Source organism: Eubacterium sp. AF36-5BH (genome assembly GCF_003460505.1).
Taxonomy (GTDB): Bacteria; Bacillota; Clostridia; order Lachnospirales; family Lachnospiraceae; genus Eubacterium_G.
The window spans coordinates 115,344-173,014 of sequence record NZ_QTVG01000003.1 but is presented as its reverse complement, the minus strand read 5'-3'; the positions used below and the strand labels follow the sequence as shown (position 1 = coordinate 173,014).

46 protein-coding genes, 1 other RNA gene and 1 riboswitch (2 of these 48 cut by a window edge) are annotated in these 57,671 nt (G+C 32.7%); of the genes, 44 read left to right on the top strand and 3 right to left on the bottom strand.

Annotation, left to right across the window (positions count from 1 at the left end; all coding sequences use genetic code 11):
• The 18 genes from lgt to DW006_RS03635 all read left to right on the top strand — a co-directional run.
• Window positions 1-661, top strand: the 3' portion of a protein-coding gene (gene lgt, locus DW006_RS03720; RefSeq protein ID WP_117999108.1) for a prolipoprotein diacylglyceryl transferase. 221 nt of this gene lie to the left of the window's left edge; 661 of the gene's 882 nt are visible here — the last part of the coding sequence; its start codon lies off the left edge, out of view; its stop codon occupies window positions 659-661.
• Window positions 662-1,131: 470 nt separating this feature from the next.
• Window positions 1,132-1,581 (top strand): division/cell wall cluster transcriptional repressor MraZ, encoded by a 450-nt coding sequence (gene mraZ, locus DW006_RS03715; RefSeq protein WP_117999107.1) that lies wholly within the window; start codon window positions 1,132-1,134, stop codon window positions 1,579-1,581.
• Window positions 1,582-1,608: 27 nt separating this feature from the next.
• Window positions 1,609-2,544, top strand: a complete 936-nt coding sequence (rsmH, locus tag DW006_RS03710; RefSeq protein ID WP_117999106.1) for a 16S rRNA (cytosine(1402)-N(4))-methyltransferase RsmH — start codon at window positions 1,609-1,611, stop codon at window positions 2,542-2,544.
• A 2-nt stretch (window positions 2,545-2,546) separates the two neighbouring features.
• The gene (locus DW006_RS03705) at window positions 2,547-3,008 is read left to right on the top strand and encodes a hypothetical protein (protein ID WP_117999105.1); all 462 of its coding nucleotides are present in this window, start codon (window positions 2,547-2,549) and stop codon (window positions 3,006-3,008) included.
• Window positions 3,009-3,010: 2 nt separating this feature from the next.
• Window positions 3,011-4,879, top strand: coding sequence for a penicillin-binding protein 2 (locus DW006_RS03700; RefSeq protein WP_117999104.1), 1,869 nt, complete (start codon window positions 3,011-3,013; stop codon window positions 4,877-4,879).
• A 129-nt stretch (window positions 4,880-5,008) separates the two neighbouring features.
• Window positions 5,009-6,643: a penicillin-binding transpeptidase domain-containing protein gene (locus DW006_RS03695; RefSeq protein WP_117999218.1), complete on the top strand. Its 1,635-nt coding sequence runs from the start codon at window positions 5,009-5,011 to the stop codon at window positions 6,641-6,643.
• Window position 6,644: 1 nt separating this feature from the next.
• Complete coding sequence (mraY, locus tag DW006_RS03690) at window positions 6,645-7,631, top strand: phospho-N-acetylmuramoyl-pentapeptide-transferase (RefSeq protein ID WP_117999103.1); 987 nt, start codon at window positions 6,645-6,647, stop codon at window positions 7,629-7,631.
• A 48-nt stretch (window positions 7,632-7,679) separates the two neighbouring features.
• On the top strand, window positions 7,680-9,038 hold the full coding sequence (gene murD / locus DW006_RS03685) for a UDP-N-acetylmuramoyl-L-alanine--D-glutamate ligase (protein ID WP_117999102.1): 1,359 nt from the start codon (window positions 7,680-7,682) through the stop codon (window positions 9,036-9,038).
• 17 nt (window positions 9,039-9,055) lie between these two features.
• On the top strand, window positions 9,056-10,228 hold the full coding sequence (locus DW006_RS03680) for a putative peptidoglycan glycosyltransferase FtsW (RefSeq protein WP_243002572.1): 1,173 nt from the start codon (window positions 9,056-9,058) through the stop codon (window positions 10,226-10,228).
• A gap of 15 nt (window positions 10,229-10,243) precedes the next feature.
• The gene (locus tag DW006_RS03675; RefSeq protein ID WP_117999101.1) at window positions 10,244-11,011 is read left to right on the top strand and encodes a cell division protein FtsQ/DivIB; all 768 of its coding nucleotides are present in this window, start codon (window positions 10,244-10,246) and stop codon (window positions 11,009-11,011) included.
• Window positions 11,012-11,123: 112 nt separating this feature from the next.
• On the top strand, window positions 11,124-12,245 hold the full coding sequence (gene ftsZ, locus DW006_RS03670; RefSeq protein WP_117999100.1) for a cell division protein FtsZ: 1,122 nt from the start codon (window positions 11,124-11,126) through the stop codon (window positions 12,243-12,245).
• A gap of 111 nt (window positions 12,246-12,356) precedes the next feature.
• A complete protein-coding gene (locus DW006_RS03665; RefSeq protein ID WP_117999099.1) occupies window positions 12,357-13,952 on the top strand; it encodes a peptide chain release factor 3 in 1,596 nt (531 codons plus the stop codon).
• A gap of 169 nt (window positions 13,953-14,121) precedes the next feature.
• Complete coding sequence (locus tag DW006_RS03660; RefSeq protein ID WP_158561060.1) at window positions 14,122-14,889, top strand: sigma-E processing peptidase SpoIIGA; 768 nt, start codon at window positions 14,122-14,124, stop codon at window positions 14,887-14,889.
• A 44-nt stretch (window positions 14,890-14,933) separates the two neighbouring features.
• A complete protein-coding gene (gene sigE, locus DW006_RS03655; protein ID WP_117999216.1) occupies window positions 14,934-15,638 on the top strand; it encodes an RNA polymerase sporulation sigma factor SigE in 705 nt (234 codons plus the stop codon).
• A 132-nt stretch (window positions 15,639-15,770) separates the two neighbouring features.
• Window positions 15,771-16,547 carry an RNA polymerase sporulation sigma factor SigG gene (gene sigG, locus DW006_RS03650; RefSeq protein WP_022166241.1) on the top strand — a complete coding sequence of 259 codons (777 nt, stop codon included), beginning with the start codon at window positions 15,771-15,773 and terminating at the stop codon, window positions 16,545-16,547.
• Between the two features lie 62 nt (window positions 16,548-16,609).
• Window positions 16,610-16,873 carry a YlmC/YmxH family sporulation protein gene (locus DW006_RS03645; protein WP_117999097.1) on the top strand — a complete coding sequence of 88 codons (264 nt, stop codon included), beginning with the start codon at window positions 16,610-16,612 and terminating at the stop codon, window positions 16,871-16,873.
• Window positions 16,874-17,020: 147 nt separating this feature from the next.
• Complete coding sequence (gene nrdR / locus DW006_RS03640) at window positions 17,021-17,470, top strand: transcriptional regulator NrdR (protein WP_022166239.1); 450 nt, start codon at window positions 17,021-17,023, stop codon at window positions 17,468-17,470.
• 60 nt (window positions 17,471-17,530) lie between these two features.
• Entirely contained in the window at window positions 17,531-18,037 is a 507-nt protein-coding gene (locus DW006_RS03635) for a YqeG family HAD IIIA-type phosphatase (RefSeq protein ID WP_117999096.1), read from the top strand.
• Window positions 18,038-18,327: 290 nt separating this feature from the next.
• On the opposite strand, the gene DW006_RS03630 is transcribed toward DW006_RS03635, so the two are convergent.
• A complete protein-coding gene (locus DW006_RS03630) occupies window positions 18,328-19,203 on the bottom strand; it encodes a shikimate dehydrogenase (protein WP_199521876.1) in 876 nt (291 codons plus the stop codon).
• A 129-nt stretch (window positions 19,204-19,332) separates the two neighbouring features.
• Here DW006_RS03630 and aroD point away from each other — a divergent pair, with 129 nt between their 5' ends.
• The 16 genes from aroD to DW006_RS03550 all read left to right on the top strand — a co-directional run bounded on the left by aroD (window position 19,333) and on the right by DW006_RS03550 (window position 39,936).
• Complete coding sequence (gene aroD, locus DW006_RS03625; protein WP_117999095.1) at window positions 19,333-20,580, top strand: type I 3-dehydroquinate dehydratase; 1,248 nt, start codon at window positions 19,333-19,335, stop codon at window positions 20,578-20,580.
• Between the two features lie 82 nt (window positions 20,581-20,662).
• Complete coding sequence (gene efp / locus DW006_RS03620) at window positions 20,663-21,220, top strand: elongation factor P (protein ID WP_117999094.1); 558 nt, start codon at window positions 20,663-20,665, stop codon at window positions 21,218-21,220.
• Between the two features lie 240 nt (window positions 21,221-21,460).
• Window positions 21,461-22,420 (top strand): NAD(P)-dependent oxidoreductase, encoded by a 960-nt coding sequence (locus DW006_RS03615; protein ID WP_117999093.1) that lies wholly within the window; start codon window positions 21,461-21,463, stop codon window positions 22,418-22,420.
• Window positions 22,421-22,530: 110 nt separating this feature from the next.
• Complete coding sequence (locus DW006_RS03610) at window positions 22,531-23,403, top strand: hypothetical protein (RefSeq protein ID WP_117999092.1); 873 nt, start codon at window positions 22,531-22,533, stop codon at window positions 23,401-23,403.
• A 307-nt stretch (window positions 23,404-23,710) separates the two neighbouring features.
• Window positions 23,711-24,340 carry a single-stranded DNA-binding protein gene (locus DW006_RS03605; RefSeq protein ID WP_022166233.1) on the top strand — a complete coding sequence of 210 codons (630 nt, stop codon included), beginning with the start codon at window positions 23,711-23,713 and terminating at the stop codon, window positions 24,338-24,340.
• Between the two features lie 225 nt (window positions 24,341-24,565).
• Window positions 24,566-26,254: a glycosyl hydrolase gene (locus tag DW006_RS03600; RefSeq protein ID WP_117999091.1), complete on the top strand. Its 1,689-nt coding sequence runs from the start codon at window positions 24,566-24,568 to the stop codon at window positions 26,252-26,254.
• A gap of 356 nt (window positions 26,255-26,610) precedes the next feature.
• A complete protein-coding gene (locus DW006_RS03595) occupies window positions 26,611-27,759 on the top strand; it encodes a hypothetical protein (protein WP_117999090.1) in 1,149 nt (382 codons plus the stop codon).
• 103 nt (window positions 27,760-27,862) lie between these two features.
• A complete protein-coding gene (locus DW006_RS03590) occupies window positions 27,863-29,230 on the top strand; it encodes a hypothetical protein (protein ID WP_117999089.1) in 1,368 nt (455 codons plus the stop codon).
• A 173-nt stretch (window positions 29,231-29,403) separates the two neighbouring features.
• Window positions 29,404-30,993: a glycosyl hydrolase gene (locus DW006_RS03585; protein ID WP_158561059.1), complete on the top strand. Its 1,590-nt coding sequence runs from the start codon at window positions 29,404-29,406 to the stop codon at window positions 30,991-30,993.
• Between the two features lie 15 nt (window positions 30,994-31,008).
• Window positions 31,009-32,535 carry a glycosyl hydrolase gene (locus DW006_RS03580; protein ID WP_117999087.1) on the top strand — a complete coding sequence of 509 codons (1,527 nt, stop codon included), beginning with the start codon at window positions 31,009-31,011 and terminating at the stop codon, window positions 32,533-32,535.
• Between the two features lie 162 nt (window positions 32,536-32,697).
• Entirely contained in the window at window positions 32,698-33,903 is a 1,206-nt protein-coding gene (locus DW006_RS03575) for a glycosyl hydrolase (RefSeq protein ID WP_117999086.1), read from the top strand.
• Between the two features lie 279 nt (window positions 33,904-34,182).
• Window positions 34,183-34,367, top strand: a riboswitch (Lysine riboswitch).
• Between the two features lie 91 nt (window positions 34,368-34,458).
• Window positions 34,459-35,343: a 4-hydroxy-tetrahydrodipicolinate synthase gene (dapA, locus tag DW006_RS03570; protein WP_117999085.1), complete on the top strand. Its 885-nt coding sequence runs from the start codon at window positions 34,459-34,461 to the stop codon at window positions 35,341-35,343.
• 95 nt (window positions 35,344-35,438) lie between these two features.
• Window positions 35,439-36,194: a 4-hydroxy-tetrahydrodipicolinate reductase gene (dapB, locus tag DW006_RS03565; RefSeq protein ID WP_117999084.1), complete on the top strand. Its 756-nt coding sequence runs from the start codon at window positions 35,439-35,441 to the stop codon at window positions 36,192-36,194.
• Window positions 36,195-36,280: 86 nt separating this feature from the next.
• Window positions 36,281-36,646 (top strand): hypothetical protein, encoded by a 366-nt coding sequence (locus DW006_RS03560; RefSeq protein WP_022166225.1) that lies wholly within the window; start codon window positions 36,281-36,283, stop codon window positions 36,644-36,646.
• 150 nt (window positions 36,647-36,796) lie between these two features.
• Window positions 36,797-37,567 carry an N-acetylmuramoyl-L-alanine amidase gene (locus tag DW006_RS03555; protein WP_117999083.1) on the top strand — a complete coding sequence of 257 codons (771 nt, stop codon included), beginning with the start codon at window positions 36,797-36,799 and terminating at the stop codon, window positions 37,565-37,567.
• A 329-nt stretch (window positions 37,568-37,896) separates the two neighbouring features.
• On the top strand, window positions 37,897-39,936 hold the full coding sequence (locus tag DW006_RS03550) for an NAD(+) synthase (protein ID WP_117999082.1): 2,040 nt from the start codon (window positions 37,897-37,899) through the stop codon (window positions 39,934-39,936).
• Between the two features lie 161 nt (window positions 39,937-40,097).
• Here DW006_RS03550 and DW006_RS03545 read toward each other — a convergent pair whose 3' ends face one another.
• Window positions 40,098-40,535, bottom strand: a complete 438-nt coding sequence (locus DW006_RS03545; RefSeq protein WP_022166222.1) for a hypothetical protein — start codon at window positions 40,533-40,535, stop codon at window positions 40,098-40,100.
• A 288-nt stretch (window positions 40,536-40,823) separates the two neighbouring features.
• Here DW006_RS03545 and DW006_RS03540 point away from each other — a divergent pair, with 288 nt between their 5' ends.
• The 9 genes from DW006_RS03540 (at window position 40,824) to DW006_RS03500 (ending at window position 55,837) form a co-directional block, all read left to right on the top strand.
• A complete protein-coding gene (locus tag DW006_RS03540) occupies window positions 40,824-44,249 on the top strand; it encodes a PD-(D/E)XK nuclease family protein (RefSeq protein WP_117999081.1) in 3,426 nt (1,141 codons plus the stop codon).
• On the top strand, window positions 44,233-47,802 hold the full coding sequence (gene addA, locus DW006_RS03535; protein ID WP_117999080.1) for a helicase-exonuclease AddAB subunit AddA: 3,570 nt from the start codon (window positions 44,233-44,235) through the stop codon (window positions 47,800-47,802). The genes DW006_RS03540 and addA overlap by 17 nt, the downstream gene beginning before the upstream one ends.
• Before the next feature lie 148 nt (window positions 47,803-47,950).
• A complete protein-coding gene (locus DW006_RS03530; protein WP_117999079.1) occupies window positions 47,951-48,961 on the top strand; it encodes a S66 peptidase family protein in 1,011 nt (336 codons plus the stop codon).
• Window positions 48,962-48,984: 23 nt separating this feature from the next.
• Complete coding sequence (locus DW006_RS03525) at window positions 48,985-50,805, top strand: S8 family peptidase (RefSeq protein WP_117999078.1); 1,821 nt, start codon at window positions 48,985-48,987, stop codon at window positions 50,803-50,805.
• Window positions 50,806-51,229: 424 nt separating this feature from the next.
• Window positions 51,230-51,538 (top strand): thioredoxin, encoded by a 309-nt coding sequence (gene trxA, locus DW006_RS03520; protein WP_117999077.1) that lies wholly within the window; start codon window positions 51,230-51,232, stop codon window positions 51,536-51,538.
• A 243-nt stretch (window positions 51,539-51,781) separates the two neighbouring features.
• Entirely contained in the window at window positions 51,782-52,474 is a 693-nt protein-coding gene (locus DW006_RS03515) for a response regulator transcription factor (RefSeq protein WP_117999076.1), read from the top strand.
• On the top strand, window positions 52,467-53,912 hold the full coding sequence (locus DW006_RS03510; protein WP_158561058.1) for a HAMP domain-containing sensor histidine kinase: 1,446 nt from the start codon (window positions 52,467-52,469) through the stop codon (window positions 53,910-53,912). The genes DW006_RS03515 and DW006_RS03510 overlap by 8 nt, the downstream gene beginning before the upstream one ends.
• Before the next feature lie 90 nt (window positions 53,913-54,002).
• A complete protein-coding gene (locus DW006_RS03505; protein WP_117999074.1) occupies window positions 54,003-54,986 on the top strand; it encodes a Gfo/Idh/MocA family oxidoreductase in 984 nt (327 codons plus the stop codon).
• A gap of 59 nt (window positions 54,987-55,045) precedes the next feature.
• Window positions 55,046-55,837 (top strand): formate/nitrite transporter family protein, encoded by a 792-nt coding sequence (locus DW006_RS03500; RefSeq protein WP_117999073.1) that lies wholly within the window; start codon window positions 55,046-55,048, stop codon window positions 55,835-55,837.
• Between the two features lie 540 nt (window positions 55,838-56,377).
• Here DW006_RS03500 and ssrA read toward each other — a convergent pair.
• Window positions 56,378-56,717: a transfer-messenger RNA gene (gene ssrA, locus DW006_RS03490) on the bottom strand.
• A gap of 471 nt (window positions 56,718-57,188) precedes the next feature.
• On the opposite strand from ssrA, the gene DW006_RS03485 reads away from it, so the two are divergent.
• Window positions 57,189-57,671, top strand: the 5' portion of a protein-coding gene (locus tag DW006_RS03485) for a response regulator transcription factor (protein ID WP_022166209.1). The gene runs 195 nt beyond the window's last position; the window shows 483 of its 678 coding nt (coding positions 1-483); the start codon lies at window positions 57,189-57,191; its stop codon lies beyond the right edge, outside the window.

The following is a 57,671-nucleotide window of genomic DNA, read 5'->3' as shown; positions in this document are numbered from 1 at the left end:
ATTATATTATGTAATTTTCAGTTGGGATTATTATGGAAAACATCCAAACGAAATATTAAATATAAGAGAGGGTGGACTTGCAATTTACGGTGGTGTAATAGCAGGGGTACTTGTATGTTTAATATATACAAGGGTGAAAAAAATTTCGTTTAAAAAAATTGCAGACACTGCAGTATACGGTTTAATACTTGGACAGATTATAGGAAGATGGGGCAACTTCTTTAATAGAGAAGCTTTCGGTGGGGTAGCAAAAGACTCCAGCCCATTAATGATGAAAATATTCTTCGGTGACAAATACAGCATATCTCAGGTGCCTGATGCAGTAAGACAGGGGATGGAAACATTAAAAGGCAAAACATTAAGTGAAATAGGATATATACAGGTACAGCCAACATTTTTATACGAATCCCTTTGGAACCTGTGTGTTCTAATATTAATGCTTACTTTTAGAAAAAAGAAAAAATTTGATGGCGAGATTTTATTATGGTATTTACTTGGCTATGGAACAGGCAGAGCCATTATAGAAGGTATGAGAACAGACCAGTTAATAATGCCTGTAACGGGGTGGCCGGTATCTCAGGCATTGTCAATAGTAGTTGCGGCGGTAGCACTGACTATAATAATTGTTAAACGTGTGCAGATAAAAAGAGCACAACAGTAATAAAAATATGAAAAAAATAATAAATGATATAAAGTAGATTATAAACTGAATTAAAAATTAAATAAGAAATTAAATAAGAAATAACTGAAAAGAGAAACTGTTATGTTGATAACACCTAGTGTGTAAGTCGACCTGACAGTTTTTCTTTTTTTGCTATTTGTCAAGCTTAGGAGGGAACTATATTTTTTATTTTTGCACAGAAATGGTTAAAAAATATTTTTCCCCACAAAAATATGAAAAAATAGGAAAAATTCCCCACCAGGCGTAAATTATCATGTGAAAAATAGAAAAACAGCCCTATTTATGGGAGAAAATACCACAAAATTAATTTCATAAAAAATAAAAAAATGGTTGCAATAATGATGGAAATGGTATAGAATTTACCTATGAGTGGTGAATTTTACCCATAAAGTGGTGAAAAGTGGTGGAAATATTAGGAATTAAGCAGAAGACAAGAGTAGGTGAGTTATATGTTTACAGGTGAACAAACTCAAAAAATGGATACTAAAGGCAGAACAGTTATCCCTTCAAAGATAAGAGATAATCTTGCCGAAAGACTTGTTGTTACAAGAGGTATTGACAAGTGTCTTTTTGCATACCCTGAAACCACATGGAAAGCTTTACAGGAAAAGCTTAGTAGTTTACCATTTACCGACAAAAAGGTAAGAAGTTTCAATCGATTTTTCCTCGGTGGTGCGGAAGCCCTTGATGCGGACAAGCAGGGACGTGTGCTTGTACCTTCAACATTAAGGGACTATGCATCTTTAACAAGCCAGGTTGTCTGGGTTGGCGTAGGTGATCACATTGAAATTTGGGATATAGATAAGTGGAATGAACAGATGGATGAATATCTGTTAAGCGAAGACGCAGAAGAGAAGATTGAAGATTTGGCAGATTACATGGCAGGTCTTGGAGTATAAGAATTAAGTAATGGAAAGAAGGTCAATATGGATTTCAAACACATATCAGTTCTTTTGGATGAAACCATTGATGGCTTAGATATAAAACCTGACGGAATATATGTTGATGGAACATTAGGTGGTGGTGGTCATTCATACGAAATATTAAGGAGACTGTCACCGAAAGGAAGACTGATTGGTATAGATCAGGATGGAGAGGCTTTAAAAGCAGCAGGAGAGCGTTTAAAAAAATTTGAAAATCAAATTACATTAGTAAGAAGTAATTATTGTGAAATTGATAAGGTACTAAAAGAATTAAATGTAGAAAAAGTAGACGGCATACTTTTAGATATAGGAGTTTCCTCATATCAGTTAGATAATTTAGAAAGAGGTTTTTCTTATAAATCAGATGCACCTCTTGATATGAGAATGGACACAAGACAGGAACTTACAGCAGCAGATGTTGTAAATACTTACAGCGAAAATGAATTATTTAAAATAATAAAAGACTACGGAGAAGATAAATTTGCAAAGAACATTGCAAAACATATTGTTTTAGCTAGAAAGGAAAAGCCTTTAGAAACTACAAAGGAGTTAAGTGAAGTAATTAAAAGAGCTATTCCAATGAAGGTTCAGGCAAAGGGTGGACATCCTGCCAAGAAAACATTTCAGGCTATTAGAATTGAAGTTAATCAGGAATTAACAGTATTAAAAGAATCTATTGATAAGATGATTGATTTGTTAAAACCAAATGGAAGAATTTGTATTATAACTTTTCATTCACTAGAGGACAGAATTGTTAAGACAAAGTTCAGGGAAAATGAAAATCCATGTACTTGTCCACCAAATTTCCCAGTGTGCGTTTGTGGGAAAAAGTCAAAAGGAAAAGTTATAACAAGAAAACCAATTATTCCATCAGAAGATGAGATAGAAGAAAATAAGCGGGCAAAAAGCTCAAAGCTAAGGATATTTGAAAGGTGTTAAATATGAACGGGGTAAGAAGCAATTATACAAGTGAATTTGTTTATGGTAATATAGCAACTCAGTCTGTACCAAGTAGAGAACAGATTGAGGTACAGAGAAAACACAAAAGACATACAGTTGAACAGGAAGAAATTAAAGGGCTAGCAATGAGTGCACCTTTAGTTGTATTTTTTGCAATTGTAACAATGGTGTGTTTGGTTATGAGTGTAAGTTATTTACACATGCAGTCAAACATTACAGCAACAAGAGACAGTATCTCACAGTTAAAAAGTCAGATTAGCACAGTGCAGTCACAGAATAATGCGTTAAATTATTCAATTAACAGCTATGTTAATGTTGACCATGTTTATAAAGTGGCAACAACTAAGTTAGGTATGAAACAGGCAACTGACAAACAGATATCTACTTACAAGGCAAGTGACAGTGGATATACATTACAGTATGGAGATATACCAAGAAAGTAATTATGAGTGAGAGAAGACAAGTAAGAAGGAAAAAACCAAGATTAAGATTTAATAAGAGAATGGGTAGAAATCTGGGAATTATTTATGTAATAATTGTCGGATTTTTACTTGTATTATGCGGAAAAATTGCATATATAAATGTGGCAAAAGGTAATACTTATTCAATTCAGGTATTACAACAGCAGAGCTTTACCAGCAGGGTTATACCCTTTAAACGTGGTGATATAAAAGACAGAAACGGTAATGTGCTTGCAACAAGCGTTATGGTTTATAATCTTGTAATTGACTCAAAATTAATCATGAATAGTGAAGACAATAAATATTTAGAGCCAACAGTGGAAGCTTTAACTAAATATTTTGATTTTAATAAGGAAGACTTGATAACAAGTATTAAGGAGCGAAAAAACAGCAGTTATTGGGTGGCAAAAAAAGAATTAAAATATGAGGAAATAGAAGAGTTTCAGGATTATGTTGCGGGAAAACTTGCTAAAACAAAAGAAGAAAAGGAAACAGTAAGTAATGTGAAAGGTGTCTGGTTTGAAAAGAACTACAAGCGTATGTATCCGTATAATACATTAGCATGTAGTGTTCTTGGATATTCCAACCTGAATAATGAGGCATCAATGGGAATTGAAAGCAGTTACGGAGAACAGCTTAACGGAATTGCAGGGCGTGAATATGGCTATATGGATGCTGAAAATAATATGGAAACAGTAGTTAAAGACGCTACTAATGGAAACAACGTTATTTCTTCTATAGATATGAACATACAAAGAATTGTTCAAAATGCCATGAAAAAATATATGAAGAAATACAATCCTAAAAGACTGGCAGTTGTTATTGCAGATCCAAATACAGGTGAAATATTGGCAATGGGTGATGACACTACTTTTAATTTGAATAATCCTACGAAAAGGCCTACAGGTTATACAAAGGCACAGTGGGACAAGTTTTCAAGAAAGAAAAAGTCAGAAGCCTTAAATGAAATTTGGAATAACTTCTGTATTACAGATTCTTTTGAACCGGGTTCTACAGCTAAACCATTTACAGTGGCTGCGGGAATTGAGGAAAATTTAATTAATCAGAAAACAAAATTCACATGTGATGGTCATGAAAAAGTAGACATATACACAATTGACTGTCACGATAAAAGTGGTCATGGATTAATTGATGTTAAGACAGCGGTAGCACAGTCATGTAACGATTACATGATGTTTATTGGTAGAAAGTTAGGCACATCATTATTCCAGCAGTATCAGGAAAGATTTGGTTTTGGCATGAAAACCGGAATTGATTTACCAGGTGAAACAAGAGGTATTGTTTATGATAAGAAAAGTGGTATGAATGCTGTGGACCTTGCAACAAACTCATTTGGTCAGAACTTTACAGTAAACATGATACAGATGGTGTCAGGATTTTCTTCATTAATTAATGGAGGTTATTATTATGAACCACATGTCGTAAAACAGGTGGTAACAGAAAATGGTGATTTAGTTAAAAACTATTCAAAAACATTAATAAAAGAAACTGTAACAAGAGATACTTCTGAATTTATAAAGAAATGTTTAAGAGAAGTAGTATTAACAGGTACAGGTAAAACAGCAGCCATACCGGGATATACTGTTGGTGGAAAAACAGGTACAGCCGAAAAAGTATACACATCAGGTAAGGTAAAAGGAAGAATTAAAAATCAGTATATTCTTTCATTTATAGGTTGTGTTCCTTGTGAAAATCCACAGGTTGTATGTTATACAATTATGGATAGCCCAAAGGATAATACAGAAGCAACAGCGTACAACACAGAATTTTGGACATACATTATGAAACAGGTATTGCCATATATGGGAATAGAAAAAACAGAAAAAGAATAGAATTATAAAAAACATTCTGGAAGCGGTAATTTGAATAAAGTTAAAACAATTAACCGAAAATTATTACTGATTTATGTTTGGGGAATAATTTTATTTTTAGTTTTGGTAACAGGAAAATTAGTATATTTAATGGTCTTTAAATCCCAATATTATACGAAAAGAGCCGTTGAGGTTCAGGAAAGAGAAAGAAGAATAAAGGCTCCACGAGGGGAAATTTTAGATAGAAACGGTAAGGTCATTGCAAGTAATAAGACAGTGTGTACCGTTTCTGTTATATATAACCAAATTAAAGAACCTGAAAAAATTATAGAAATACTAACAAAAGAATTAGAGCTTTCCAAAAGCGAAGTCTCTAAAAAAGTAAACAAAATAAGTGTAAGAGAAAAAATAAAATCTAATGTACCTAAAAGGGTAGGTGATAAAATCAGAAAATATAATTTGTCAGGGGTAAAGGTTGACGAAGATTATAAAAGGTATTATCCTTATGGAGGTTTAGGTTCAAAAATTTTAGGGTTTACAGGCTCTGATAATCAGGGGATTATTGGCTTGGAGATTCAATATGAAAAGTACCTGAAAGGAAAAGATGGGACTATTTTAACACCAACAGATTCAAGAGGCATTGAAATGAAAAATGCTCTTGAACAAAGAAGGGAACCTGTAACAGGTAATAGTCTGGTAACATCCATTGACTTGAATATCCAGCAGTATGCTGAACAGATTGCCTACAAAACCTTAGAAGTGAAAAAAGCAAATTATGTTTCAATTATTGCAATGAATCCGAACAACGGTGAAATATTGACTATGGTCAATGCACCTGAGTTTGATTTAAATAAACCATACAACTTAAATTATACAACTAATGAAAAATTTTCTTCTAAAGAAAAACAGGATTTACTTAATAGAATGTGGCGAAATCAATGTATTAATGATACTTATGAACCGGGTTCTACATTTAAAGTAATAACTTCCACAGCAGCTTTGGAAAATAATCAGGTGACAATGGACACAAGATTTAGCTGTCCGGGCTTTAGGATTGTGGACGATAGAAGAATAAGGTGTCATAAAACAACAGGTCATGGAAGTGAAAATTTCCTACAGGGAGTTATGAATTCCTGCAATCCGGTTTTTATAGACGTAGGATTAAAGGTAGGCAAGGAAAAGTTTTATGAGCAAATGAGAAAATTAGGGCTAATGAACAAAACGGGAATTGACTTGCCAGGGGAAGCCTCAACAATTATTCATAAGCTGAAAAATGTTGGTAACGTTGAATTGGCAACAATGTCTTTTGGACAGTCGTTTCAGATTACACCTATGCAGTATCTTGTTGCAGCAAGTGCAGTGGTTAATGGTGGAAAAATTGTCACACCTCATTTTGGTGTTAAAGCCATAAACAGCAATGGAAAAGTTGTAAAACAATTTAAGTACAAAAATAAGAACAACGTTGTATCTAAAAAAACATCAGATACAATGAAATTTATCCTAGAAAAAGTAGTTTCAGAAGGAACCGGAAGCAAAGGAAAAGTGGAAGGATACAAGGTTGGAGGGAAAACTGCAACTTCGCAGAAACTGCCAAGAGGTTCAGGAAAATACATAGCATCTTTTATGGGTTTTGCTCCGGCAGATAATCCACAAATAATAGCAATGGCAATTATTGATGAACCAAAGGGGATATATTATGGTGGGCAGGTTGCTGCTCCGGTAATAAGTGAGCTATACAAAAATATTCTTCCATATTGGTTGGAAGAAAAGAAACAAGGAGAGTAAAATGAGTACAAGTACAACTATCATCGCAGCAATTATTATTTCTTTTGCAGTAAGTGTTATTTTATGTCCTATAGTAATACCCATGCTTAAAAAATTAAAATTTGGACAGTACATAAGAGAGGAAGGACCAAAATCACATCAAAGTAAGTCAGGTACACCAACTATGGGTGGCATGATTATTCTTGCAAGTGTTATTGTCACATCTCTTATTTTTATGTTCGTTTGCAAGAACACAAGAATAGTACCGGTTTTGTTTATGGTTATAGGTTTCGGTATTATAGGCTTTTTAGATGATTATATAAAAGTTGTAAAAAAACGTAATTTAGGTTTAACAGAAATTCAGAAACTTGTTGCACAGATTGTTGTAACAGCAATTTTCTGTTTCTATATAGTTAAATATTCAGGTCTTGGAACAGCTACAATTATTCCTTTTACAAACGGAATGGAAGTGACAATGCCAATGTGGTTATTTATTCCATTTTTATTTATAGCTGTTTTAGGAACTGTAAATGGAGCAAACTTAACAGATGGTCTTGATGGTTTAGCAACAAGTGTTACTGTTATAATTGCAGTGTTCTTTACAGCAGTAGCTGCAGGAACAAAATCAGGTTTAGAGCCAATTTCAGCAGCTTTTGTTGGAGCGTTACTTGGATTTTTCTTATACAACGTATATCCTGCAAGAGTATTTATGGGTGATACAGGTTCGCTTGCTTTAGGTGGTTTTGTTTCATCTATGGCATTTATGCTTAAAATGCCAATTTTTATAGTAATTGTGGCATGTATATATTTACTTGAATCATTGTCAGACATAATTCAGGTAAGCTGGTTTAAGTACACAAAGAAAAAATATGGTGAAGGAAGAAGAGTGTTTAAAATGGCACCGCTTCATCATCATTTTCAGGAAAGCGGTTATGCAGAAACTCAGGTTGTGGCAGCTTTTGCAATTGCTACAGCAATGTTATGTTTAATTGGATATTTAGCATTATAAAATAATAGAATATAAATGGTGATAATTTAGCAGATGAGGAGTAATGTTATGGAACTTAAGAACAAAAAAGTATTAGTTGCAGGTTCAGGAAAAAGCGGTATAGGTGCTGCAAACCTTTTAAAAAAGGTAGGCGCAGTTGTTACAATTTATGATGGAAATGTAAAACTAAACAAAGAAGATATTTTGGCAAAATTAGATAATAAAGAAAATGTTGATGTAATTCTTGGAGAATTAAAAGAAGATGTTATAAAGCAGTTTGACCTTATGATATTAAGTCCTGGTATTGCTATTGATGCACCTTTTGTAAATGATGTAAGAGATAATAATGTACCAATTTGGGGCGAAGTTGAACTTGCCTACGTTGTAGGGAAAGGAAGACTTGCAGCGATTACAGGAACTAACGGAAAAACTACAACAACAGCTTTGGTTGGAGAAATTTTAGCAGCATATTATAAGGATGTAAATGTAGTTGGTAACATTGGAACACCATATACATTAACAGCTTTTGATTCTACAGAAGATACAGTGACAGTTGCAGAAATAAGCAGTTTCCAGTTAGAGACAATACATACATTTAAACCAGATGTAAGTGCTGTATTAAATATTACTCCGGACCATTTGAACCGTCATTATACAATGGAATGTTATACAAATGTAAAAATGAGTATTGCAATGAATCAGGAAGAAAATCAGCCGATTATTCTTAATTATGAAGATGAAATATTAAGAGAATATGCGCCAAAACTTAAAAATAAAATTGTTTGGTTTAGCAGCAAAAACAAATTAGAAGAAGGTGTTTATTTAGACGGGAAAAATATTATGTACGCTGAAAATGGAGAAAAACGTGTTATTACAACAACAGAGGACACAACACTTGTAGGTATTCATAATGTTGAAAATATTATGGCAGCAATTGGAATTTCAGTTAATATGGGAGTTCCTGATGCTGTGATTAAAGAAGCAATCAAAAAGTTTAAAGCAGTAGCTCATAGAATAGAATATGTAGATACAATTGATGATGTTATTTACTATAATGATTCTAAGGGAACAAATACAGATGCATCCATAAAAGCAATTCAGGCAATGACACGTCCAACTGTTTTAATAGCAGGCGGCTATGACAAGAAAGTTACTTTTGACGAATGGGCAAAAGAATTAGAAGGCAAAGTTAAATGCTTGGTTTTGCTTGGTGAAACTTCTAACCAGATTGCTGACACAGCAAAAAAATATGGCTTTGAAAATATTATTTTTACAAAATCTTTAGAAGAAGCAATAGATGAATGTAAGAAAAATGCACAGCAGGGAGATGCAGTTTTATTGTCACCTGCATGTGCAAGCTGGGATATGTTTGACAGTTATGAGCAGCGTGGTGATATGTTCAAGGATTATGTTAAGAAATTAAAATAGAACTTGGGGTAAGTATATTGAATAAAGAAAATAATCAGGTTTCCAAATCAGATGAACAACAATTAAATAGAAAAAGAAGAAGTGGTTATTTCGACTATAGTTTGCTATTTGTATGGATTTTTATAATGCTTTTAGGCTACGTACTTTTGTACAGTGCAAGTTCTTATACAGCATTAAATAAATATAATAGTTCAATATATTTTTTGAAAAATCAGCTAATTGCCACAGCCATGGGATTAGTTGTAATGATACCAATGATATTTTTTGACTATAGAATTTTAAAGAAGTTCAGCAAATTCATCTACGGGGCATCCATAGTAAGTGTTTTTCTCGTTTTAACACCAATGGGAATCGAGGCAAACGGTGCAAGAAGATGGGTGGACTTGAAAATTGTATCTTTTCAGCCTGCTGAGTTAGTTAAAATATCAGTTATTCTTTTAACGGCGTTTTTGCTATCTAAATGTGGTAGGGATGCTTTAAAACATGGTAAGATTTGTTGGCAGATTTACAGCATAAGTATTCTTGGGGCGGCAGTGTTGTTTATTGTCACATCTAACCTAAGTTCCGCAATTATTGTTTTAGGAATAGGAGCTGTAATGCTAATTGTTGCAGGTGCCTGCAAATTTTTTACAGGGATAATCGCAGCCGGAATAGGTGTTGGTGTTGTATCGCTGTTTTTTCTCGGAGAATTCTCTGACTTAGGATTTAGATTTAGCAGAATTGCTGTTTGGAGAAATCCGGAAGCGTACATGGATAAAGGTGGTTATCAGGTAATGCAGGGGCTGTATGCAATTGGTTCCGGTGGTTTATTTGGTAAGGGATTAGGAAACAGTGCTCAGAAATTAGGGTACGTTCCTGAAGCCTCTAACGATATGATTTTTTCCATTGTATGTGAGGAACTTGGTATTTTTGGAGCATTGTGTATTATTGCATTGTTTATTTTCTTAATTAGAAGAATGAGATATATTGCAAGTAATGCGTCAGATTTATTTGGCTCAATGGTGGTAGTTGGTGTGCTTGCGCATATTTCAATACAGGTTGTTCTTAATATAGCCGTTGTTACTAACTTTATACCAAATACAGGTGTATCCTTACCATTCATAAGTTATGGTGGAACGTCGTTAATGTTTTTGATGATAGAAATGGGAATGGTTTTATCAGTTTCAAGAAGAATAAAGAGGATTCGTTAAATGTAAGGAGTCATTATGAGTCAGGAGAAAAGAAGAGGAAGAAAAAAACACAGACGCAGAAAATTAAAAAAATGGGTTAAAGTTTCTTTTTTGGTAATTGTAATTATTGTTGCCTTAATCTTAATTGGTATATTTGGATTTAAGTTGCAAAGCGTTACATGTACTTCTGATTTGGACCAGTTTACAGATCAGGAAGTGAATGCCTACATGAGTGAACAAAAGATTGATAACACATTGGTCTTTTGGTTTAAAAGTTTAATTGGGGAAAATACACCCCTTGAGTTGTATGAGGAATATAAAGTAAAACTTTTATCGCCATCAAAAGTGAAAATAACAGGATATGAAAAGAAGTTACAGGGATACATCAAAAAAGATAAATTATATTATTACTTTGATGAGAATGGCACAATTCTTAAAATATCTGATGAAAAAATAAAAGATATTGTTCCGGTTAAGGGATTGGAAGCTACAGAATTAAAGCTTTTCAAAAAAATAAAAGTAAAAGATGAAAAGTCTTTAGAAACAATTTTGACAGTTACTTCATCAGTGGAAGCTTACAATTACAAAGTAAAACAGTATTCCATAAACAAAAACAATGAAGTGACAATGAACATAAAAAATGTGAAAGTTCAGCTTGGCAAAAAAACAAATTTGGACAAGAAATTAAAGGATTTTAATGACATGTACAAAAATGTTATAAAGTACAAAGGAACTTTAAACATGAAACATGCCAGTGAAGATGGAAGTTACACTTTGAAAAAAAGTGAAGAAAAAAAGAAATAAAGGTATTGCTATTTTTAGAAAAAAATTATATTATATAATGTATATGGCTAATATTATGTCTCTGTTTTAAGAGGCAAACTAAATTTTAAGTGAGACAAAGGAGGATGTACTCTTGTTAGAAATTACTACAAACGAAAGCGAAGCAGTAGCAAAGATTATAGTTGTAGGCGTTGGTGGAGCAGGAAACAATGCCGTAAATAGAATGATAGATGAAAACATCGGAGGAGTTGAATTTATTGCAATTAATTCTGATGCACAGGTACTTAAAAGAAGTAAGGCACCAACAACTTTACAGATTGGTGAGAAGATAACAAAAGGTCTTGGAGCAGGAGCTAAGCCTGAAGTTGGTGAAGCAGCTGCAGAAGAGAACGTAGAAGAATTAGCACAGTTATTAAAGGGTGCCGATATGGTATTCGTAACATGTGGTATGGGTGGTGGAACAGGTACAGGAGCAGCACCTGTTGTGGCACGTGTAGCAAGAGAGCAGGGAGCTCTTACAGTAGGTGTAGTTACAAAGCCTTTCAGATTTGAATCAAAGGCACGTATGAACAATGCTTTAGCAGGTATTGAAAGATTAAAGCCAAACGTAGACACACTTATTGTAATTCCAAATGATAAATTATTAGAAATCGTAGATAAGAGAACAACAATGCCTGAAGCATTAAAGAAGGCTGATGAAGTATTACAGCAGTCAGTTCAGGGTATTACAGACTTAATTAATGTACCTGCATTAATTAACCTTGACTTTGCTGACGTTCAGACAGTTATGAGAGATGCAGGTATTGCTCATATTGGTATCGGTGAAGCAAGCGGTGATGAGAAGGCTTCAGATGCAGTTCAGCAGGCTGTTACATCTCCACTTCTTGAAACAAAAATCGATGGAGCAAAGAATGTTATTATCAACATTACTGGTGATGTTAGCTTGTTTGAAGCTAATGAAGCTGCAAGCTATGTACAGGAACTTGCAGGTGATGATGCAAACATTATCTTCGGTGTAAGATATGATGATTCATACCCTGATGAATGTTCAATTACAGTAATGGCAACAGGTATTGGCGATTCAACACCAGCGCCAAAGGCAACAGCTTTTGGTATGGGAAGCACGGCTAAGAAGTTCTCATACAATGCAACACCTTCTGCTACACCAAAGAGTGAAACAACTCCTGTTCAGCAGCCACATAGTAGCATTGAGGACAAGCCACTTAACATTCCTGATTTCTTAAGAAACAAATAATTAGGCTTAAGCCAAAGTTTACTTAATAAATAAAAAGACACGAACCTGAGTATATGCAGTTCGTGTCTTTTTGTTGCAAAAACATTATTCAAAAATAAAATGGAGAGAAGCATGGAAGATAACATAAAAAAAGAAATAGAAAATAGAAGAACATTTGCGATTATTTCTCATCCTGATGCAGGTAAGACAACTTTAACAGAAAAGTTTCTTTTGTACGGTGGAGCAATTAACACAGCAGGTTCTGTAAAAGGAAAAGCAAATTCAAAGTATGCTGTTTCTGACTGGATGGGTATAGAAAAAGAAAGAGGTATTTCTGTTACATCATCAGCATTACAGTTTCAGTATGAAGGTTATTGCATTAACATTCTTGATACACCGGGCCATCAGGATTTCTCAGAGGATACTTACAGAACACTTATGGCTGCTGACTCGGCAGTGATGGTAATTGATGCTTCAAAGGGTGTAGAAGCACAGACAATTAAACTTTTCAAGGTATGTGTAATGCGTCATATACCGATTTTTACATTTATTAACAAAATGGATTTAGAGGCAAGAGATCCTTATGAATTATTAGAAGAAATTGAAAATGTATTAGGAATTAAAACATGTCCTATTAACTGGCCAATTGGTTCCGGTAAGAGATTTAAAGGCGTCTATGACAGAAATACAAAGAAAATTTCAATGTTTCAGGCTGTTTCAGTAGGTGGCGCAAAAAGTGCTGCTGAAAAAATATATGATTTAGACAACGAAGAGTTTAAAAATGAAATAGGTGATGAGTTATATGATCAGTTAGTAGATGATGCTGAATTATTAGATGGAGCCAGTGAACCATTTGATCAGGAATTAGTTGATAAAGGTGAATTATCACCTGTATTTTTCGGTTCAGCGTTGACAACTTTTGGTGTGGAAACTTTCCTTGAACATTTCTTAAAAATGACAGAGTCACCGCTTCCAAGAATGTCTGATCAGGGATTGATTGATCCAGTAACAGAACCATTTTCAGGATTTGTTTTTAAGATTCAGGCAAACATGAATAAAGCGCATCATGATAGGATTGCATTTATGAGAGTTTGCTCAGGAAAATTCGATGCAAGTAAGGAAGTTTACCATGTTCAGGGTGGAAAGAAAATGAAGCTTTCTCAGCCACAGCAGATTATGGCACAGGACAGAAAAGTTATAAATGAAGCTTATGCAGGCGACGTTATAGGTGTATTTGATCCGGGAATTTTTTCAATTGGGGATACAATTTGTACACCTGGAAAGAAGTTTGCATACGAAGGAATACCTACTTTTGCACCTGAACATTTTTGTAGATTAGTTGCCCTTGATTCAATGAAGCGTAAGCAGTTTATGAAGGGTGTTACACAGATTGCTCAGGAAGGGGCGATTCAGATATTCCAGGACTATAACCTTGAAATGTCAGAAATAATCGTAGGTGTAGTAGGTGTGCTACAGTTTGACGTTTTGAAATACAGAATGGAAAATGAATACGGTTGTGATGTTAGATTAGAGCCACTTCCATACAGACACATTAGATGGATTAAGGATCCTACAGTTAATCTAAATAACGTAAAATGTCCATCAGACGCTAAGAGAGTAAAGGATATGAAGGGCAATCCTTTAGTTATATTTACAAACGAATGGTCTGTAAAACTTTTACTTGAAAGAAATGAAGGTTTGGAAGTGACAGAATTTAAGAATAATTAACAATAAAAGCAAATCGCGAATTTATAAAAAATGAAATAAGTTATAAATTACACATAATATGGAAGGTATATATTTTGACATATTAATAGAAATGTAATTTATAACTTATTTTTTTATGTGTCTCTTCGACAGACTTTTTTATGGGAAAAATTATAATAGTAGAAAAGGGGTGAGATATATATACATATTTATAGATGTTTACTTTGGGTACAATTTTCTAATAGATTTGTCAGTTGTATTTGCAACCGGAGAGATTTTAAATAAAAAGAGTAAGTGGTACAGAATGATATTGGCAGCATTAGCAGGAGCCATATACAGCGTGTTGACTCTTTTTTTGAAGGAAAACATACCGGTTAAAATAATTTTAACTTATCTGATAGTAGCTGAAATAATGATAATTCTTGCTTTTGGAAAAATGGATTTTAGGGCAAATGTGAAGGCTTTCCTTGTTATGTATGAGGCTACTTTCCTGCTAAATGGCATAATGAATCTGTTTAATAAAAACAACAGTATGCTTTTGAGTATTGTTATTGCAGTTACATGCAATAGCATTATCAGACTGTTAGCTAAGCTTATGCTAAAAGAGGCAGGAGCAAGTAAAAATCTGCTTAAAATAATCATAAAAGAAGGAAATTGCAAAGTAGATGTTACTGCACTTGTGGATACGGGGAATAACCTTTTTGAGCCTATGACCGGAAAGCCGGTTTCCATTATTGAAAAAACTGTTGCAGAAAAAATTATAAATGAAAATTCGAGGTTTACTTTTATAGCTTTTAAGTCGCTGGGCAAGGAAAATGGGCTGTTAAAAGGAGTTTTTTGTGAGTACATAGAAGTAAATGGAAATAGATACAATAATCAGATTATCGGTATATATAACGGTAAATTAAGTAATGATAATATGTATCATATGATTTTACATCCTAAATTATTAGAATAAAAGGGGGAGAGTTTGTGAAAGCGTTAGATTTTGGAAAAAAATACATGGGAAAAATTGCCTTGTTAAAAGGGCTACTTTATTCAAAAGAAGGGGAAATATATTACATTGGTGGCAATGACATTTTGCCACCGCCTTTGGAAGCAGAAGAGGAAGCAACCTGCATAAAGAAAATAATTGAAGGTGAGGATAAGGAAAGTCGGTCGAAATTAATTGAACATAATTTAAGACTGGTGGTTTACATAGCCAAGAAATTCGATAACACAGGAGTAGGCGTTGAAGATTTGATTTCCATTGGCTCCATTGGATTGATTAAAGGAATAAATACTTTTAACCCTAATAAAAACATAAAACTGGCAACTTATGCATCCAGATGTATTGAAAATGAAATTCTTATGTATTTAAGAAAAAATAATAAAACAAAACTGGAAGTGTCAATTGATGAGCCACTTAATGTAGACTGGGATGGTAATGAACTGCTTTTGTCAGATATTTTAGGGACAGATGAGGATATTATATCAAAAGACATAGAAAATGAGGTAGAGAAAAAGCTTTTGTACAAGGCGATAAACAAGCTAAATAACAGAGAAAAAACAATAGTACAAATGCGTTATGGACTAAATAATATTGATGGCGAGGAAATGACGCAGAAAGAAGTGGCAGACTCTCTTGGAATCTCCCAGTCTTACATATCAAGACTTGAAAAAAAGATAATAAGAAGACTGAAAAGAGAAATTGTAAAGTATCAATAAAAAACATAATAAACCACAATTCGACAGTATATAAAGTTTATAGTTTCAAAAAGAAAATATTACGAATAAAGAGCCGATATTTAGGAAAACATATTTATGTGAAAATACAAAAATATGAAAGTAGGAAATATTATGGCTCTTTTTAAAGTGGAAATATGTGGCGTAAATACAGCCAAACTACCATTATTAACAGAAGAGGAAAAAAGAGAACTTTTTAAGGAAATAAAAAAAGGAAACATGGAAGCAAGAGAAAAGTACATTAGAGGCAATTTGAGATTAGTATTAAGTATTTTGCAGAGGTTTTCTAACACAGGAGAAAATGTTGACGACTTATTTCAAATAGGATGCATTGGCTTAATAAAAGCGGTAGATAATTTTGATGACACACTAAATGTAAAGTTTTCAACTTATGCGGTACCTATGATTTCAGGAGAACTGAAAAGATTTTTGAGAGATAACACGGCAATTAGAGTTAGCCGCTCCATCAAGGATACGGCCTATAAGGCAATTTATTGCAGGGAAAACATAATTAAGTCAACTAACAAAGAACCTACAATCGGTGAAATTGCAGAGCATATTGGGGCAACGGAAGAACAGGTGACTTATGCGTTAGATGCCATTCAAAGTCCGGTTTCCTTATATGATCCTGTATATGATCAGGGAGGGGACACCCTTTATGTAATGGATCAGATTAGCGATAAAAAGAATAAAGAAGAAAACTGGGTTGAAGACATTGTGCTAAGGGAGGCCTTAGACGGGCTAAACGAAAGAGAAAGAAAAATTATAGACATGAGGTTTTTTTATGGAAAAACTCAAATGGAAATAGCTGATGAAATAGGAATTTCCCAGGCGCAGGTTAGCAGACTGGAAAAAAATGCAATTAAAAACATGAAAAATTATATTAAATAAAAAGACGATTTTAAGAGAACAAAAATAAAAATAAAGAATACTATATATAAAAAAGGTCTTTTATGAGAATAGAAGAATTAAAACGAAAACAAGTTATAAATTGTTGTGACTGCAAAATTCTTGGCAATGTTTGTGACTTGGAATTTGATATATGTACCGGCTGTATAAAATCTATTGTTGTTATGGGACCAAGTAAATGGTGCGGGCTTGTTTGCAGTGATTTTGAATATATAATACCTTTTGGTTGTATTACTCAGGTTGGGCCTGATATTATTTTGGTTCGTGTGGAAGAGAAGGAGGTCAAACATAAAATTAAAATATCTTGACCTCTCTAAACACTTTATTTATAATGGCTTTGTGTAAAATTAACTAAAATAAACAGCAAACTTAGAAGAAAAATGAATTAAGTTCATTTTTATAATAGTTACAACTAAAGGCTGATGACCAGATGGAGTATACTAGGAGGAAGAAACATGAAGTGTCCATATTGCGGTGAAGAAAATACAAAAGTAATAGACTCAAGACCTGCGGAAGAAAACAACGCCATAAGAAGAAGACGTCAGTGTCTTAAGTGCAAAAAAAGATTTACAACTTACGAGAAAGTAGAAAACATTCCTCTTATTGTTATAAAAAAAGATGATATAAGAGAGCCTTATGACAGAGGAAAAATTGAAGCAGGAATAGTAAGATCATGTCACAAACGACCTGTTTCTTATGAACAGATAGTAAGTGCTGTGGAAGATGTAGAAAATAAAATATTCAATATGGAAAAAAAGGAAATATCCAGCAGAGTAATAGGTGAGATTGTAATGGAAAGATTAAAAGAATTAGACCAGGTTGCCTATGTAAGATTTGCTTCAGTTTACAGAGAATTCAAAGATGTTAATACATTTATGGATGAGTTAAAGAAATTGTTAAAATAAAAGTATGTATTTTTAGAAGTGTTAAGAAACTTACAAAATACAAAATACCGGGAGAAAAGAATGTTAGAAAGTTTATATCCAGATAAATATTTGAAATCTGTAGATGAAATAGATTTTGAAGAATACTATAAGCAGGGTATCAGAGGTATTATATCTGATATTGATAATACTCTTGTTCCACATGGAGCACCGGCAGATGAACATATAATTAATGTGTTTGAAAAAATACATCAATTAGGAATAGAAACCTGCCTCATATCAAATAACAAGGAACCAAGAGTAAAGCCATTTGCAGATGCGGTGAATTCAAAATACATATTTGATGCTCATAAACCAAGTAAAAAAAACTACATTAAAGCAATGAAAATAATGGGAACCAACGAAGAAACAACATTGTTCTTAGGAGACCAGATTTTTACTGATGTGTGGGGGGCAAACAGAGTTGGTATTAAATCAATTATGGTTGAAAAAATTAATCCAAAAGAAGAGATACAAATTGTTTTGAAAAGAATTCCTGAAAAATTCATATTATGGAATTGGAGAAGAAAAAACAAAAAGTCAAAATAATTTTGTGTGAAATAGTAGAATATAAATGCTAAAATAGCGCAACAGAAATAATAAAGAACAGAAATAGTAAAGATAAAGAGATTGTAAATGGAAAGATACGTAGAATACGCAGAATGATAAGTTGTAAAAAAGTTGTTTGTAATTAAACGAAAAATTACAAACAGCTTTTTTATGTAAGAAATTTATTCGGAAATTCATATTATATAAAAACGTTCCTCTAGGGATGAATCCTTGTGCGAAAAGAATCTGAAAAAAGAAATTCCACCCAAATTTCTTTTTCATAAAATATTTTAAACTGTAAAATAAAGTTCTTTAATATGTTCTACAGGCATATCTTTTCCTGTCCAGATTTTGAAAGCTTCAGCTCCCTGGTATAAAAGCATATACAAACCGTTAAAAGTCTGGCAGCCCTGTTCCTTAGCCATCCTAAGAAGTTTTGTTTCCATTGGATTATAAATAACATCAGAAACTATTAAATCCTCTCTTAACATTTTCTTGTCAGGAATAATGCAACTGTCCACATTTGGTGCCATGCCAACAGAAGTAGCGTTAGTTAAAATCTGACTTTTTTCAATTGACTCGCCTAAAACATCATCATTTCCAAGTTCAATTAATTTAGCATTACAATCTGTTTTACTATTAACAGCGTCAACCATCTTTTCGGCTTTTTCCCAGAAACGGTCTTTTATACTAAAAACATTAATGTTCTTAACGCCATCAAGAGCTGCCTGAACAAAAATAGAAGAAGCGGCCCCACCGGCACCAAGTAAAGTCATTGTATCGCCGATTATGTCAAAACCTGCGTCCTTAACAGACTGCATATAGCCGATTCCGTCAGTGTTATGGCCGATGAATCTGCCATCTTTATTTACAACTGTATTTACGGCACCAATCATTGATGCGGCAGGTGACAATTCATCTACCAATTCGCAAATAAGTGTTTTGTCAGGCATTGTGCAGTTAAAACCGGCAACGTTTAATTTCTTTAAACCTTCGTAGGCAATTTTTAAATTATTTTCAGGAACATCAAAGCACAAATAAACGTAGTTAAGTCCTAATTCCTTAAATGCTTCGTTGTGCATTAAAGGTGACTTGCTGTGTGCAACAGGGCTTCCAAGAAGACCTGTAAGCTTTGTATGGCCGTTGATTTCATTTATACATCCCATAATAATCCTCCAAAGTAAAATAGTTTAGCTTATTAAAGTATAAGAGCTTTTATAAAAAAAGTAAACCTTCTCATTGACTTAAAATAACAGCTAAACTATACTTTAATTATTGCAAAAGTGGAGGTACTAATGAAAACAAAAATTTGTATTCCTATTATTGGACAGGACGAAAAAGAAGTGTTAGATCAGACTGAGAAGATTTTACAAATGCAACCTGACTTGATTGAATGGAGAGCAGATTATATTGAAAAATTAGATACGGATGTAATTGAAAACATAACTGCGAAGTTAAAAAATATTATTGGAAATGTCAAACTTGTTTTTACATTTAGAACTGCTGATGAAGGTGGTAAGCAGAGTATAAGTGATGAGAAGTATTCAGAGATTTGCTGTAAGGCAGCAGAAAATTGCGATTATGTAGATGTGGAAATAATGGGACACATGAAAATCGCTAAAAACTTAATTGCAGAAATTAAGAAAAATGGTGCAAAAGTTATTGGGTCAAATCATCATTTTGATAACACACCTTCTAATGGTGAAATAATAGACATAATGAAAAAAATGGAAGAACAGGGAGCAGACATTTGCAAAATTGCAGTTATGCCTGAAGCAAAAGAAGACGTAGAAAGATTTATGGATGTATCTTCGCAGCTTAAAGATATATTAAATGTTCCTATAATAACAATGTCTATGGGAGAACTTGGGGCAGTTTCAAGAATATGCACAAATATTACAGCTTCAAGTGTATCGTTTGCAGCAGGTGTTGATGCATCAGCACCTGGGCAGGTTAAGGCAGATATTTTAAGAAAATTACTAAAAGTAAATGAAGGTTGTAGTTTAAAAGGAAATATTTCTTTAATCGGTTTTATGGGAACAGGAAAGACAACTGTATCAAAGGCATTGTCAAAAATTACATCTTTTAAGGAAATTGATGTAGATGCCTACATAGTTGAAAATGAAGGAAAAGCCATAAGCGACATATTTAAGGATAGCGGAGAAGCATATTTCAGAACACTTGAAACAAATGCGTTACAGACAATTTCAAGTAAGCAGGGACAGATTATTTCCTGTGGCGGTGGTGCTGTATTAAAAGATGAGAACGTAGACATACTAAAGAAAAACGGAGTTATTGTTTTGTTAACAGCTACTCCTGAAACAATATTTGATAGAGTAAAAGACCACACTCACAGACCAATATTAAATAACGACATGAGTTTAAGACATGTAAAAGAGTTAATGGAACAAAGAGAACCAAGATACCAGTCAGTAGCCAATGTTAAGGTAAATGTGGACTCTAATGACAGAATTCTTACATGCTATAATATAATTAACTATTTAGAAAAAGAAGGCTATATTGAAATTGAAATTAATAATTAGATAAAGGTTGAAAATATTTATAGAATCTTTTATAATGATAGAAGCGTGATTTATCACAGATGAACTTTTAGGAGGAAAAATTATGGTAACAGCAGGCGATTTCAAAAATGGTATTACTATTGAATATGATGGAAAGATTTGTCAGATCATCGAATTCCAGCATGTAAAACCAGGAAAAGGCGCAGCGTTCGTTAGAACAAAATTAAAAGATATCAAGAGTGGTGGTGTTGTAGAAACAACATTCAGACCAACAGAAAAATTTGAAAATGCTCATATCGACAGAAAGGATATGCAGTATTTATACAATGATGGAGATCTTTACTACTTCATGGATGGTGAAACTTATGACCAGATTGCTGTAGGTGCAGACAAGGTTGGAGATTCACTTAAGTTTGTTAAGGAAAATGAAACAGTTAAGATTTGTTCATGTAAGGGTGATATCTTTGCAATTGAACCACCTATCACAGTTGAACTTCAGATTACAGAAACAGAACCAGGATTCAAAGGAAACACAGCTACAAATGCTACAAAGCCAGCTACTGTTGAAACAGGAGCTACAGTATATGTTCCTTTATTCGTTGAACAGGGGGAAACAATTGTAATTGATACAAGAACAGGTGAATATTCAAAGAGAGTATAATTTTTGAATTATATAAATTAGGACTGCGGAAATATTTTCTGTGGTCCTTTTTTATGTAATAAGAAATTCCAGCGGAATTTCTATTACATAAAAGATGTTCCACTATAGATGCACCCTGGTGTGAAAGGAAAACGTTCCACTATGGATACAACCTAGTGCAAAAAGAAAACAGTTGCGCAACAACACGCACCCGGTGTGTAAAATGTGGCAAGCAACATTTTTATTAATAGGAGATAGTTTATGAAAATAGTAATTTTAGATGCTGCGACACTTACAATAAATAACGATATTGATTTTTCTATATTTGACAGGTTTGGTGAAGTGAAAATTTATGATTTTACAAAAGATGAAGAAATACCTGAACGTATTAAAGATGCAGATGTTATTTTATGTAATAAATCTTCAATGTCTGAGAAGGATTTATCCGGGGCAAAGAACCTTAAATATATAGGTTTGTTTGCTACAGGATATAACAACGTTGATTTGGAATACACAAGAAAACATGGTATTACGGTTTGCAATGCCGGAAGCTATTCAACAGAGGCAGTGGCTCAGCACGTTTTTGCATTTATACTTCATTATTACAACACAATCTCAAGGTATGATGAATTTGTAAAGAACAAGGGCTGGATAAACACTAACAAATTTTCCCCTTTTATGGAAATGAAAGAACTTTTCGGCAAAACTATAGGTATTATAGGTTATGGTTCCATTGGACAAAAAGTAGCAGTAATTGCAAATGCTTTTGGGATGAATGTTCTGGCATACAGTAGAAGTGCATTAAAAGAAAAAATACAGTCTGATGAAGTGACGTATGCTGCAGTTGATGAAATCTTGGGAAAGTCAGATATTGTAACAATTCATTGTCCGTTAAATAAAGATTCGGAAAAAATGTGCAATAAAGAATTCTTTACTAAGATGAAAAAAGACAGTCTTTTTATAAACACATCACGTGGAGGAGTTGTAAATCAGGAAGATTTAATGTGGGCGTTAAACAATAATGTTATACAATATGCGGCATTAGATGTTATTGAAAAAGAACCAATGCCAGAAGATTGTAAGCTTATTGAAACAAAAAATCTTGTGATTACACCTCATGCAGCATGGGCTCCTTTAGAGACTAGAGAGCGCCTTATTAAAATCGTTTCGAAAAATTTGCAAAAATGGGTTGCAGGAACCCCTATAAATGTTATAGAATAGAGCACAAGAGGGGTGTTAGGTTTAAACACATATCTAGTACAATAATATGCGGGCACGGAATCAGCTCGTAATTGTATGAACAATTTAATTATATTTAAGGAGGAACAATCATGAGAAGATTGGCAAAGAAAGTTGCAGCAACAGCTATGGCTCTTACAATGACAGCAGCTATGGCAACAACATGTTTCGCTGCAAACTGGGGAAGTTACTTTGGAGCTAATGCAGATTGGTACGAAGGAGCAGAAGGAAAATTAACAGCAAACACAGCAGCAGGATTTACAGCATCAATTAATTCTGTAGGCTGGGGTGGAGTTTGGGGAGCACAGGTATATATCGATGGCTCTAGGAATGACAATGCAAAGAATGTTAAGGTTAAAAAAGGAAAATCTTACACACTTTCATTTGACATCAGCGCTTCAAACCTTACAAAGTTTGCTTATGTTAAGGTTTCAACAGGTGAAAAATTAGCTTACTCAACATGGGTTAAGATGCCAGCTAACAAGACTGTTAAGGTTAAGAGAACTTTCAAGGCAGCAGGAAATGCTAATTCAGTTTACTTTGGATTAGGCGGAGATGTCGGTGATAGAAGAGATGTATCAACTGATGCGGATGCTGTAACAAGATACAATGTATTCAAGAGAGACTTCAAGCAGGCAGCAGAAATAGGATTACAGAACGATGCTAACGGTGACTACACAGCAGCTACAAACATCAAGGTTTCTAAGTTTACTTTAATTGAAACACCAAAGATTAAGTCAGCTAAGTCATCAAAAAAGGGCAAAGTTACAGTTAAGTTTGCAAAGGTTAACGGAGCAAAATCTTACAAAGTTAAGGTTGGAAGCAAAGTTAAAAAAACAAAGAAGACATCTGTAACAGTTAAGGCTAAATCAAAGAAGAAAGTAACTGTACAGGTAGCAGCAGTAGCTAAGACATCAGGAGTAACTGGTGCATACAGCGCTAAGAAGAAAGTAAAGGTTAAATAATTTTTAACTGAATAATACATATTAAGCAGATGTCAGATTTGATTCTGACATCTGTTTTAAAATTAATGACATAAGTCATAATGTTAACAACTCATATAAATATTAAATGGGATTTATTGTGCACAACCACATAAAAGTTTTTATTGCGCATAACGGCAAATAAACGTTATTAAATGGCATATGGGAATCAGTAGTGGGTAAATGGTCGATAGAAGTCGAACGATTTTTTACATATTTAGGAAAAAATAGCATATAATTATATTGATAAAAATTTAATAAACCAAAGTATGGTGAAGGGGGAAATACAATGATTGACAAAGTAATTGAAAACAACAGAGTGAGTATTATAGGAGAGATTGTTTCTGATTTCAGATTTAGTCACGAAGTTTTTGGAGAAGGATTCTACATAGTAGATGTATCGGTTGACAGATTAAGCGAATTAACTGATATTATTCCACTTATGGTATCTGAAAGGTTAGTTGATGTAAACGAAGACTACAAAGGAAGATTAGTTGAGGTTTCAGGACAGTTTAGATCTTATAATCGTCACGAAGGAACTAAGAATAAGTTAGTGTTATCAATTTTTGTTAGAGAATGGGAAGAGGTCGAAGAAAACCTGGAAGCTGGAAAAACTAATCAAATATTTTTAGATGGTTATATCTGTAAAGAACCAATTTACAGAAAAACACCACTTGGAAGAGAAATTGCAGATTTATTAATTGCAGTTAATCGTCCATACGGAAAATCAGATTATATTCCATGTATTGCCTGGGGGAGAAATGCAAGATATGCTTCTACATTTGAAGTGGGCGGTCACATTCAAATATGGGGACGCGTTCAAAGTAGAGAGTACGTTAAGAAAATTAACGAAGAGGAAAGTGAAAAGCATATAGCGTACGAAGTTTCTGTTAGTAAACTAGAATATATTGACCAGTAATAAAAAGCTGTTCTTAGATTTGATTCTGAGAACAGCTTTTTGCGTGATAGGAAAAATGTATAAAACGAAATGCCGTATAGTATACTGGTGAAAAATAGAATAGTTGTTAAATATAGATACATTGATTTTGTGCATTTTGTGAATAATAGATAAAAACGTTTTGACTTTTATACATGCATGAAGTAAAATTGTATAAAAAGATTTTAATTCAAATAAGGAGGAATTATGAAAAAGAGAATTAAAAACATAATTTCATTAGTTCTTGTAATAGCGTTGGCGATTAGTGGTATTACATATACTACAGAAACAAAAGCTGATGAAAAAGAAGATTCTTGGAAAACTAATGCAGTTAAAGTACCAAGTGAGGGACAACTTGTAGGAGCCGGTTACATTGATGTAAAATTTGATAATTCAATGGAAGGCTATACATATACTGTATATCTTGATGGAAATCCTGTTTACTGGAACGGTAACAATATTGTAAGAGAAGAACTAGGCGAACAGAAAACAGATTCTTCTGTAACTAAAACTTTTACATCAAGTGATGAAGGAAAGACAGAAGTTTATACAACAAAAGTAAGCAAACATGAAATTACTGTTAAGGCAAAAAAAGACGATGTTGAATTAACATCAGTGAGAACATTTTATGTTTCAAAAAAAGGTCTCGCATTAGGTGGCGACATGAGTGACAAGATTAAGCTAAGTAAACTTAACTGCTCATGGTATTACAATTGGTCAACAGATGCTTTTAATACATCATTAGATGAGGGCGTTCAGCACATTCCTATGATGTGGGGAAGCGGTGATGATAACAAAGAAGCAATGAAGAATTTAAATACAACATCAAATTATATTTTAGGATTTAATGAACCTGATATTAGAAGTCAGGCAAACATGGAATTCTTTGAAGCTTCAAGTGTTTGGAATGATTATATTAAACCTCTTAATATGAGAAATGTTTCACCGGCACCTGCAGCTCCGGGGGGAGATTCTGTATGGCTTAGAAGATTTATGAATGGTGATTACATTTGCAAAAATCCTTGGGACGGAAGTTGGGGATTATATTACGATTATGAAGATGACGCTACAAAAACCTGGGTAGATGGAGAAGCTGACAGTGTTGATGCGGTAGTTTTACATTATTATAGAAACACAATTAATTTGCAGGGACTAATTGATGCAGTGGAAACACTTTGGAATTCATATCATAAACCTATTTGGATAACTGAGATGTCTTTGTTTGGAGTGAAGGGAACGGATTATGACTTTAGTTATGAAATTCCTGAAAAAAGGGCAGAAATACAGAAATATCTTGAAGATGCAATGGATGCTTTAGATAATAATCCACATGTGGAAAGATACTGTTGGTTCCCATATGATATCGATAGTACGAATGATATAGATGCGTTTAATGGGTCAGGTGGAACAGCTATGTTTGATTATGAATCCGGTGCTTATACAGAACTTGGTAGAATGTATTCTTCAAAGGGAAATCCTGAAGGTTATAATGCACAAACAATATCAGATGATGAGATGTTTGTATATGTACCTGAAACAACAACTGAAGAAACAACAACTGTTAAACCTACAACACAGAAGCCTACAACACAGAAAACTACAACAAGAACAAAAAAAGTCACACCACAGCAGGTTAAAATCAAAGCAGCCAAAAATGTTAAGAAAAAATCTGTCAAGTTGACTTGGAAAAAAGTTTCAAAGGCAAAATCATATCAGGTTCAATATGCAATGAATAGTAAGTTTACTAAAAAAGTAAAAATTAAAAATACCAAGAAATTAACATACACTGTTAAACAATTAAAGAAGAAGAAAAAATATTACTTTAGAGTAAGAGCATGTGCCGGTAAAGTATATGGTAAATGGTCAAAGGCGAAGAAAGTTGTTATAAAAAAATAAAGTTAGGAAAGAGCTAATCTTAGAAATGAGATTGGCTCTTTTTGATGATAATGTTATATGAATTCGATATAAATAAGCAGAATATATAAATAATATTTTCTAATTGGTTAAAAATACTTTGATAAAAAGTAAAAATAAGATAAAATCATCCAAAAAAATGATAAAAAACGTTTCAGCTCCAAAAGCGTTATGCAATATTACATATTATTTAATAGATAAAAACAGTTTTATTCGTTAAATTTAACATTAAGTGTTGAGAAATAAAAACGTTTATGATATAATGACGATAATTGAAATGAGATTGAAAAATTTCAAGCAAAAATTAAAATTAAAATTTATTAAAGGAGGAATTGGAAATGAGAAAAGTTTTCAATAAGGTAGTAGCAGGTGCAACATCTGTAGCTTTAATTGCAACACTTGCATTAGGAGTTAATTTCGCAAGTTCAGTAAAGGCAGATGATGCAACAACATTAGCAGCACCAACATGGTCATTTACACAGGGGGGACAGTACAATCCAAATGAACCTGATAATACAGGTTATATTGAATCTGTTAATGTAGGAAGTGAAGTGCTTTCTGGTTGGGAAAGAAAAGTAAATGGAAAGCAGGTACAGTCATCAAGCACAGGAACAACAGGATTTACAATGAAAATTGAAAATACAGGCTGGGACAAAGATTGGGGAAATGATAGAATCAATCCATGGTCTGTAATGGCAACAAATACTATTGAAGGTAAGGCAGGTCATATATATACAGTTTCATTTAAAGCAAAAGCTTCAAAGAAGAAATATGCATATGTAGCATTTAATACAGAAACAGAAGGACTCGCACCATATGATCAGGCACCTGTTGAATTTGGCGGTGATGCATCAAATCAGATTATTACATTAGGAACAACTGAGAAAACATTTACATTTACATTTTCTAATTATGTATCAGCTAAAGAAATTACAACAGCAATTATGTTAGGTTCTTTCAATTCACAGAATGATTATGCAGGCAATGATGTAAAGGATATAATTAAAGAAACAGAAGTTAGCTGGAATGGTACAGTTGTAGTTAGTGATTTCACTATTACTGATAAGGGAGTAGATCCTGGATTTACAGAACCTGAAACAAAGCCAACACAGCCATCAGTTGATCCAACAAAGCCATCAGTTAACCCAACAAAGCCTTCAGTTAACCCAACACAGCCTTCAAAGCCATCAGTACAGCCTACAACTCCAGCAAAGAAACCTGCAGTTAAGAAGCTTGCTAAGGTTAAAGGTATTAAGGCTGTTAACAAGAAGAAAGGCACATTAAAGATTACTTGGAAGAAAGTAACTGGTGCTACATCATACAAGGTAAAAGTTGGAAAGAAAACATACACAGCAAAGAAAACATCTTTAACAGTTAAGAAGCTTAAAAAAGGAAAGAAAGTAACAATTAAGATTTCAGCTCAGGGACCAAAGGCTAAGTACAAAGCTTCAGCTTGGGCTTCAAAGAAAGTTAAAATTAAAAAATAATTGTTACAATTAAATTAGATGTATAATACAGTACCCAATGCTAAGGCATTGGGTAACTGTTTAATTAGAAGTAGACTTAATAGAAATGTCGGGAGGACTAAACGTGAGAAGAAATATTTTTAAAAAGATTTCAGCAGCAGTACTTTCATTAACTATGATTGTTGGAATGATTGGTGTTGTACCGGCAGCAGGTCATGCTGCAAACGGAGCAAATATTGCTTCAAATATTAGTTGGGATTATTTTTCAGTAATTAGTTATGATGCTAATGGCAACTTAGATTCACATAGTGGACATGTAGCAGGAGAAGATGGCTCAAGAAAACATCCATACTGCTGGTATCATGCATTAACACATATTAATACTGATAAATATCCAAATGGACAGGTCGCAGGAACAGACTTTGCAACTGAAGGCTGGGTAGCTGAAAGTTCATCATCATCAGCAAGATTTTATGCAAAGAATACAGGCTGGGATGGTCAGTACAATGAACGTGATGGCTCATTAGTTGGAGATAACCAGTGGGGACTTAGAATGTTTACATCAGCAATGAATGTAGAAAAAGGACGTTCATATACTTTATCATTTAAATACACAAGCACTTTAAAGGGAAAGAAGACTATCTACGAAACAGATGCAAATGGTGAATATGTATTAGATTCTAACGGAGATAAGATTCCTAAAAAGGATGAAAAGGGAAACGAGATTCAGGAGAATAATTATAAAAAACATATTAATGTTAGTGTAATTAATCCGGCTAACAATAATGGATTAGAATTTTCAACAACAAGTGGCTGTACATCAGCAGGCTTCTTTGTTGCAGATTCAAAAGTAACAGATCCACAGACTGTAACAGTTAAGTTCACTGTTCCGGCAAATTATGCAGGTTCACAGGTTAAAGTTCAGTTCGCTTTAGGTTCATATGTTGTTTCATATCCTGATGAATTAGCTATGACAGGAAGCTTCTCTGTATCTGACTTTAAGATTGCTGCAGGAACACAGTATTCTGTTAAATATACATATGGTTCAAAATCATATACAAAATATGTTAATGCAGGAGCAAAGACATCTTCATATGTATTTCCTGTAAAGGGCAAGACATTTTCAAAATTCACAAAGAACGGAAGCACATTTAGTCTTTCAACACCTATTACAGGAAACACTGTATTAAACTGTGTATATGTAAATACTCCAAAGCCAGCGAAGGCAAAGGTTAAATTTAAAGCACAGAAGAAGAAGGTTAAATTAGCTTTAACAAAGATTAAGAATTGTGTAGGATACGAAATTAAGTATGCTAACAATAAGAAGATGAAGAAAGCTAAGACAAAGACTACAACTGCTAAGACATATACAATTAAGAAGTTAAAGTCAAAGAAGAAAGTATACATTCAGGTTAAGGGTTATAACTATGACTCAGCTGGACAGAAGGTATACAGCAGTAGAGTTCTTAAGAAAACTGTAAAGGTCAAATAATCAGGAATTAATTAAAATTTTAAACGAAAGGGCGGAAGGTTATATATATAAATAGCTTTACTGCCCTTTTTTTAGAATTGAAATGTTATGGAAAAGAGTTGAAAAGGGGCAAACTGAATATGTTACCTTATTAATATTAATTATGATTAATGGAAATAATAAGGAGAGAAACTATGAAACATATTACAAGTTTCCTATTAGCTGTTGCGTTATTAGTGTCATCAATTACATTAATGCCATCAAATAATGTAAAGGCTGCAAGAAATGCAGAACAGTGGAAGAGTAGCGCAATAGTTAGTCCGGAAGAGGGAAAGCTTATTGGAGCAGGTTACATTGACGTAAAGTGGAATAACGACTTAGAAAATGTTAAATCTTATAGCGTTTATGTTGATGGTGCATTAAAGAAAACAGTAGCACCTAGTGGTGAGACAATGAAAGTTGAATTCTACACTACAGCAGTAAAGTCTCACAATGCAAAAATCACAGCAACTTTAGATGATGGAACAACAGTTACAACTAACACAAGAACTTTCTATGTTACAAAGAAGGGGGTTTGTGTAAATGAAAAAGATATGGGTACAGTTGTAGATCCTGCATCAATGAACATTGGTTGGTATTACAATTGGGGCTACAGATCTTTTAAAGATATGGGCTTCAAGAATAAAAAATTCAATAATGTTGAATTCGTTCCTATGATATGGGGAGATAATCCAAAAAGTATTGAAGACAGATGTACATATGCTAACAAGAAAGAGTATAAATATTTATTATCATACAATGAACCGGATTTAACATGGGAATCAGATCAGACACCTACAGCTATGATAAACAGATGGAGAGAAACAATCAGTTATAAGGGTAGCCTAAGATTAGGTTCACCTGCAACTGAAACATTCCAGATTAATTCAGATAAGTGGTGGACACCATTTTGGAATGGTTTATCAGCTTCTGATAAGAGCAATATGACTTTTATTGCGGTACATGCATATCAGCATTATTACAATAATAAAGAAACAGCTTTACAGTATTTACATGCAATAGATGAAATTTACTATAAATACCGTAAGCCAATTTGGATTACAGAATTTGCTGTTGCTGATAGTGGAAACAAGTTCAGTCCAAGTAACTCTAAACATGTTGCACAGGTACAGGAATTTATGAAGATAGTTCTTAAGGGATTAAATGAAAGATCATACGTTGAAAGATATGCATGGTTTGACTTCAATCCAAAGGATGACCAGACCGGTGCATCAGGTATTTTTGATTACGATACAGGAAAACTTACTAAGTTAGGTGAAATTTACGCAAATATTGGTAATCCTGTCGGTTATAATGCAAAGACATACAGTACAGCATACACAACAACACAGAATACATCACTTGGAACATGTGTATCTGCAGTACCTACAACAATTTACAGCTTAATAGGAAAGAAAAAAACTTTCTCATATAGCTTCAAGAAAGTAGACAGAGCTGCAGGATATCAGCTACAGTATTCATTAAATAAGAAGTTTAGTACAAAGAAGAAATATAAGACAAAGTACAAGAATCTTTCAGCAAAGAATACAACAACTATTTCAGGTAGTGTTACTAAGCTTCAGAATAACAAGAGATACTATGCAAGAGCAAGAGCTTACAAAGTAATAAATGGCAAGAAATATTACTGCAAGTGGAGTTCTGTTGTTACAGCAAAAACAAAAAAAGTAAAAGTAAAAAAAGCAAAGAAAACTAAAAAGTCAAAAAAAACTAGCAAAAAGAAATAATTAAAGAGGCAAGAAATGAAGAAGGTTTTAAAAAAAGTTATATTTTTAGTATTAGCAGTAGCTATGGTGTTGTCTTTTAACACTGTAGCTATGAAAAATACCGTTAAAGCTGCTAATGTAGTTCCATTTCAGGTTACATCTCCAACAGCAAATAAGTTGGTGCCTGCCGGACACGTAACAATTACATGGTCTAACGGGAATAGTTATGGAACAGTAAAAAACTATACAGTTTACGTGGATGGCAAGAAGGAAACAACTACAACATCTACATCTTATGATTTTTATACAACAAAAGTAAATATTCATTCAGTTTGGGTAACAGCTCAAATGACAAATGGCAAATACATGGATACTGCTACAGTTAAGTTTAAAGTATCAAAGAAAGGTATTGCAGCCAGCAAGGCAATGGCAATTGAGTTGGAGCCGGATGATGTCCAGGCATCATGGTATTATAATTGGGGAACTCGTGAATTTAAACAGTTATCTCAATGTACAACACGGCAGGATAAGAATGAAATTGGTGTAAATTTTGCAAATCAGTTTAAGAAAATTGAATATGTGCCAATGGTGTGGTCATCAAATTCTTATTCAAACACATTAAGCAAGGTTCAGACAGCAAAAAATAATGGTTATAAAACTATATTAGGTTTTAACGAACCTGATTTTAAGGATCAGGCAAATATGAATGTTGCAACAGCAATTAGTTGTTGGCCTGCATTTATGAATCAGGGAATGAGAGTTGGCTCACCGGCTACAGGAACATGGCCAACAACAAATACATGGTTCCAGAATTTTATGAGCCAGATAGACAGCAATTCAAGTTTAGATGTTGATTTTATAACAATACATTGTTATCCTGAAAATTATGCGGGAAAAGACGGTGCAAACTGGTTCTTAACAAATGTTGTTGAAGCTTGTTGGAATAAGTATCACAAACCAATTTGGATAACAGAATTCTCTCCACAGGGACAGTATGTAACAAAGTCAGGAGAGGCAGAGTTTATTAAAACAGCACTTGAAGGTTTAGATAAGATGGACTATGTTGAAAGGTATTCAGCATTCTCATTTGATGGTGCAGGAACAAACAAGAACACTATTAATTGTGCGCTATGGTATCATTCAACAGGAGTTTTTACAGAGGCAGGAAAGGCTTATTGTAATTATGGTAATCCAACAGCTGAATATGTTGCAGGAAATGCTGTAAATCAAAACAGAAAGATTTCTATCGGCTCAAATACAACAACTCCTAGCGTTGTAAAACCAGCTAAGGCAAAAATAAAATCTGTAAAAAACATTAAAACAAGAAAGATTAAACTTACTTTAAGCAAAACAAAGAATGCTAAAGGTTACCAGATTAAGATTTGTGATAACAAAAAGTTTTCAGGCTACTGGACAAAGAACATAACAAAGACAACTTATACATTTAAGAAAATGGATAAGAAAACAACTTATTACTTTAAAGCCAGAGCTTACACAAAGAAGGGTAGCACAAAGATTTACGGAGCTTGGAGCAAAACAAAGAAGGTTAAAGTTAAAAAATAATAAAATTACTAAGGAAAATACAAAAATAAGACTTAAAACAATTTTTTTTACCTTGTAAAATTTCATAAAATATTTTAAAATGTAATAAGATTTTTAGAAAAGGGTTATATTAACCCTTTTCTTTTTTGAAAAAATTGCAAAATAAAATGAAGAGGACTTAATATGAACAACAGGAAAAGAAATGTTATAATTGGAATTATTTTAATACTTTTAGTAGTATTGCTAGGTGCCATTGTTGGAACAAGCATTGCCACAAAGAATAGGAAAAATAAAATAAACAAAAATAAAAGTAAATGGAAAACTGAGGCGGTTATTTCACCTGAAAAAGGAAGCTTACAGCCGGCAGGTTATATTACAATAAACTGGAAGTCGGCAGATAAAATGGGACGTGTACATAAGTATCAGATATATGTAGATGATAAGAAGCAGGGAGAAGTATCAGGCAATAAGACAACTTTTGAATATTACACTACAAAAGTATCAATTCACAAAGTATATATTAAAGCAATATTAGACCACGGAAATGAAGTTAATTCTGATGTTTTTGGATTTTATGTTAATAAAAAAGGCTTTTGTATGAACAAGGATATGGCAGAACATGTAAATGCTGATCACTGGAACGTTTCCTGGTATTACAATTGGGCTTTGTCAAAACATAATTATACGTCATTTCAAAAATTACAATTTGTGCCAATGTTTTGGACAACTGCGCCTACTGATAAAGATCAGGCTGAAGTATTGAAATTACGTGGATATAAGTATGTTTTGGCATTTAATGAACCGGATAGAGCAGATCAGTCAAACATGAGTGTAGATGATGCTGTTAGTGGTATGAAATCCATATTGAATCAGGGCTTAATCGTAGGTAGCCCTGCTGCATCAGTTTGGCCTTCAGCTTCAGAAGAATGGTTTCAGCCTTTTATGAAAAAAATGAAACAGGAAAAAATGGATGATGACATGGCGTTTTTAGTATTGCATCACTACTGGAATTGGCATACAAAAGAGGGAGCAGAAGCCTTTTTGAAAATAATAGATGAAACCTGGGAAATGTACAAAAAGCCAATTTGGATTACAGAGTTTGCTCTGAGCGGTGTGCCTGCATGGACTAAACAGACAAGACAGTCTGCAATTGATTATATGAAAATTGTTTTGCCTGAATTGGACAAGAGAGATTATGTGGAGAGATACGCATGGTTTTCATTTGAACCGACAGATTATAAAAACGGTGGTTCTTCATTAATTAATTCATATAAGGGAAAAATAACACAGTTAGGCTACGAATATCAGAAATTAGGAGTGCCTGAGGGCTATGGTAAAAAAGGTCAGGTTTTACAGGAAAAGAACCCTAACGACGATATTATTAAATAATAGAATGTTAATACAGCATTCAAAGTTTTTCCAGCCCGGTGTGCAAAATGACATTGCACAAATACAGGTGGAAAAAGATGTTTTGATGCCATAATCTAAATAGAAATATATTTTAATATTTATTAAATAAATCAGAAAAGCTGAATATAATATTTATATATACAGTTTGTATTGGTATATTTATTTGGAATAATGAAGAATAGAAAACAAAATTTTATAATGCAAATACCATAGTGTTGGGTTGACACTATAGGGTCACAGTGATATTATTAATACAGTTAATATAGTAGAGGTTGCACCGGTTATTAGTAGTACATAGGATGTCCCGGAGACAGAAGATTGTGTACAAAAGGAAGTGGTGCCGAAGGGTGGATATCCGGAATATTTACTCTGGGCGTATGGTTAATAGTCATATGACTGTCATCAATTGATGAAGAGCTAATTGATGGAGGGCTACTTATAAGTATTATATTGAATTCTTATAAGGAGCTTAGGTTTAAGCTCCTTTTACTATGCTTAACAAAATAATACATATTTTTTAGGAGGAAATGTAAAATGTCTATTTTTACAGGTGCAGGTGTAGCGATTATTACACCATTTAATGACGATGATACTGTTAATTATGAAGAATTCGGAAGAATTATTGATGATCAGATTGCTAATAGTACAGATGCAATTATTGTATGTGGTACAACAGGTGAATCATCAACAATGCCTGACGAAGAACACGTTTCAGTTATAAAATATTGTGTAGATAAGGTTGCAGGAAGAGTTCCTGTTATTGCAGGTACAGGTTCAAACTGTACAAGAGAAGCAGTTAATATGTCAAAGAAGGCAGAAGAAGTTGGAGCAGACGGACTTCTTTGTGTAACACCATATTACAACAAATGTACTCAGGACGGCTTATATGAATATTACAAGGCTATTTCAGATGCAGTTAATATTCCAATTATTATGTACAATGTACCAAGCAGAACAGGTACAACAATCCAGCCTGAAACAGCAGTTAGAATTGCAAAGGAAGTTAAGAATGTAGTTGCTATTAAGGAAGCTTCAGGAAATATTTCAGCAGTAGCTAAATTAGCATCACTTGCTAATGGCTGTATTGATATTTATTCAGGAAATGATGATCAGGTATTACCAATTCTTTCACTTGGTGGAAAAGGTGTAATTTCAGTTTGGTCACATGTTGCACCAAAGAAAGTACATGACATGGTTTATGCATTTTTAGATGGAGACATTGAAACAGCTCAGAAGTTACAATTAGAAGCAATCGATGTTATCGGCGCTTTGTTCTGTGAAGTAAATCCAATTCCCGTAAAGGCAGCAATGAACATGCTTGGTTATAAGGTAGGAACAGTTAGAGCACCACTTACAGAATTAACAGATGCTCATAAGGAAGTATTAAAGAAAGCATTAAAAGACTACGGTGTATTATAAATAGCAGGATAATATGGCAAATATACAAAGGATATATTGCCAAAAAAATAATTCTTTTTGCAAATGCAAAGGGATTATAGGTAATGGAGGAGAAAATGGTAAATGTAATAATGCATGGATGTAATGGCAAGATGGGGAGAGTTATTACAGACTTAATTAGTAAAGATGAAGATGTACAGATTGTAGCTGGAATTGATGCTTATACAGGTATTGCAAATGATTATCCTGTGTTTAAGTCAATAAAGGAATGTGATGTTAAGGCTGACGCAATAATTGATTTTGCGGTAACAGCAGCTATTGATGATCTATTAGATTATGCAGTTGAAACAAAGACACCTGTTGTTGTATGTACAACAGGTTTGTCTGCACAGCAGTTAGACAAGGTTAATGAGGCTAGCAAAAGTGTAGCAGTCCTTCGTTCAGCAAACATGTCTTTAGGAATTAATACATTAATGAAAGTATTAAAAATCGCTACAGATGTTTTATCTGACAGAGGATTTGATATTGAAATCGTAGAAAAACATCATAATCAGAAGGTTGATGCACCAAGCGGAACAGCACTTGCGTTAGCAGATTGCATCAATCAGGAATTAAATAACGAATATGATTACACATACGATAGAAGTAATGTTCGTGAAAAGAGAAAGAAGAATGAAATTGGAATTTCAGCAGTTAGAGGTGGCACAATTGTAGGTGAACACGAAGTTATTTTTGCCGGAACTGATGAAGTAATCGAAATTAAACATACAGCTTACTCAAAAGCTATATTTGCCAAGGGGGCAATTGATGCTGCAAAATTCCTTGCAGGAAAAGAAGCGGGCATGTACAACATGGCAGATGTAATTGATTAATTTTTGTTGTATAAAATTAAATAAAATGAAAATAATAACTTCATAAAGAAACTGTTAGAAAACAGTGTAAATTATGGAGGTTAGAAATGAAATATTTACGAAATTACTTATTAGTATTAACACTTATGTTGTCAGTATTTACATTTGTTGGATGTGGCAACAATGACAATGAAACAACTACAGTTGAGTCAAATACAACTGACAATAATCAGAGTACAACAAATAACATGAATAATAACACAGATAACAATGGAAATAACAATAATGGTAACGATAATAATGGCGTTATTGATGATATTGGCGATGACATTGAAGATGGTGTAGATGATATTGTTGACGACATTGATGGTAATGATAACGACACAACACAGTCAAACAAAAAGAATAATACAAACAACACAAAGAATAATACAACAAAGAAAAATACAAACAAAAATAATACAACTAAATAGTGTAAATAATATTAATTAAAAACCAACTTCGAAAAGTTTAATCTTATTATGTTGAAAAATATAACAGAATTAAATTCAAGAAGTTGGTTTTTTGCAATATTTCCTAATATAAAACATATAATATTATGAAAAAATATTTTTAGGAATAATATGGCATATAAAATAATAATTGATCCGGGACATGGTGGAAGTGATTCGGGTGCAACTTATAATGGCAGACAGGAAAAAGATGATGCCCTTAGAATGGCAATGGCTGTAGGGGATTTACTAAAAAATGCAGGCTTTGATGTAGTTTATACAAGAACAACAGACGTCTATAATACGCCCTTTGAAAAAGCAACAATTGGAAATGAAGCAGGCGGGAATTTGTTTGTTTCATTTCATAGAAATTCCTCCCCAACGCCTAACACATATGGTGGAGTTCAGGCTTTAGTGTATAATGATTCAGGTTTTAAGGGAACTTTGGCAAGAAATATTAATGAAAATCTTGTGGCACTTGGTTTTGAAGACAAGGGAGTTGTGGAACGACCAAATTTGGTAGTTTTGAAAAGGACTAAAATGCCGGCTGTTCTTTTAGAACTAGGTTTTATTAATTCAGATAAAGATAATCAGTTATTTGATGAAAAGTTTAATGAAATAGCTCAGGCAATAGCGGATGGTATAATTGACACTCTAAATTCAAATGGAATAACAGCCTCTCAAATGTCAAGATATACTGTTCAGGTAGGGGCGTTTAGAAATCCTTTGTTGGCAAACAGACAGGCAAATGAACTTAAAATGCAGGGCTTTCCTGTTAATTTGATAGTTGAACGGGGACTTATTAAAGTGACAGTTGGCAATTATAGAAATTTAGATAATGCTGTTGCAACTGAACAGCGACTAAGAGCTTTAGGGTACAATACATTCGTAAGAACAATATAATAAATGTATATTTGAATTAGAATGTTATAATGAAATCGTTCAAATGAACAATTTATGGTATTAGGGCATTATAACAAATGGGTTATAGAATTGGAATGTTCTAATAAATGGGTCGTTGATATTAAAATAATATAATGTTACAATTAGCACAGTATTGTTTAGATAAAAATGTGGATTGTAAATTACAATGTACAAAGCAGTAATCAGGATTTGGGTGTTTTGGCACCCAAATCCTAATAGGAAATACTAAAGAAATTTCCAATTACATAAAGAAACAAATTGGGCAGAAAGGAGAATAGTCCATTAAAAAAGAGTGGATTATATTTAAAATGAATAACGGATTTATAAAGGTAGCTGCCGCTACACCAAAAATAAAAGTTGGCGACTGTAAACACAACGCAGTGGAAATATGTTCATTAATAAGAGAAGCTTATAGAAATAAAACACAGTTAATTGTTTTTCCTGAATTATGTATTACAGGATATACAGCTGGGGATTTGTTTTGGCAAAAGGCACTTTTAGATAATGCAATGAAGGCACTTATTGAAACTATTGTTCCATATACAGAGGACAAGGAAATTATTGCAATAGTTGGTTTACCAATGATTTTTAATAGTAAATTATATAATATGGCTGCAGTAGTATATGACGGTGAAATAATGGGCTTTGTACCTAAAACATATATTCCAAATTATTCAGAATTTTATGAGGGAAGACATTTTTCGTCAGGTAAAGGTGTTGAAGGCTTCAAGGATGTAACTTATAAGGAAACTAATGAAAACTCATTTCTTGCAGGCTCATATATTCTAAAGAATTTTAAATTAGAGTCACAGGAAGAATATGACGATGAATATGATGACGAGTACGATGAGGAGTTTGATGAGACGAAGGATACAGTTTCTGTTGGTACAAATCTTTTATTTAAGTGTGTTAATTTTGATAATTTTACATTTTCAATAGAAATATGTGAGGATTTATGGGTTCCAAATCCACCAAGTACAAATCATGCAATGGCAGGAGCTACAGTAATTGCTAATTTATCAGCCAGTGATGAAACAGTTGGAAAAGATACTTACAGAACAGGTCTTGTAACAGGTCAGTCGGCAAGAACTTTGTCAGCGTACATATATGCTGATGCAGGAGAAGGAGAATCAACTACTGATTTGGTTTTTGCAGGTCATAACATTATTGCAGAGAATGGAGCAATTATTGCCCAGTCAGATAAATTTACCAACGGCATTACTTATGGTGAAATTGATTTGGACAAGATTGCTGCTGAAAGAGCAAGAATGACAACATTTGTGTCAGGTCAGGATATTGACAGCGAATATGAAGAAATTGAAATATATTTAGAGGAAGAAAAATTTGATTTCAGTAGAGTAATAGACAATGCACCGTTTGTTCCATCAAACGAAAGTGAAAGGGACAAGCGTTGTGAGGAAATTCTTTCCATTCAGACAATGGGCTTAAAGAAACGATTAGAGCATACTAATTGCAAAAATGCAGTTGTTGGAATTTCAGGTGGCTTGGATTCAACACTTGCCCTTCTTGTTACGGTAAGAGCTTTTGATAGTTTAAATATCGATAGAAAAGGAATTATTGCTGTAACAATGCCGGGCTTTGGAACAACTGACAGAACTTACAACAATGCCTTAAAAATGATAGAAAAATTAGGTTGCACTCTTAAGGAAGTAAATATTGCTGAAGCTGTGAAGTTACACTTAAAACAAATTGGACATGATATAAATATACATGATGTAACTTATGAAAATGCTCAGGCAAGACAGAGAACATATTTGTTAATGGATTTTGCCAATGAATATAATGGCATGGTTATCGGTACAGGGGATATGTCAGAGTTGGCATTAGGCTGGGCTACTTATAATGGTGATCATATGTCAATGTATGGTGTCAATGCAGGAGTTCCAAAAACATTGGTTAGACATTTAGTTAAATACTTTGCAGATACAACAGAAGAAAAGGAACTTGCAAAAGTATTATTTGATGTACTTGACACACCTGTCAGTCCTGAACTTTTACCACCAAAAGATGGCAAGATTTCACAGAAAACTGAGGATTTGGTAGGACCATACGAGTTACACGATTTCTTCTTATATTATGTTTTAAGATATGGCTATAATCCAAAGAAAGTATTGTTCTTAGCCAATGAAGCTTTTAAGGGCATATATGATAAGGAAACAATATTAAAGTGGCTTAAAACATTTTATAGAAGATTCTTTTCACAGCAGTTTAAGAGAAGTTGTTTGCCTGATGGTCCAAAAGTTGGTTCAGTTGCAGTATCACCTAGAGGGGATTTGCGAATGCCAAGTGATGCCTGCGTAAGACAATGGTTAGAAGAATTGGAATAGCAGATTTATTAATATAATCACAAGAAGAATATAATTATAAATATTTTAAAAGAAATAAAAGGATGAGGCATTTTTGTCTCATCCTTTTTGGTAAAAAAGAGGTAACAATTAAGAAAAATAGGAAAATAAAAATAAACTATAATAAATCAAATATAGGAGGGTTATTTTTTTCCTTTGTTTATAGTGTCCACAATTGCATCATACAACATGGTATATGTATACTTGCTGTCTTTAGAGAATTTTACGTTTTTAACTGACTGACTGTCAACAATCTGATTTGCAATATCATCGAAGGCTGGCTGTACCAGTGGATACATTGTGGAGATTGTATCGCTTACGTTAGTGACGGTAATGGCATTTATGTGATTGTTATCAAGGGTAACGGATATTTCCATAGGATTACCATTTAATGTAACTTGGGAAGTGTAAACTCCGGCTTCATATTGGCTATTGGTAGTTTTTGTTTCTTTTTCTCCTTGGTTTTTATTACAAAACATAAATATCAAAGATATTATCAGTACAATACCAAGGAGTACAAACACAAGGGTATAAATAAGCTCCTTTAAATGAAATACCATAAATTTTGGACTTTTTCCCATAATGACTCCTTAAAAAATATTTTATATTTAAGTTTATTAAAAGGAATGAGAAAGTATACATGAAAAAACAATATTATTAAAATAATTAGCTTATAAATTAAAAAAAGATACATTAAAGTACGCTGTAATTTGGTATACTATAATAGTGCAAGAAATTTGCTTATTAAAAGATTATGGCAGTATATCATTGTACAATAATATTTAAGGATAGTATTACAAAAATAAAAAAGATAAAGTTATTATAAAAATGTAAAAATTATAAAAGATGATTAAATAAGAGGTATATGTATGGCATTACAATTAATTTTGGGACGGGCAGGCTCAGGAAAATCTTATACTTTAATTCAGGAAATGATAAGTCTTTCAATGAAGATGGAAGATAAGAATTTTGTGGCAGTTGTACCTGAACAATATTCAATGGAAACTCAAAAAGAAATATTAACATTACATCCTAATCATGGGTGCTTCAACATAGAAGTTACAAGTTTAACCAGACTTGCTTATGCAATATTTGAAGAACTGGGAGTTAATGACTTAAATGTTATGGATGATTTGGGTAAGACTCTTGTAATTAGAAAGGTTTTAGAAGATTGCAAAGATAAGCTTTATGTTTACAAAAACAAAGTAAAAATGATGGGCTTTACCGACAAGGTGAAAACGCTTATATCTGAGTTTAGACAGTATAGCATTAATCAGGAGAGCCTTAATGACATTGAAGGAAAAGTAGAAGATTACCCTACACTTAAATTAAAAATACAGGATTTGGAAATTATAAATAATGAATTTAATAAGTTTATAGAAAATAGGGCAATAACAAACGAAGATTTGTTAAGTCTTCTTTGTGAATACATTCCTAAGTCAGAATATGTAAAGAATACATACTTTTATTTTGACAGTTTTACAGGCTTTACACCAATCCAGTACAAAGTCATAGAACAGTTATTAAAATACAGCCCTCATGTTTCCTTGGCAGTAACTTTGCCTGAAGAACAGGTTGATTTTAAAGGTTATGACGCAATGGAACTTTTTAGCTTAAGTAAGGAAACAATTGTAAAGATTAGAGAACTGGCTATTAAGAATTCTGTTGAAATTGAACCTAATATTGTAATTGACTTAGAGCGTAATCAGGCTCAAAAAGAAAATTCAAGATTAGGCAATCTGGCAAAGCCATTAGCTTTTGTGGAAGAAAATATATTTAGAAACACAAAGAAAGCTCAATATAAGGAAAGCAATGACAATATAAGAATTTATGCCTTAAATAATCCTAAAGGAGAGGCAGAATATGTTGCAGGTGAAATATCTAAATTAATTAAAAGCGGTGATTACAGATATAATGACATAGCTGTTATTGCAGGGGATATAGAAAGTTACCATAAGTATATAGAGCAGGCATTTGAAAAATATGATTTGCCATGTTTTATTGACCACAAGGAGGACATTCTTGCAAACAAATATGTTGACGGGATTCTTGCTGCATTGGATGTAATTAATAAGGATTTTTCTCATCAGACAGTTATGCGATTTGTTAGATTAAAATTTATGGAATTAGATGAAAATATGTGCGACATATTTGAAAACTATATTTTGAAATCTAATAGAAGAGGATATAGAAGTTACGTTAAGAACTGGGAGAAAGTATATCCATTTATGGAAGAAGGACATATAGAAATTGTTAATACAATTAGAGAACAGATAGTAGAAGGATTACAGGAACTTAGGGATGAGTTTATCAAAAAAGACGCAACAGTTTTTGAAAGAACCAAAGCAGTATATTTGTTTACTGTAAAACATAACATACAGGACAAAATACAGAAAAAAGCAGAAGAATTTAGGGAGAAGAAGGTTGTTGCACTGGAAAAAGAATATAGCCAAATATATGAATCAGTAATTAATGTTTTTGATAGATTAGTTGCCTTAATGGGTGATGAGATTGTAACTACAGAAGAATATAACGATATTTTAGAAGCAGGACTTTCTCAGGTAAAAATAGGAATTATTCCACCGGGAATCGATACAATTATGGTGGGTAATATTGAGAGAACCAGATTAAAGGACACCAAAAAAATATTATTTTTCCTTGGTATGAATGATGGTATTGTTCCTAAAAACAGCACTCCCGGGGGTATTATAACTGATAGTGAGAGAGACATATTAAAGTCTAAGGATTACAAATTAGCACCAACTACAAGGGAAAATATTTTTAAACAGAGAATATATTTATATTCATTATTTGCCAAACCATTAGAACAGATTGTTTTATGTTACAGCAAGTCAGACAGTGATGGTTCAACTTTAAGAAAATCATATATAATTGGAATACTGGAAAAAATGTTTCCTAATATGAAAGAAAAGCATTTTGAGGAAATAGAAATTCCGGTAAGCCACATTACTAACAAAAAAGTTGCCTTACAGTATGTTGCTGAAAACATTAATGCATATAGAAATGGCGAAGATAATCCGAGATTTAATTATTTAAGTAAGATTTTATTGTCGGATAAGTCAACTGCAAAAATAATGAATTTAATATTAGAAGGTGGATTTTATAATAATAACAGGAATGACTTAATGAAAGAATATGCAAAAAAATTATATGGTATTCCTGGTAATATTGGTATAACAAGACTGGAAAATTATGCTAAATGTGCTTATTCACAGTTCCTTTCTTATGGTTTGAAATTAAAGGAAAGAGAAAAATTTTCAATAGAGGCTTATGATATTGGAAATCTTTATCATATAACTATACAGAAGTTTTTTGAAATGGTGAATAGCAAGCAGCTTCAGTGGAAGGAAATTACTGATGAGAAAAGCAGTGAGTTAATTAAAAAAGCAGTGAAATACACTTTTGAAAAATATGATAATGAAGCTCTTGAAGGTTCAGCAAGAAATGCTTTTATAACTAATCAGGTAAAAGAAATAGCTGAGAAAACTGTTAAGGTGTTAATAAATCATATTAATCATGGAAAATTCAAACCGGCAGAATATGAAATACCATTAGAACATGGAATTGTAGATAGAATTGATACTTATGAAACAGATGATAAGTTATATGTAAAAGTTATTGATTATAAGTCATCAGAAATGGTATTTGACATTACAAAAGCCTATAACGGAATTCAGATGCAGTTATTAGTATATATTAATGATGCGATAAATTACGAAAAGAAGAAAACTTCCAAAGAAATTTTACCGGCAGCAGGACTTTATTTTAATATTAGAGATCCATATATGAATATAAGTGGAACAAATGACTTAATTAAGATGCATAGGGATGTTAATAAAGAGGATACAAGAACTGATGAAGAAATTTTAAAGGAAATAGTTTTCAAACAGCAATTACCAAAATTCCAAATGACAGGAATTGTATGTGACAGTAAGGAAGTTATAGATGCTGTAGATGAAGATGTAGAGAAAAACAATGAATCAAAGATTGTAAAAGTATCTTATGACAAATCAGGCAATCCAAAGAAAACAAGTCAGATTTTAGATGAACAAACATATTCTAAACTAATCAAGCATGTATCAAACAAAGCAGATGAGTTAAAGAATGATTTGCTTAGCGGTAAGATTTCAATCAACCCAATAGAGGAACAGTGCAGATATTGTAGCTATAAGGGAATATGCAGATTTGATCAGGCATTGGGAGATAAATACAGACAATTAGAAAGTGTTTCTTTTGGAAATATAGGAGAGTTATTAAATGAAGTGGACAGATAAGCAGTTAGATATTATAAATACCAGAAATCGTAATATTCTTGTTTCTGCGGCAGCAGGTTCCGGAAAAACAGCAGTATTGGTTGAGAGAATTGTAAGCCTTATTACAGATGAGCGTGAAAACATTGATGTAGACCAGTTACTTGTTCTTACATTTACAAGGGCAGCAGCTTCAGAAATGAAAGAGCGATTGAGAGAGAGACTTGAAGAATTACAGGAAAGTAATAATAATGACAATATTGTAAAACAATTAACTTTGCTAAATAATGCAACAATAACTACAATTGACAGTTTTTGTGGAAAAGTAGTCAAAGAAAATTTTGATAAAATTGACTTAGATCCTAATTATAGAATTGCTGAAGAAATAGAAGTAGAATTAATGAAAAACGATATTCTCAACAATATTTTGGAAGAATACTACGAAGAAGGTTCGGAAGAATTTTTAGAGTTGGCAAGAAAATATTCAGGTGGGAAGGTAAACGACAGAATATTTAACATTGTAGATACAATTTATAAAAAGGCTAAAGGGGAAATTAATCCGATTCTTTGGGTTAACAATTTAAAAAACAAATATAAGTTTAACAATTTAGATGACATATTAAACGGAGAAGTATATGGGCATGTTTTTAAGTCAACAGTAGACCAGTTAAATAAATGCAGGGAAGATTTGCAAAAAGCAATAGAGATTTCTGAAATGGATGATGACTTAAAGAGTTTTGGACAAAATTCAAAAGACATGCTGATAGAAATCGAGCATTTATTAGACAAAAAAGATTTTAGAGCCTTGGCGAAGTATTGTGAGAAAATTAGTTTACCAAGACTATCAACAGTAAGAAAAGGTAATCCTGAATTAAAGTTAAAGGTAAAAACAATAAATTCTTCAGTAAAAGCAACCGTCGAAAATCTTAAGGATTTGTACTTTACAGAACCGATTGATGAGATTTATGAAGACTTGGTTAATTGCAGAGAAACAATAGATATATTATGCGAGATTACAATAAAACTTATTGAAAGATTTACAGCGGAGAAAAGAGAAAAGAGAATTGCAGACTTTGACGATATTGCTCACATGGCACTTAATATTTTAAATGACATAGATGGCAATGGAAAGTTACAGCCAACAAAAGTGGCAAAGGATATGTCAAAAAACTATAAAGAAATTATGATTGACGAGTATCAGGACAGCAACTATGTTCAGGAAGCAATTTTAACAAGTGTTTCAAAAGGCTATGGCATTAATAATATGTTTATGGTTGGGGATGTTAAGCAGAGCATCTATCGTTTTAGAAATGCAAAACCTCAGTTGTTCCTTGAGAAGTTTTATTCTTATGAAGAAGACTTGCAGGCAGATAATTGTCTGATTACGCTAGATCAGAACTTTAGAAGTAGAAAGGAAATAATAGACAGTGTAAATTTCTTATTTGACAGAATAATGACTCCTAATTTCGGTGACATTGATTATCAAAAAGGACACAGACTTTCTTTGGGAGCACAGTATGAGAAGATTCCTGAAAGACAGGATAATAGAACAGAATTTATCGGTATACAAACCGGCTCAAAAGAAAAAGAGGCTACATTTGTAGCATCTAAAATCAGGGAATTAACGGACCCGCAAAATGGCTTTATGGTTCAGGGAAAAGATGGGAAAATGCGACCTGCCCAGTACAAGGATATAGTTATTTTAATGCGTAGTGTAAAAAGCAATGCAGGCATATATGTTGAGCAGCTTATGAATATGGGAATTCCTGCATATGCAGATTCTAAGAGCGGATTTTTTGATTCAATGGAAGTGGAAACCATTATGAATATGCTTACCATAATTGACAACCTAAGACAGGACATACCATTAGTTTCGGTACTAACAAGTGCTATGTTTAATTTTACAGATGACGAACTTGCAGTAATTAAGGGAGATAACCGTAAGATTTCATTTCTTGATTCTTTATTGGCTTATCAGGAAACAGGAGATGATTCAAATCTTGTTAAGAAAATTTATGATTTCTTTAAGGAACTTAATTATTACAGAAAACTGGATTATAAGAATTCCGTATATGAAATTATAAATGAAATATTAGAACGAACAGGATTTCAGTATTATGTATCAGCCTTAAGCAATGGAAAGAGAAGATATTTAAATATTGAGAACTTAAAGGAGAAGGCTGCAAACTATGAGAAAACAAGTTATAGGGGACTTTTTAATTTTGTAAGATATATTGAGAAGATTAAGGAGTTAGACAGTGACCAGGGGGAAGCATCAACAGTTAATGAAAATGATAACATTGTAAGAATACTTTCAATTCATAAAAGTAAAGGTTTGCAGTTCCCTATTGTTTTCATTTGTGACACTTCAAGTAACTTCGTTGCAGATGCAGGAACTGTAGATATAAGTGACAATGGCTATGCAGCAGTAGATGCCATTTTTCCGGATGTGAAACTAACAGTTACACCTACATATAGAAAGTATGTAAAGGATTTAAACAAACAGGAAAGTCGTATGGAGTATTTACGTCTTTTGTATGTTGCATTAACAAGAGCCAAGGAAAAGCTGATTATAACAGGACGTGTTGGAGGCAAGTATGAAAAGGAATGTGAGGAAGTCATTAATTCAGAAGATGTTCCACTAACTTATAATCAGATAATGAACAACAGCTCTTTCTTTAAATGGATACGATTTGTATATTTAAAGAATCAGGTTTTAGTTAATAACAGTTTTGTAACTGAAGATGAAATATCGGAAAATGAAGTAGATCAAATGGTAAAATCTGAATTAAAAAAGATGTTACTTGAAACATGGAATAATGCGGAAGTACCAAAGGATGTTTACGACAGACTTATTAAAGATTTTAATTTTGAATATCCTTATATTGAAGATATTAACCTTTGTTCAAAAGCAAGTGTAACTGAACTGAAAAAAGAAAGTATGGCAGATGAAGAAGCAGAAGATTCTTTAGACAAAATCTTTGAAAAAACTTCTGTTCATAAAGAGACGGAAATTGTTCCACAGTTTATGAAAGAGGACAAGGAGTCTTCGGATAGAATATATGGAGCAGAGCGAGGCACAGCATATCATAGAGTTTTTGAATTAATGGATATAGAAAACAAAGAATATTCAAAAGATATAATTACTAATATGATACAGGCTCAAATTGACAGCAAATTATTAACTAAGATTCAGGGAGAGGCTGTTAATCCTTATGATATTTTAAAATTCACAAAAACAAAGGTTTTTGAAAGAATGGCTAAGGCAAAGGAAAGTAATCAGTTATATAGAGAACGACAGTTTCTTTTAGGAGTACAGGCAAAGGAAATTAAGGAACACTCAAACTCAGATGAGTTAATGATTATTCAGGGTATTATTGACGTATGCTTTATAGAGGATGACAGGTATGTGATTTTAGATTATAAGACAGACAATGTTGACTCAATGGATGAATTAAAGCATAGATATAAGAAACAGTTAGAATGTTACAAATTAGCCCTGGAAAAAATCACAGGAAAAAAAGTTTCTGAAATGATAATTTATTCTGTAAAATTGGGAGAAGAAATGGCTATATAAAGAATTATTTTGTAAAACCAAGAAGAGACTACATAAAAGAATATGTAGACTAATAGGTGAAGAATATAAATAATTAGATACAAGCAAAATATAAAGTTTAAAGGAGGCAGGTGTAATTCTAAGCATTACCGGAATTATACGATAATATATGAACATACCAAAATATTTACAAAAAGGAGATACCATAGGTGTTACTGCAACATCTGACGGTATTGTAAATGAATTAAAGAAAAAAAGAGTAGAGAATGCAATGAGACAATTATCTGACAGGGGTTACAATGTAATTGCTACAGATAATCTTTTCAAAAGTGATGCAAGAGGCTGTAGTGGTACAGGAGCTGAAAGAGGAAAAGAAATAAATGAATTAATACATAATCCTAATGTTAGAAGCATTATGTCTGCTGCAGGTGGAGATTATTGTATGGAAATGCTTGAATACATTGATTTTGAGTATTTAAGTAAGAATCCAAAATGGTTTCAAGGGTTTTCGGATAATACATGCATAGTTTATCCTTTAGTTACTAAGTATGATACAGCAGCAGTCTATGGATGTCATGTTGGAGATTTTGGAATGAAACCATGGCAGAAACCTGTAGAGGATGCTTTAGGTGTTATTGAAGGAACAACAAAGAAACTTCATTCCTACGATAATTTTGAAGATGAGAGACATGAGTATGTAAGTGGCTATGAGGGCTATTGTGCAGACAAAGAAGTTAGGTGGGTAAACGGTCGTATGGAAGATGAAATTAGCATAACAGGAAGATTAATAGGTGGTTGTTTAGATGTAATTGTTTTTCTATTAGGAACAAGCTATGATGGTACGGAAGAATTTATAAATAAATATAAGTCTGACGGAATAATATGGAACCTTGAAAGTTTCAATATGGAGGACACCACAATTATTACTCACCTTTGGCAAATGAAAGAAAAGGGGTATTTTAAATATGCTAATGGGTTTATTTTTGGCAGACCGTTAATGTACAATTCCTGGAGTAACAGAACTTATGAAGATGCAGTAATGTCGGTTTTAGATGACTTGGATGTGCCAATTATATTTAACAGTGATATTGGTCACAAAGGCCCACAGTTTCCAATTATAGAAGGAGCTAAGGCAAAAATAATCAGTAGTAATGGAAAGGGAATTCTTGAATATATTTAAAAAAAGATATTTTCGAGTTTTAAATGAATGAAAAACAGGATAACCAACTTAATATAGCTTTGGAGACTTCATTGGAGCAATTGGAAAAATCCCGTGAATTATCAGCAGGTTATAATGTGGAAAATGATTCCTGGGATTTAATTATCAAATATTTCGGAGACATAGGCACAATTGAATCTTTAGTTAATAGAATAAAACCTTTATCAGGTGGCTATGCAACTGCTAATGCAAACAGAATTTTTGTAGATGAAATAGCAAATCTTCCAAACGTAATATTTGTGGAAAAACCAAAGAATCTGGAATTTGCTGTTTTAAACGGAAAAAGACAATCCTGCATAAATGAAGTTCAAAATGATTATTTTCAGCTGGATAATGAAACAGAGCCAAGTAATGAAATAAGGCTGAGTAATGAAGTACTACAGGATAATGAAACACAGTCAGATGTAAGACGACAAATAGGAATAGATGAAGAAACCTTTGAAAATAATAATGTACCATTATTCGGTAGAGGTGTTCTTATCGGTATAATTGACAGCGGAATTAGTTTTACAAACAAAGCCTTTATAGATGAAAGTGGTAATACAAGAATATTAAGGTTATGGGATCAGCAAACAGACAGAGTATATACAAGTGAAGACATTAATAGAGCCTTGGAAAGCAATAATCCTTATGGGATAGTTAATTCAAGAGATGTATCAGGTCATGGAACACATGTTGCAGGTATAGCAGCAGGTAATTTTGCCACAGACAAAAACAATAATTTAGGAATTGCAACAAGAAGTGATTTAATAGTGGTAAAAATGTCTGTGGATAATGAAAATTCATTTCCAAAAACTAATCAGTTAATGGAAGGCGTTGACTTTATTATAAAAGAAGCGAACATTCTGGAGAGACCGGTTGTAATAAATATTAGTTTTGGAAACACATACGGTTCACATGATGGAACATCTTTACTTTCAACATATTTGGATAGTGTTGTAGACAGTAACAGGGCAGTTATTGTTGTTGGAACAGGTAACGAAGGGGGAAGTTCAGGCCATAGCGGAGGATATTTGGAACAGGAGCCGGTGGAAGTGGAATTGCAAATATCAAATTATGAGAGGGCATTTAGCATACAAATTTGGAAAAACTATGTTGATAAATATAATGTTAGTCTCATATCTCCGTCAGGAGAAAGTACATCAATATTTAGCAGGGAAGGATACATTTATAAGGAGCAATTAGAAGACACAAATATAAATGTTTTGTATGGGACGCCAAAACCTTATAGCATTTTTCAGGAAATATATATTAGTTTAATTCCTAAAAGCAATTACCTTGATGCAGGAATTTGGAAAATAAAATTATTTCCTAATAGAATTGTAAATGGACGATATGACATGTGGCTTCCAGGCCAGGAGAAAATTAATACGAACACAAAATTTTTAAGACCTGACCCATATACAACTCTCACAATTCCATCTGCAACTAACAAAGTAATATCTGTAGGGGGCTATAATGGAAGAGATGATACCATTGCTACTTTTTCAGGAAGAGGATATACAAGAGAGTACAATATGGTGAAACCTGACATTGTTGCACCGGCTGTAAATATTGTGTCAGCATCCAATAATGGAGGAATAACAGTAAAAAGTGGAACTTCAATGGCTGCACCTTTTGTTACAGGAGCAGCAGCGTTGCTAATGGAATGGGGCATTGTAAATGGAAATGACAGATTTTTATATGGTGAAAAGGTTAAGGCATATTTAATTAGAGGAGCAAGACCTTTAAGCAGTAGAGAGGAACAACCAAATCCACTGGCAGGCTATGGTGCTCTATGCCTTTCAAGAAGTTTTCCTGAGTAATATTATTATAAATTATAAGTATATATAATATACTTAAAAAGCATAAAAGACAATAATCAATAGGCATTAGACATAGAAAAGAAAAAGTCTAGAATTAAATTACACATTGAAGAGTTATGTTTTAATAATTTTCAAGGCTTGACGGAAATATATTAGTACAGGAGATGGAGGTAAAAATGTCATATTATGCTTTAAATTTATATATCTTTTTATGTTGAAACATTTCCGTAAAAAAGTTAAAATCAGAATGAGTATAATTACATATTAAGACTGGTTATACTATAAAAAAACAAATAGTTGAAGAATAAACATCAATTAGCTAAATGATTAATAATCAATAAAAAGCAATTGGTTAATATTTAACAAACTAAACAAAATAATTTAAAAAATTAATAGCTAAATAAACAGTTAGGAGGAGAATATTATGGCAATTATTGAAGTAAATAAAGATAATTTTGAAGAGGAAGTTTTAAAGTCTGATAAGAAAGTGTTAGTTGATTTTTGGGCAGACTGGTGTGGACCATGTAAAATGTTAAGTCCTGTAATAGATAAGCTTGCAGAAGAATTAGATGATGTAAAAGTATGTAAGGTAAATGTTGATACAGAGCCTACAATTTCAATTGAGTACAATATTATGAGTATTCCAACATTAATTGTATTTGAAAATTGTGTTGAGGTAAACAGATCAGTGGGACTTGTATCAAAAGAAGAAGTTTTAGAATTACTAAAATAAAACTGCTTGTGTGAAAATATTAAATTAGCATTAAATTACAGTAATTAATAGCAATTTAAAGATTAATGGACACATTATATTTTTATTCTATCAATTTATTAAGATACTATATAAGAGATAGAGTATGGATAGTTGTAATAGATTGCTGTGATAATGGTTTAATAATCGATGGTTTAGAAATCTGCAGTATATTACAGAATTTTTACTGAAAGATGGAGTTTTAAGATACGAGGAGATTAACTGATGAAAATTAATAGAACAATACTTATTGTTGAAGATGAAGAAAAATTAAGAACAACTGTAAGTGATTTTTTGAAATTATATGACTATAACATTATTGAAGCAAAAGATGGTGAAATGGCATTGGAACAATTTGAAAAAAACATTCACTCAATTGACTTAGTTTTACTAGATATAATGCTTCCAATTTATGATGGTCAGTATGTTTTACAGAAGATAAGAGAAACATCAGAGGTTCCAGTTATTATGATGACAGCAAAATCGGGAGATGTGGAACAGGTAAAAAGTTTTGGAAATGGTGTAGACGATTACATTAAGAAACCGTTTATGTTAGCTCTTTTGAAAGCAAGAATTGAAGCAGTTTTAAAAAGAACATACAAATCAGAGAACAGATATGAGAAGCTTGAAGCTGGCAAACTTTCATTGGATTGCAAAGCAAGGAAAGTGTATGTAAATAACCAATATATAGTTACAACACCAAAGGAATTTGATTTGTTAAGTTTCTTTATTGAAAATCAAAATGTCACTTTGAAAAGAGAGCAGATTCTTGATGCTGTATGGGGACCGGATTATGACGGGACTTATAGAACAGTTGACACAATTGTAAAACAGATAAGAATAAAATTAAGTGATGAGTGTCCATATATTAAATCAATATATGGCATTGGTTATATTTTTGAGGTTGAAGATGTTTAAAACAATAAAAAGCCGAATGATAATTATGCAGACAATTACAATATTTTTTATATTGGGTATATTGTTTGTTTTATTTAGTGCATTTGCTGAGGATTATTATTTCAGCAGAAAGATTGGGGTAATTAAGCAATCGTTCAGCACACTGCAAAAAGAGGATATATCTACTCTTACCTATAAAAACAGGTATATTATTTCTTATGAAGAACAGAAGTTGAGATTTGTTATTGCAAATGAAAAATTTGAACCAATATATGTAACGTTAAAAACAAAGAATTTTAAGTCTATGACACAAAATGCAAATGCAAAAGCAAAGGTTGAAAATAACATTGTCAGTAGATTGTATAGATTCTCTGAGAAAGAAATAGTTACAAATAATGGTGTGGGAAAAATTTCAGGGCGTGGAATAATAACTCAGAATGGCAACAAATATTATTTATATGTATATGAATTAAAAAGTAATATGAAAATACATTTATCATACTATAAGTTATTCTTTGGGATAATGTTAATTCTTGTTGCTGTAGTTGGAGTAATTGTTTCTGTTGTAATTTCTAACCGTATTTGTAAGCCAATAAGACAAATTGAAGAAAATACAAAACTTGCTGTAAAGAATAACTTTGAACTTAATATTAATGAAAATCAGGAATTTGTTGAACTTTCCAGTTTAGCACATAGCATTAATATTATGTTATCAAAAATCAGGGAACAGATTACTGAATTGGAAAATGAAATAGAAAATAAAACAAAAGTTGAAAATCTCAGAAAGCAGTTTGTAAACAATGTTTCCCATGAAATGAAAACTCCACTTGCCATTATTTCAAGTCAGGTGGAAATGTTAGAACTATTGCAGGATAAGCAGAAAAAGAAGGAATATTGTCAGTCTATCATAGAGGAAACGGAGAATATGTCTCAAATGATTAATGACATGATAGTTATATATTCAATGCAAAGTGCAGAGGAAGAGTTAATGGTTGTAAGTGCTGATATTAACGAACTTGTAGAATTCACTTGTAGAGATTATGATAAGCTTTTCTTTACGAAAAACATTTCTCTTCATGAAAGCTATACTGAAAAATGTATGGCAGAAGTTAATGAAAGATTTTTCACTCAGGCAGTAAGTAATTACATAACAAATGCAATAAAACATTGCAAAGAAGAAGGTAATGTTTACGTTAGAGTTATGTCTGGCGAAAACAATATTAAAGTCGAAGTTGAAAATGATGGAAAACATATACCTGAAGAAAACATTGAAAATATTTGGAACATGTTTTATCAGGGCAACGACAGTGCAACCTTAAATGGACAAAAAGGCAGTGGACTTGGTCTATATCTTGTAAAAAGCATTGTAGAGTTACATCATGGAAAGTACGGGTGTGAAAATGTTGAGAACGGTGTTGTTTTCTACATTGAATTACCTAAAGTGCAAAAAAACAATTAATAGAAAATTGAAATAAGTTAGTGCCAACGGTATAATCCTAATAGGTATAAGGTGAAACGTTAAGTAACATTTATAGATTAGGAGGAAATTATGATTAATTTTGCAACTGTTGGCACTAATTTTGTTGTAGATTGGTTTATTAAGGCAACTTCAAAATGCGATAGCTTGAAATACAAGGGAACATATTCAAGAAATATTAATAAAGCAAAAGAGTTCGGTGAAAAGTACGGAAGCACTCTTTTCTTTGATGATTTAGATGAGTTGGCAAAATGCGATAGCATAGACGCTGTTTATATTGCAAGTCCAACATCCTTTCATTTTGAACAGGCTCTTAAAATGATTGAAAATAAGAAACATGTATTTGTTGAAAAGCCTATGGCAAGTAATAGCAGGGAAGTGGAAATTTTAATTGAAAAAGCAAATGAAAACAATGTGGTTTTAATTGAAGGTATGCGCCCTGTTTATGATGATGGCTTTAAGGCGGTGGAAAAGGCCATAGAAAAAATAGCTCCTGTAAGAAGAGCAAGCTTTAAGCTATGCCAGTATTCATCAAGATATAATAAGTTTAAAAACGGTATTGTGGAAAATGCTTTTAACCCTAAATTTTCCAATGGAGCGATTATGGATATTGGAGTATATTGCGTTCATCCAATGGTAAAATTATTTGGCATCCCTGAGCAAATTGATGCAAGCGCCATTATTTTACCGGATAGTATAGACGGAGAAGGAACTATATCCCTTAAGTATAAGGATATGTTGGCAGACATAACCTATTCAAAAATTTCAAATGGTTTTACACCAAGTGAAATACAAGGTGAAAAAGGAGCAATTTTAATTGAAGCAATAGATAGTCCAAGACGTGTAATAGTTCGTTACAACGATGGAACTACAGAGGAAGTCTATAACGTAGAGTTAGACAATAATCTGGTATTTGAAGCGAAAGAGTGGGAGACAATGATAAATAGCCATGACTATAGTGATAAACATAGCAAATATTCACTTATGGCACTTCAAATTATGGACAAGGCAAGAGCAATTCAGGGGATAGTTTTCCCTGCAGATAAAAAACACTAACAATTTGTCGGAAAATCTGTTAGAATACTACAGGAAAAAAATTTAAAGAAGTATAAAAAATGTTAAACGCGAAGCAGGCAACAGTAAAATATTCAGAAGGAGGAATGGGAAAAACAACCATGCCATTAGGTAAAATGTTTGCATTGGCATTTATGGCAGGTATGTTTATTTCATTTGCAGGTGTTGCATCATCGGTTGCTGCAACAACAGTAGAAAATGCATCACTTGGAAAGTTAATAGCAGCATTAGTATTCCCGGCAGGACTTGCAATGGTAATACTAAACAATTCAGAACTTTTTACAGGAAACAACTTATTAATTATTTCAGTATTAGATAAACGCATCAAATTCTATTCAATGCTTAAAAACTGGATAGTAGTATATATTGGAAATTTTGTTGGTTCTATTTTTGTTACAGGTGGTTATGCATTAGGTCATGAATTTTCATTATTTAACAACGGTGTAGCAAAGAATATTATGACAACAGCAGTTGCAAAATGTAATCTTTCTTTTTCAGATGCATTTATTAAAGGTATATTCTGTAACATATTAGTATGTGTGGCAGTTATGATGGCACTTACTGCTGAAAGAGTATCAGGCAAAATTATGGCATTATTCTTACCGATTATGGTATTCGTTATTTCAGGGTTCGAGCATAGTGTTGCAAACATGAGTTATATAAGTGGTGGCTTATTAATCCACTCACAGTATGGTAGCCTTGGATTAGATACAGCAGGTCTTACATGGTATAACTTTATAGTAAGTAACTTAGTTCCCGTTACACTTGGAAATATTGTTGGTGGCTTGTTTATTGGATTTATGTTTTGGTTTACTGCAAGAGATAAGAAATAATAAACATTGCAAAAACAAGTTCCCAAAGAAGTATTCCCATTTTTACGGAGAAGAAATTAAAATTATAATTTAAAAATATATACGCAAACAAGGCGAAAGATACAACAACACTAATTACAAAAATTCCTATATCAACCGGAAGAATAGATGTTTTGGTGTATGACGTATATAAATAAAATAGAGCAGGTGTTAAGATTAAACCGCAAACTAATCCTATGAATGAAGATAGGAAGTAGTTGCGGTTTTTCTTTCCGTAAATAAAATATCCCGGAACAATCCACAATAACATAGGAAAATATAAAAGTTTTAAATGTTCAAAAACACTTTCATTAATAGGGGAGAATAAACCTACAATTACATTTTTTCCCGACCAGTCATAAAAGAAGTGGAGAAGAGAGCCGAAAACAATTGTAAAAATAATGCCACTGATAATATATTTTTTGAAATTTTTATACATAAAGCCACCTTCAATTAAATTCATATTAACAGTGTATGTAGAAATAAGGGAAATATACTAAAGATAAGATAGAGTAAAAAATAGAGTGGACTAGAGGGGAGTCGAACCCCTGTCCAAAAATCCTTCCACCGTTCTTCTACTATCATAGTCAGTTATTTGACATTCCCTTAAGATAACGGGAACTAACACCCTTTACCTCTTAGTAGCTTCATAATGCTCCTAATTACTCAAAGCTTTGTAATTAGGGTTCCCTACGAAAGTCGATGCCAACTAACAAGCTGTAGGAGACTTATTAGTGACAGCTGCAACTAGGCAGCGTAAGCTAAATTATCTTCAGCGTTTAATTTTAAAGTTGTGATTTAACGTATCACCTACGGATAGCTTCACCAGATTCCAAATCCCTGTCGAAACCAGTACTAGCCCATAAATATTAAATTGTGCAAGTATTATGTTAAACTTTTAAGGCATAAAAGTCAATAATAAAAAAGTTACCAAATTGTAAAAAAACAAATATTTGTCTAATAAAAAAAAAGGAAAGCCAGGTAAAAAACCCTGTAAACAATAAAGAAAAATAAGAAATATTAATAAATTTAAGAACATATAGGAAAAAATAATAGCACAGGGAGAAAGGAGAAAAGATAACTGAGTCTTCAAAGAATACTCCAAATACAAACAACAACGGTTCAGTAAAAGCCACAGGTAATTCAAAAAATAGTGCTGCATCAAATGCTCCACACATAGGAGAAACAAATGGCATTTACGGTTGGCTATCAATATTGGGAATGGCATTAGCATTAAGTTTTTCATTCTAATACACATAATAAACACAACTTTTTGTTAATTTAAAATTATTATGATACAATAACTAAAAGTATAGCAGGAGGAATAATGGATATGTCAAAGTTGAAAATATTAGTTGTAGATGATGAAGCAAGAATGAGAAAATTAGTGAAAGATTTCCTTGTTAGAAAAGACTATGAAGTAATAGAAGCGGCTGATGGGGAAGAGGCTATTGACTTATTTGTTGAACATAATGATTTTGATTTAATTATATTGGATGTAATGATGCCAAAGATGGATGGCTGGGAAGTATGCAGGGAAATTAGAAAATTCTCAAAGATTCCAATTATTATGCTTACTGCAAAAAGTGAGGAAAGTGATGAATTATTAGGATTTGAATTAGGTGTGGATGAATATATTTCAAAACCTTTCAGTCCAAGGATTTTGGTGGCAAGAGTTGACGCAATTCTTAGAAGAACTAATAAGATTGACCAAAATGAAATTGAGCAGGCAGGAGATATTGAAATTAATAAGGCTGCACATTTAGTAAAAGTTCATGGAGAAATTGTAGACTTAAGTTTCAAGGAGTTTGAACTT

Coding starts and splice junctions, on each gene's coding strand:
- DW006_RS03575 (WP_117999086.1), top strand. CDS start 32,698: ATGAACAACAGGAAAAGAAATGTTATAATTGGAATTATTTTAATACTT.
- DW006_RS03705 (WP_117999105.1), top strand. CDS start 2,547: ATGAACGGGGTAAGAAGCAATTATACAAGTGAATTTGTTTATGGTAAT.
- DW006_RS03505 (WP_117999074.1), top strand. CDS start 54,003: ATGATTAATTTTGCAACTGTTGGCACTAATTTTGTTGTAGATTGGTTT.
- DW006_RS03630 (WP_199521876.1), bottom strand. CDS start 19,203: ATGGGATGTATAAATGAAATCAACGGCCATACAAAGCTTACAGGTCTT.
- DW006_RS03585 (WP_158561059.1), top strand. CDS start 29,404: ATGAAACATATTACAAGTTTCCTATTAGCTGTTGCGTTATTAGTGTCA.
- DW006_RS03695 (WP_117999218.1), top strand. CDS start 5,009: ATGGTCTTTAAATCCCAATATTATACGAAAAGAGCCGTTGAGGTTCAG.
- mraZ (WP_117999107.1), top strand. CDS start 1,132: ATGTTTACAGGTGAACAAACTCAAAAAATGGATACTAAAGGCAGAACA.
- DW006_RS03540 (WP_117999081.1), top strand. CDS start 40,824: ATGGCATTACAATTAATTTTGGGACGGGCAGGCTCAGGAAAATCTTAT.
- DW006_RS03510 (WP_158561058.1), top strand. CDS start 52,467: ATGTTTAAAACAATAAAAAGCCGAATGATAATTATGCAGACAATTACA.
- addA (WP_117999080.1), top strand. CDS start 44,233: ATGAAGTGGACAGATAAGCAGTTAGATATTATAAATACCAGAAATCGT.
- DW006_RS03665 (WP_117999099.1), top strand. CDS start 12,357: ATGGAAGATAACATAAAAAAAGAAATAGAAAATAGAAGAACATTTGCG.
- DW006_RS03595 (WP_117999090.1), top strand. CDS start 26,611: ATGAGAAAAGTTTTCAATAAGGTAGTAGCAGGTGCAACATCTGTAGCT.
- DW006_RS03545 (WP_022166222.1), bottom strand. CDS start 40,535: ATGGGAAAAAGTCCAAAATTTATGGTATTTCATTTAAAGGAGCTTATT.
- murD (WP_117999102.1), top strand. CDS start 7,680: ATGGAACTTAAGAACAAAAAAGTATTAGTTGCAGGTTCAGGAAAAAGC.
- nrdR (WP_022166239.1), top strand. CDS start 17,021: ATGAAGTGTCCATATTGCGGTGAAGAAAATACAAAAGTAATAGACTCA.
- DW006_RS03550 (WP_117999082.1), top strand. CDS start 37,897: ATGAATAACGGATTTATAAAGGTAGCTGCCGCTACACCAAAAATAAAA.
- DW006_RS03645 (WP_117999097.1), top strand. CDS start 16,610: ATGAGAATAGAAGAATTAAAACGAAAACAAGTTATAAATTGTTGTGAC.
- DW006_RS03615 (WP_117999093.1), top strand. CDS start 21,461: ATGAAAATAGTAATTTTAGATGCTGCGACACTTACAATAAATAACGAT.
- DW006_RS03525 (WP_117999078.1), top strand. CDS start 48,985: ATGAATGAAAAACAGGATAACCAACTTAATATAGCTTTGGAGACTTCA.
- DW006_RS03560 (WP_022166225.1), top strand. CDS start 36,281: ATGAAATATTTACGAAATTACTTATTAGTATTAACACTTATGTTGTCA.
- dapA (WP_117999085.1), top strand. CDS start 34,459: ATGTCTATTTTTACAGGTGCAGGTGTAGCGATTATTACACCATTTAAT.
- DW006_RS03555 (WP_117999083.1), top strand. CDS start 36,797: ATGGCATATAAAATAATAATTGATCCGGGACATGGTGGAAGTGATTCG.
- mraY (WP_117999103.1), top strand. CDS start 6,645: ATGAGTACAAGTACAACTATCATCGCAGCAATTATTATTTCTTTTGCA.
- DW006_RS03500 (WP_117999073.1), top strand. CDS start 55,046: ATGTTAAACGCGAAGCAGGCAACAGTAAAATATTCAGAAGGAGGAATG.
- sigG (WP_022166241.1), top strand. CDS start 15,771: ATGGCTCTTTTTAAAGTGGAAATATGTGGCGTAAATACAGCCAAACTA.
- aroD (WP_117999095.1), top strand. CDS start 19,333: ATGAAAACAAAAATTTGTATTCCTATTATTGGACAGGACGAAAAAGAA.
- DW006_RS03605 (WP_022166233.1), top strand. CDS start 23,711: ATGATTGACAAAGTAATTGAAAACAACAGAGTGAGTATTATAGGAGAG.
- dapB (WP_117999084.1), top strand. CDS start 35,439: ATGGTAAATGTAATAATGCATGGATGTAATGGCAAGATGGGGAGAGTT.
- DW006_RS03530 (WP_117999079.1), top strand. CDS start 47,951: ATGAACATACCAAAATATTTACAAAAAGGAGATACCATAGGTGTTACT.
- trxA (WP_117999077.1), top strand. CDS start 51,230: ATGGCAATTATTGAAGTAAATAAAGATAATTTTGAAGAGGAAGTTTTA.
- DW006_RS03515 (WP_117999076.1), top strand. CDS start 51,782: ATGAAAATTAATAGAACAATACTTATTGTTGAAGATGAAGAAAAATTA.
- DW006_RS03580 (WP_117999087.1), top strand. CDS start 31,009: ATGAAGAAGGTTTTAAAAAAAGTTATATTTTTAGTATTAGCAGTAGCT.
- DW006_RS03700 (WP_117999104.1), top strand. CDS start 3,011: ATGAGTGAGAGAAGACAAGTAAGAAGGAAAAAACCAAGATTAAGATTT.
- DW006_RS03675 (WP_117999101.1), top strand. CDS start 10,244: ATGAGTCAGGAGAAAAGAAGAGGAAGAAAAAAACACAGACGCAGAAAA.
- DW006_RS03600 (WP_117999091.1), top strand. CDS start 24,566: ATGAAAAAGAGAATTAAAAACATAATTTCATTAGTTCTTGTAATAGCG.
- DW006_RS03610 (WP_117999092.1), top strand. CDS start 22,531: ATGAGAAGATTGGCAAAGAAAGTTGCAGCAACAGCTATGGCTCTTACA.
- DW006_RS03635 (WP_117999096.1), top strand. CDS start 17,531: ATGTTAGAAAGTTTATATCCAGATAAATATTTGAAATCTGTAGATGAA.
- sigE (WP_117999216.1), top strand. CDS start 14,934: ATGGGAAAAATTGCCTTGTTAAAAGGGCTACTTTATTCAAAAGAAGGG.
- efp (WP_117999094.1), top strand. CDS start 20,663: ATGGTAACAGCAGGCGATTTCAAAAATGGTATTACTATTGAATATGAT.
- rsmH (WP_117999106.1), top strand. CDS start 1,609: ATGGATTTCAAACACATATCAGTTCTTTTGGATGAAACCATTGATGGC.